The organism is Ectopseudomonas khazarica (assembly GCF_017915135.1).
Taxonomy (GTDB): Bacteria; Pseudomonadota; Gammaproteobacteria; order Pseudomonadales; family Pseudomonadaceae; genus Aquipseudomonas; species Aquipseudomonas khazarica.
Genome location: NZ_CP068551.1, coordinates 5,015,608 through 5,072,256, shown reverse-complemented (window position 1 = coordinate 5,072,256; position 56,649 = coordinate 5,015,608). Strand labels below are relative to the sequence as shown.

52 protein-coding genes (2 of these 52 cut by a window edge) are annotated in these 56,649 nt (G+C 67.0%); 37 read left to right on the top strand and 15 right to left on the bottom strand.

Annotated features, from left to right (window positions below):
- From JLK41_RS23835 to modA, 4 genes are all read right to left on the bottom strand, one after another.
- Positions 1-1,244 carry the 5' portion of a methyl-accepting chemotaxis protein gene (locus JLK41_RS23835; RefSeq protein WP_210389986.1) on the bottom strand. Its footprint begins 364 nt before the window's first position, so the window shows 1,244 of its 1,608 coding nt (coding positions 1-1,244); its start codon is at positions 1,242-1,244; its stop codon lies beyond the left edge, outside the window.
- A 72-nt stretch (positions 1,245-1,316) separates the two neighbouring features.
- The gene (modC, locus tag JLK41_RS23830) at positions 1,317-2,450 is read right to left on the bottom strand and encodes a molybdenum ABC transporter ATP-binding protein (protein ID WP_210389985.1); all 1,134 of its coding nucleotides are present in this window, start codon (positions 2,448-2,450) and stop codon (positions 1,317-1,319) included.
- Entirely contained in the window at positions 2,450-3,130 is a 681-nt protein-coding gene (modB, locus tag JLK41_RS23825; protein WP_047587270.1) for a molybdate ABC transporter permease subunit, read from the bottom strand. Before modB ends, modC begins: the two co-directional genes overlap by 1 nt.
- Before the next feature lie 48 nt (positions 3,131-3,178).
- On the bottom strand, positions 3,179-3,931 hold the full coding sequence (modA, locus tag JLK41_RS23820; RefSeq protein WP_150607008.1) for a molybdate ABC transporter substrate-binding protein: 753 nt from the start codon (positions 3,929-3,931) through the stop codon (positions 3,179-3,181).
- Between the two features lie 283 nt (positions 3,932-4,214).
- Here modA and JLK41_RS23815 point away from each other — a divergent pair, with 283 nt between their 5' ends.
- From JLK41_RS23815 to argE, 4 genes are all read left to right on the top strand, one after another.
- Entirely contained in the window at positions 4,215-5,573 is a 1,359-nt protein-coding gene (locus tag JLK41_RS23815; protein WP_152489916.1) for a flavin-containing monooxygenase, read from the top strand.
- The gene (locus JLK41_RS23810; RefSeq protein WP_037051284.1) at positions 5,573-6,004 is read left to right on the top strand and encodes a RidA family protein; all 432 of its coding nucleotides are present in this window, start codon (positions 5,573-5,575) and stop codon (positions 6,002-6,004) included. Before JLK41_RS23815 ends, JLK41_RS23810 begins: the two co-directional genes overlap by 1 nt.
- An 11-nt stretch (positions 6,005-6,015) precedes the next feature.
- Positions 6,016-6,690, top strand: a complete 675-nt coding sequence (locus tag JLK41_RS23805; protein ID WP_210389984.1) for a DUF1028 domain-containing protein — start codon at positions 6,016-6,018, stop codon at positions 6,688-6,690.
- A gap of 287 nt (positions 6,691-6,977) precedes the next feature.
- Positions 6,978-8,126: an acetylornithine deacetylase gene (gene argE / locus JLK41_RS23800; protein ID WP_152489915.1), complete on the top strand. Its 1,149-nt coding sequence runs from the start codon at positions 6,978-6,980 to the stop codon at positions 8,124-8,126.
- 105 nt (positions 8,127-8,231) lie between these two features.
- On the opposite strand, the gene JLK41_RS23795 is transcribed toward argE, so the two are convergent.
- Positions 8,232-9,083, bottom strand: coding sequence for a MurR/RpiR family transcriptional regulator (locus tag JLK41_RS23795; RefSeq protein ID WP_244976453.1), 852 nt, complete (start codon positions 9,081-9,083; stop codon positions 8,232-8,234).
- 215 nt (positions 9,084-9,298) lie between these two features.
- On the opposite strand from JLK41_RS23795, the gene JLK41_RS23790 reads away from it, so the two are divergent.
- The 7 genes from JLK41_RS23790 to JLK41_RS23760 all read left to right on the top strand — a co-directional run bounded on the left by JLK41_RS23790 (position 9,299) and on the right by JLK41_RS23760 (position 15,388).
- A complete protein-coding gene (locus JLK41_RS23790; RefSeq protein WP_210389983.1) occupies positions 9,299-10,330 on the top strand; it encodes a polyamine ABC transporter substrate-binding protein in 1,032 nt (343 codons plus the stop codon).
- Positions 10,331-10,435: 105 nt separating this feature from the next.
- Entirely contained in the window at positions 10,436-11,551 is a 1,116-nt protein-coding gene (locus JLK41_RS23785) for an ABC transporter ATP-binding protein (protein ID WP_037051290.1), read from the top strand.
- Entirely contained in the window at positions 11,551-12,438 is an 888-nt protein-coding gene (locus tag JLK41_RS23780) for an ABC transporter permease (RefSeq protein ID WP_037051291.1), read from the top strand. The genes JLK41_RS23785 and JLK41_RS23780 overlap by 1 nt, the downstream gene beginning before the upstream one ends.
- Positions 12,435-13,295, top strand: a complete 861-nt coding sequence (locus JLK41_RS23775; RefSeq protein WP_037051294.1) for an ABC transporter permease — start codon at positions 12,435-12,437, stop codon at positions 13,293-13,295. Before JLK41_RS23780 ends, JLK41_RS23775 begins: the two co-directional genes overlap by 4 nt.
- Positions 13,288-14,367, top strand: coding sequence for a DmpA family aminopeptidase (locus JLK41_RS23770; RefSeq protein WP_210389982.1), 1,080 nt, complete (start codon positions 13,288-13,290; stop codon positions 14,365-14,367). Before JLK41_RS23775 ends, JLK41_RS23770 begins: the two co-directional genes overlap by 8 nt.
- Positions 14,368-14,470: 103 nt before the next feature.
- Positions 14,471-15,007: a L,D-transpeptidase family protein gene (locus tag JLK41_RS23765; protein ID WP_244976452.1), complete on the top strand. Its 537-nt coding sequence runs from the start codon at positions 14,471-14,473 to the stop codon at positions 15,005-15,007.
- Positions 15,008-15,082: 75 nt separating this feature from the next.
- The gene (locus JLK41_RS23760) at positions 15,083-15,388 is read left to right on the top strand and encodes an NIPSNAP family protein (RefSeq protein ID WP_037051302.1); all 306 of its coding nucleotides are present in this window, start codon (positions 15,083-15,085) and stop codon (positions 15,386-15,388) included.
- A 73-nt stretch (positions 15,389-15,461) separates the two neighbouring features.
- Here the strand turns inward: JLK41_RS23760 and JLK41_RS23755 are convergent, their stop codons facing one another.
- On the bottom strand, positions 15,462-16,376 hold the full coding sequence (locus tag JLK41_RS23755; RefSeq protein WP_037051305.1) for a LysR family transcriptional regulator: 915 nt from the start codon (positions 16,374-16,376) through the stop codon (positions 15,462-15,464).
- 60 nt (positions 16,377-16,436) lie between these two features.
- Here JLK41_RS23755 and JLK41_RS23750 point away from each other — a divergent pair, with 60 nt between their 5' ends.
- The 7 genes from JLK41_RS23750 (at position 16,437) to JLK41_RS23720 (ending at position 24,337) form a co-directional block, all read left to right on the top strand.
- Positions 16,437-16,628: a hypothetical protein gene (locus JLK41_RS23750; protein WP_134677668.1), complete on the top strand. Its 192-nt coding sequence runs from the start codon at positions 16,437-16,439 to the stop codon at positions 16,626-16,628.
- A gap of 223 nt (positions 16,629-16,851) precedes the next feature.
- Positions 16,852-18,342: an aldehyde dehydrogenase gene (locus JLK41_RS23745; protein WP_210389981.1), complete on the top strand. Its 1,491-nt coding sequence runs from the start codon at positions 16,852-16,854 to the stop codon at positions 18,340-18,342.
- A gap of 31 nt (positions 18,343-18,373) precedes the next feature.
- Positions 18,374-19,747 carry an aspartate aminotransferase family protein gene (locus JLK41_RS23740; RefSeq protein ID WP_210389980.1) on the top strand — a complete coding sequence of 458 codons (1,374 nt, stop codon included), beginning with the start codon at positions 18,374-18,376 and terminating at the stop codon, positions 19,745-19,747.
- Between the two features lie 248 nt (positions 19,748-19,995).
- Positions 19,996-20,982 carry an ABC transporter substrate-binding protein gene (locus tag JLK41_RS23735; RefSeq protein ID WP_152489900.1) on the top strand — a complete coding sequence of 329 codons (987 nt, stop codon included), beginning with the start codon at positions 19,996-19,998 and terminating at the stop codon, positions 20,980-20,982.
- A 142-nt stretch (positions 20,983-21,124) separates the two neighbouring features.
- Complete coding sequence (locus tag JLK41_RS23730) at positions 21,125-21,928, top strand: ABC transporter permease (protein WP_037051317.1); 804 nt, start codon at positions 21,125-21,127, stop codon at positions 21,926-21,928.
- Positions 21,916-22,749, top strand: coding sequence for an ABC transporter ATP-binding protein (locus tag JLK41_RS23725; protein WP_037051320.1), 834 nt, complete (start codon positions 21,916-21,918; stop codon positions 22,747-22,749). Before JLK41_RS23730 ends, JLK41_RS23725 begins: the two co-directional genes overlap by 13 nt.
- 1 nt (position 22,750) lies before the next feature.
- The gene (locus JLK41_RS23720; protein ID WP_134677672.1) at positions 22,751-24,337 is read left to right on the top strand and encodes a GMC family oxidoreductase; all 1,587 of its coding nucleotides are present in this window, start codon (positions 22,751-22,753) and stop codon (positions 24,335-24,337) included.
- A 36-nt stretch (positions 24,338-24,373) separates the two neighbouring features.
- Here the strand turns inward: JLK41_RS23720 and JLK41_RS23715 are convergent, their stop codons facing one another.
- From JLK41_RS23715 to JLK41_RS23685, 6 genes are all read right to left on the bottom strand, one after another.
- The gene (locus JLK41_RS23715) at positions 24,374-26,842 is read right to left on the bottom strand and encodes a sensor domain-containing protein (RefSeq protein WP_244230045.1); all 2,469 of its coding nucleotides are present in this window, start codon (positions 26,840-26,842) and stop codon (positions 24,374-24,376) included.
- A gap of 152 nt (positions 26,843-26,994) precedes the next feature.
- Positions 26,995-28,746, bottom strand: coding sequence for a bifunctional protein-serine/threonine kinase/phosphatase (locus JLK41_RS23705; RefSeq protein WP_210389979.1), 1,752 nt, complete (start codon positions 28,744-28,746; stop codon positions 26,995-26,997).
- A 9-nt stretch (positions 28,747-28,755) separates the two neighbouring features.
- On the bottom strand, positions 28,756-29,571 hold the full coding sequence (locus JLK41_RS23700) for a formate/nitrite transporter family protein (RefSeq protein WP_037051328.1): 816 nt from the start codon (positions 29,569-29,571) through the stop codon (positions 28,756-28,758).
- A gap of 42 nt (positions 29,572-29,613) precedes the next feature.
- A complete protein-coding gene (gene nirD / locus JLK41_RS23695) occupies positions 29,614-29,976 on the bottom strand; it encodes a nitrite reductase small subunit NirD (RefSeq protein ID WP_037051332.1) in 363 nt (120 codons plus the stop codon).
- Positions 29,976-32,534: a nitrite reductase large subunit NirB gene (nirB, locus tag JLK41_RS23690; protein ID WP_210389978.1), complete on the bottom strand. Its 2,559-nt coding sequence runs from the start codon at positions 32,532-32,534 to the stop codon at positions 29,976-29,978. The genes nirD and nirB overlap by 1 nt, the downstream gene beginning before the upstream one ends.
- A 347-nt stretch (positions 32,535-32,881) precedes the next feature.
- Entirely contained in the window at positions 32,882-33,508 is a 627-nt protein-coding gene (locus JLK41_RS23685) for a class I SAM-dependent methyltransferase (protein ID WP_037051337.1), read from the bottom strand.
- Between the two features lie 354 nt (positions 33,509-33,862).
- Between JLK41_RS23685 and JLK41_RS23680 the strand changes: the two genes are divergently transcribed.
- The 10 genes from JLK41_RS23680 to JLK41_RS23635 all read left to right on the top strand — a co-directional run bounded on the left by JLK41_RS23680 (position 33,863) and on the right by JLK41_RS23635 (position 46,271).
- Positions 33,863-35,104: an MFS transporter gene (locus JLK41_RS23680; RefSeq protein ID WP_037051339.1), complete on the top strand. Its 1,242-nt coding sequence runs from the start codon at positions 33,863-33,865 to the stop codon at positions 35,102-35,104.
- 190 nt (positions 35,105-35,294) lie between these two features.
- Positions 35,295-35,669 carry a hypothetical protein gene (locus JLK41_RS23675; RefSeq protein ID WP_152489895.1) on the top strand — a complete coding sequence of 125 codons (375 nt, stop codon included), beginning with the start codon at positions 35,295-35,297 and terminating at the stop codon, positions 35,667-35,669.
- A gap of 297 nt (positions 35,670-35,966) precedes the next feature.
- Positions 35,967-36,530 carry a hypothetical protein gene (locus tag JLK41_RS23670; protein WP_210389977.1) on the top strand — a complete coding sequence of 188 codons (564 nt, stop codon included), beginning with the start codon at positions 35,967-35,969 and terminating at the stop codon, positions 36,528-36,530.
- Between the two features lie 385 nt (positions 36,531-36,915).
- Positions 36,916-38,250, top strand: coding sequence for a chromate efflux transporter (gene chrA, locus JLK41_RS23665; protein WP_210389976.1), 1,335 nt, complete (start codon positions 36,916-36,918; stop codon positions 38,248-38,250).
- A 183-nt stretch (positions 38,251-38,433) separates the two neighbouring features.
- The gene (locus JLK41_RS23660) at positions 38,434-38,523 is read left to right on the top strand and encodes a potassium ABC transporter ATPase (RefSeq protein WP_037051350.1); all 90 of its coding nucleotides are present in this window, start codon (positions 38,434-38,436) and stop codon (positions 38,521-38,523) included.
- 10 nt (positions 38,524-38,533) lie between these two features.
- A complete protein-coding gene (gene kdpA, locus JLK41_RS23655; RefSeq protein ID WP_210389975.1) occupies positions 38,534-40,222 on the top strand; it encodes a potassium-transporting ATPase subunit KdpA in 1,689 nt (562 codons plus the stop codon).
- Positions 40,223-40,235: 13 nt separating this feature from the next.
- The gene (gene kdpB, locus JLK41_RS23650) at positions 40,236-42,308 is read left to right on the top strand and encodes a potassium-transporting ATPase subunit KdpB (RefSeq protein WP_210389974.1); all 2,073 of its coding nucleotides are present in this window, start codon (positions 40,236-40,238) and stop codon (positions 42,306-42,308) included.
- Positions 42,309-42,362: 54 nt separating this feature from the next.
- Entirely contained in the window at positions 42,363-42,920 is a 558-nt protein-coding gene (gene kdpC / locus JLK41_RS23645; RefSeq protein ID WP_210389973.1) for a potassium-transporting ATPase subunit KdpC, read from the top strand.
- A gap of 10 nt (positions 42,921-42,930) precedes the next feature.
- The gene (locus JLK41_RS23640; protein WP_210389972.1) at positions 42,931-45,582 is read left to right on the top strand and encodes a sensor histidine kinase; all 2,652 of its coding nucleotides are present in this window, start codon (positions 42,931-42,933) and stop codon (positions 45,580-45,582) included.
- Complete coding sequence (locus JLK41_RS23635; RefSeq protein ID WP_210389971.1) at positions 45,582-46,271, top strand: response regulator; 690 nt, start codon at positions 45,582-45,584, stop codon at positions 46,269-46,271. Before JLK41_RS23640 ends, JLK41_RS23635 begins: the two co-directional genes overlap by 1 nt.
- Positions 46,272-46,316: 45 nt before the next feature.
- Here the strand turns inward: JLK41_RS23635 and xopAW are convergent, their stop codons facing one another.
- The 3 genes from xopAW to JLK41_RS23620 all read right to left on the bottom strand — a co-directional run bounded on the left by xopAW (position 46,317) and on the right by JLK41_RS23620 (position 48,935).
- Positions 46,317-47,039 carry a XopAW family type III secretion system calcium-binding effector gene (xopAW, locus tag JLK41_RS23630; RefSeq protein ID WP_210389970.1) on the bottom strand — a complete coding sequence of 241 codons (723 nt, stop codon included), beginning with the start codon at positions 47,037-47,039 and terminating at the stop codon, positions 46,317-46,319.
- A gap of 91 nt (positions 47,040-47,130) precedes the next feature.
- Complete coding sequence (locus JLK41_RS23625) at positions 47,131-48,180, bottom strand: ATP-binding protein (protein ID WP_210391263.1); 1,050 nt, start codon at positions 48,178-48,180, stop codon at positions 47,131-47,133.
- Positions 48,177-48,935 (bottom strand): response regulator, encoded by a 759-nt coding sequence (locus JLK41_RS23620; protein WP_210389969.1) that lies wholly within the window; start codon positions 48,933-48,935, stop codon positions 48,177-48,179. The genes JLK41_RS23625 and JLK41_RS23620 overlap by 4 nt, the downstream gene beginning before the upstream one ends.
- A 255-nt stretch (positions 48,936-49,190) precedes the next feature.
- Between JLK41_RS23620 and JLK41_RS23615 the strand changes: the two genes are divergently transcribed.
- From JLK41_RS23615 to cysT, 9 genes are all read left to right on the top strand, one after another.
- Positions 49,191-49,829 carry a peroxiredoxin gene (locus JLK41_RS23615; protein WP_037051366.1) on the top strand — a complete coding sequence of 213 codons (639 nt, stop codon included), beginning with the start codon at positions 49,191-49,193 and terminating at the stop codon, positions 49,827-49,829.
- Positions 49,830-49,838: 9 nt separating this feature from the next.
- Positions 49,839-50,432, top strand: coding sequence for an NADPH-dependent FMN reductase (gene ssuE, locus JLK41_RS23610; protein ID WP_210389968.1), 594 nt, complete (start codon positions 49,839-49,841; stop codon positions 50,430-50,432).
- A 76-nt stretch (positions 50,433-50,508) separates the two neighbouring features.
- Positions 50,509-51,471: a sulfonate ABC transporter substrate-binding protein gene (locus JLK41_RS23605; RefSeq protein WP_210389967.1), complete on the top strand. Its 963-nt coding sequence runs from the start codon at positions 50,509-50,511 to the stop codon at positions 51,469-51,471.
- 90 nt (positions 51,472-51,561) lie between these two features.
- Positions 51,562-52,710 carry an FMNH2-dependent alkanesulfonate monooxygenase gene (gene ssuD / locus JLK41_RS23600; protein ID WP_175253673.1) on the top strand — a complete coding sequence of 383 codons (1,149 nt, stop codon included), beginning with the start codon at positions 51,562-51,564 and terminating at the stop codon, positions 52,708-52,710.
- Between the two features lie 275 nt (positions 52,711-52,985).
- On the top strand, positions 52,986-53,780 hold the full coding sequence (gene ssuC / locus JLK41_RS23595) for an aliphatic sulfonate ABC transporter permease SsuC (protein WP_037051374.1): 795 nt from the start codon (positions 52,986-52,988) through the stop codon (positions 53,778-53,780).
- A complete protein-coding gene (ssuB, locus tag JLK41_RS23590) occupies positions 53,777-54,577 on the top strand; it encodes an aliphatic sulfonates ABC transporter ATP-binding protein (RefSeq protein WP_210389966.1) in 801 nt (266 codons plus the stop codon). Before ssuC ends, ssuB begins: the two co-directional genes overlap by 4 nt.
- Before the next feature lie 108 nt (positions 54,578-54,685).
- Complete coding sequence (locus JLK41_RS23585) at positions 54,686-54,901, top strand: TOBE domain-containing protein (protein WP_037051381.1); 216 nt, start codon at positions 54,686-54,688, stop codon at positions 54,899-54,901.
- A 161-nt stretch (positions 54,902-55,062) separates the two neighbouring features.
- Positions 55,063-56,079: a thiosulfate ABC transporter substrate-binding protein CysP gene (gene cysP / locus JLK41_RS23580; RefSeq protein ID WP_150606968.1), complete on the top strand. Its 1,017-nt coding sequence runs from the start codon at positions 55,063-55,065 to the stop codon at positions 56,077-56,079.
- An 81-nt stretch (positions 56,080-56,160) separates the two neighbouring features.
- Positions 56,161-56,649: the 5' portion of a sulfate ABC transporter permease subunit CysT gene (gene cysT / locus JLK41_RS23575; protein WP_037051386.1), read on the top strand. It continues 351 nt past the right edge of the window; 489 of the gene's 840 nt are visible here — the first part of the coding sequence; the start codon lies at positions 56,161-56,163; its stop codon lies off the right edge, out of view.

The window sequence follows — 56,649 nt, the reverse complement described above, 5'->3', positions numbered from 1 at the left end:
GCGGTGCGGGCGGCCAGGCTGCGCACTTCATCGGCGACCACGGCGAAGCCGCGGCCCGCCTCGCCGGCGCGTGCCGCCTCGATCGCCGCGTTGAGCGCGAGTAGGTTGGTCTGCTCGGCGATGCTCTTGATCACCTGGATGATCGAATGGATTTCCTCGGAAGAGCGGCCCAGCTCGGTGATGGTCTGGGACGAGGAGGTCACGGCCTCGGCGATGCGATTCATGCCGTCGACCACGCCGAGAATCACCTGGCCGCCCGTGTCGGCCAGGTTCCCGGACTGCGCCGAGAGGCCCTGGGCATCGTTGGCATGGCCTGCGACCTGGGTGATGTTGTGGATCATCTGCTCCATGGCGGTGGCCATGCTGGTGGCGTTGTCGGCCTGCTGGTTGGAGTCCTGGAGGATGCCCTGCGCGGTGTCGGCGAGGTTGCGGGCGGTCTGCTGCAGCTGCTCGCTGTACTGGCTGATCCCTTTGATCATCTGGCTGAGGTTGCCTTGCATTTCGGCCAGTGCCTGCAAGAGCTGACCTGCCTCGTCCTGGTTGCTGATCTCGATGCGCTGGCGCAAGTCGCCGCTGGCGATGGCATGGGCGGCGTTGACGGCCTGTTGCAACGGCTTCAGCACGCTGCGCATCAGGTTCCAGGTGATCAAGCCGAGCAGCAGGGTCACCAGCAACAGCCCGCAGATCAGCAGTGCCGAGGCCCGCTCCACGGCCGTCTGGCCACTCTGGTGGGCGGCAGCGACCTGTTTTTCTATCAGGTTGCTGAGGGCTTCGTTCTTGTCTTCCAGTTCGCTGAAGCGCTGCATGAAGCTGGGCATTCTCTCGCGTGCGGCCTGGGTGTCGTGCAGGGCCAGCGCGGTGATCTGTTCGGCTTCGCTGATGTAGGCGTTGAGCGCCGGCTGCGATTGGCTGATGGCCTGCTGGATATCGTTCGGCAGAGGCAGCTTGGCGTTGGCGGCAAGGGTGTTCTTGAACCAGTCGGCGTGTTCGCCCAGGTCCTGGCGCACTTGCTCGGCGGCGGCGCTGTCGCCGGCTTCGACGTTGAAGGCGGCGAGCACGTCGGCGCGCAGGGCGTCGTGCATCATGTCGCCTTCCAGGTGGTTGCGCAGCGCGCTCACACTCAGCTCGTTCTGCGACAGGGCCGCACTGAGTTGTGTCTGCCCCCAGAAGCCCAGCGCACCCAGGCCGGCGGCAATGGCCACGCTGAGACCGCCACTGGCCAGCATTTTCTGCCGGATGTTCATGTGCGAGTCCTTTCTGACGGAGGCTGTTTAAGCCTAGTCGAAGCGGATGCAAGTGCGAGCCGGCCGATGGCCTCAGGGCGCGAGCAGCGACACCGACTTGATCTGCGCCCAGATCGCCTGGCCGGCATGGATGCCCAGCTGATCGAAGGAGTAGCGGGTGATCCGCGCCAGCAGGTGTTGTTCGCCCAGGCGCAGGGTCAGCAGCACCTGCGCATCCAGCACCTGCCAGCTGTCCACCGTGACCGGCAGCAGGTTGAGCAGGCTGCTGCCCTCGGCGCGTTGCAGGCTGAGGCTGACATCGCGCGCCTTGATCTTCACCCGTACGCGTTGCTGGGCCTGCAGCGCCGCGTGCGGCAGGCGCAGGCGGGCCTCGCTGCCGGGCAGGCAGAGTTCGACCAGGCCGTAGCGTGCGTCGTAGGCGCTGGCCTGCCCGTCGATCACCGCCTCGGCGTCGTCGTCGCTGGCGAAGGGCAGGTCGGTGCGCAGCAGCAACTCCTTGAGCGGGCCGCTGGCGCGTACCTGGCCGTCCTCGAGCAGCACCAGATGGTCGGCCAGGCGCGCCACTTCATCCGGGGCGTGGCTGACGTAGATCACCGGGATATCCAGTTCTTCGTGCAGGCGTTCGAGGTAGGGCAGCACCTCCTGCTTGCGCTTGAGATCGAGCGACGCCAGGGGTTCGTCCATCAGCAGCAGGCGCGGGCTGGTGACCAGGGCGCGGGCGATGCCGACGCGCTGCCGCTCGCCGCCGGACAGGGCCGACGGCAGGCGTTCGAGCAGATGACCGATGCCGAGCAGCTCCAGCGCCTGGTCCAGGGCGACCTTGCGTTCGCGGGCGGCGATGCGCCGCTGGCCGAACTCCAGGTTGCCGCGCACGCTGAGGTGGGGGAACAGGTTGGCATCCTGGAACACGTAGCCGATGGCGCGCCGGTGGGCCGGCAGGAAGTCACCGCTGGCACTGTCCTGCCAGCGTTCGCCGGCCACCTGCAGGTAGCCTTCACGGGGGCGGTCGAGCCCGGCGAAGCAGCGCAGGCAGCTGGTCTTGCCCGAACCGGAATGACCGAACAGGGCGCTGACGCCACGGCTGGGCAGGTCGAGGTCGACGTCCAGGCGAAAGCCGGGGTGTTGCAGCAGAAAGCGCGCGCGAATGCGCCCGTCGTCGATGATCGGCGTCCCGGCGCCGCGTTTGCCGAACAGCGAGGCCAGCATCACAGCGCCCTCGTCTTGCCGCTGCGCCCGCTGTACAGCGCCAGCAGCACGATGAAGGAGAAGGCCACCATGCCGCCGGCCAGCCAGTGCGCCTGGGCGTAGTTCATGGTTTCCACGTGGTTGTAGATCTGCACCGAGACCACCTGGGTCTTGCCGGGAATGTTGCCGCCGATCATCAGCACCACGCCGAACTCACCGACGGTATGGGCGAAGGCGAGTATCGCGGCGGTGACGAAACCTGGGCGCGCCAGGGGCAGCACCACGCTGAAGAAGGCATCCCAGGGATTGGCGCGCAGCGTCGCGGCCGCCTCCAGCGGTGCGCGGCCGATGGCTTCGAAGGCGTTCTGCAACGGCTGCACGACGAAGGGCAGCGAATAGAACACCGAGCCGATCACCAGGCCGGTGAAGCTGAAGGTGAGGGTGCCCAGGCCGAGGCTCTGCGTCAGTTGCCCGAAGAAACCGTTGGGCCCCATGCTCACCAGCAGGTAGAAGCCGATCACCGTCGGTGGCAGCACCAGCGGCAAGGCCACCAGCGCACCGACCGGGCGTTTCAGCCAGGACTCGGTGCGCGTCAGCCACAGGGCGATGGGCGTGCCGATGATCAGCAGCAGCAGCGTGGTCAGCGAAGCCAGCTCCAGGGTCAGCAGGATGGCGTCGAGGTCGTTGGTTGACAGCGGCATGCTCATTCCGAAAGACGAACCTGGCCGGATGCGCTCCGGCCACGGGCATTACAGGGTGTAGCCGAAGGATTCGATGATCCTGGCCGCCTCCGGGCCTTTCAGGTAGTCGACCAGGGCACTGGCGGCAGGGTTGTTCGCGCCCGGCTTGAGGATCACCGCATCCTGCTTGATCGGCTCGTACATGTCACCCGGCACGATCCACGCCGAGCCGCTGCTGATCTTGCCGTCCTTGTACACCTGAGACAGGGCGACGAAGCCCAGCTCGGCGTTGCCGCTGGAGACGAACTGGTGCGCCTGGGTGATGTTCTGGCCTTCGACCAGCTTGCCCCTGAGCGCCTCGCTCAGCCCCAGCTTGTCCAGCACCTGGGTGGCGGCCAGGCCGTAGGGAGCGGCCTTCGGGTTGGCGATGGACAGGTGCTTGAACTGCCCGGCCTTGAGCGCCGCGGCGCTGCCGTCCAGGTAGTCGGCAGCGGCCGACCACAGCACCAGGCCACCGATGGCGTAGGTGAAACGCGAGCCCTCGACCGTCAGGCCCTCGCTCTCCAGCTTGCTCGGGGTGCTGTCGTCGGCGGCGAGGAACACCTCGAACGGTGCGCCATTGCGAATCTGTGCGTAGAACTGGCCCGTGGCGCCGAAGGCCGCGACCAGCTTGTGCCCGGTGGCTTTCTCGAATTCGGGGGCGATGGCCTGCATCGGCGCGGTGAAGTTGGCGGCCACGGCCACCTTCACCTCATCGGCCAGCGTGCTGCCGGCGAAGACCAGGCCAAGAACGAGCAGGCTGTGCTTGAGGGGCTTGAGCATGAGGATTCCTTGTCGTGTACGGGCGTTGATGGGGCGCCGAGGGCAGGCCGGGTGCGGCCATCCTACATCGTTATATCTATTTGTATATAGCGCATGCGTGCGCCGTTCCCGTGCACGTTCTTCGTGCATGACGACGGGGCTTGCACCCAATGGGGATGCAGGCAGTTTTTACCTTGCCAGCGACTACAAAAAACATAATTTCGCGAATGCCCCGCTCTGAACAGAATGCCCGCAACGAGCCGCCACGGCGCAACAGTCACGAGCAGAATCAGGGCAGGTACCCATGACCGAGCTGAAGCAGACCCCCTTTTCCACCTCCGCAGGCCGGGCTTGCCTGCCGCAGGAGATCGACACCCTGGTGGTCGGCGCCGGCCAGGCCGGGGTGGCCATGAGCGAGCACCTGGGCCGCCTCGGCGTGCCGCACCTGGTGCTGGAGAAGAACCGCATCGCCGAAGCCTGGCGCACGGTGCGCTGGGATTCGCTGGTGACCAACGGGCCGGTTTGGCATGACCGCTTCCCGGGCATGGAATTTCCCGGTCTCGACCCGGACGCCTTCGCCCACAAGGATCAGGTTGCCGATTACTTCGAGGCCTACGCCAGGATGATCGACGCGCCGATCCGTACCGGCGTCGAGGTGAAGCAGGTGCGGCGCAACGCCGAGCGTCCCGGCTTCACCGTGGAAACCTCGGAGGGCGTGATCCGCGCCAACCGTGTCGTGGCCGCGACCGGCCCGTTCCAGCGTCCGGTCATTCCGGCCATCGCGCCGCAGAGCGAGGCGCTGCTGCAGATTCACTCGGCGCACTACCGCAACCCGCAGCAACTGCCCGAAGGCGGCGTGCTGGTGATCGGCGCCGGCTCTTCCGGGGTGCAGATCGCCGATGAGCTGAACCGCGCCGGGCGTCAGGTCTACCTCTCCGTGGGCGCGCACGATCGTCCGCCGCGCAGCTACCGTGGTCGCGACTTCGTCTGGTGGCTGGGCGTGCTCGGCCTGTGGGACCTGGAAAGCGTGCAGCCGGGCAAGGAGCACGTAACCATCGCCGTCAGCGGCGCCCATGGCGGCCGTACCATCGACTTCCGCGAGCTGGCCGGGCAGGGCATCACCCTGGTCGGGCTGACCCGCGCCTTCGAGCAGGGCGTGGCGCAGTTCGCCGACGACCTGGCGGAGAACCTGGCCCGTGGCGACGAGAACTACCTGTCGCTGCTCGATGCCGCCGACGCCTATATCGCCCGCAACGGACTCGATCTGCCGGAAGAGCCCGAGGCACGCCGGCGCTTCCCCGAGCCGGCCTGCGTCAGCCAGCCGTTGCGGCAGCTCGATCTGGCCGCGGCCGGTATCGGCACGATCATCTGGGCCACCGGCTTCGCCGTGGACTTCAGCTGGCTGCAGGTCAATGCCTTCGACGGCAGCGGCAAGCCGCAGCACCAGCGTGGCGTCTCCAGCGAACCGGGCGTGTACTTCGTCGGCCTGCCGTGGCTGTCGCGGCGGGGCTCCACCTTCATCTGGGGCGTGTGGCACGACGCCAAGCACGTCGCCGATCACATCGCCACCCAGCGCAAGTACAGCGCCTACCGCGATGCCGCGCAGCGTGCGGCCGACACCGCCGGCAGCCCGGCACCCGCCAGCCTGACAGGAGTTCGCTGATGCCCACGCATACCCGCATCCGCATGTTCAACACCAAGGACACCTACCCCAACCAGTCCCTGGACAATGACCTGTGCCAGGCCGTGCGCGCCGGCAACACCGTGTACGTGCGCGGTCAGGTCGGCACCGACTTCGAGGGCAACCTGGTCGGCCTGGGCGACCCGGCGGCGCAGGCCGAGCAGGCGATGAAGAACGTCAGGCAACTGCTTGCAGAGGCCGGCAGCGACCTCTCGCACATCGTCAAGACCACCACCTACATCATCGATCCGCGCTACCGCGAGCCGGTCTATCGCGAAGTCGGCAAGTGGCTCAAGGGCGTGTTCCCGATCTCCACCGGGCTGGTGGTCTCGGCCCTCGGCCAGCCGCAGTGGCTGATGGAGATCGACGTGATCGCGGTGATCCCGGACGACTGGCCCAGCACGCAGGCCTGAGGAGTGCGCACATGACTTTTTCCATCGTCGGGCGCTGCCCGGAGACCGGCCACCTCGGCATTGCCATCAGCTCCTCCAGCATTGCCGTCGGCGCGCGTTGCCCCTGGCTGCGTGCCGGGGTCGGCGCGGTGTCGACGCAGAACATCACTCTGCCGGCGCTCGGTCCGCAGATCCTCGACCTGCTGGAAAGCGGGCTCGATCCCCAGGCGGCGCTGGACAAGGCGCTGGGCAGCAACGGCTATGGCCAGTATCGCCAGGTGACGGTGATCGACAGCCATGGTGCCAGCGCGCACTTCTCCGGTCGCGAAGCCCTCGGCATCCACCATGCGCGGGCGGGCGAGCAGTGCGTGGCGGCCGGCAACCTGCTGGCGAGCACGGCGGTGATCGAGGCCATGGTCGAGGCCTTCGAACAGGCTGACGGCGGGCTGCCGGATCGCCTGCTGGCGGCGATGCATGCGGCCATGGCGGCCGGCGGCGAAGCCGGCCCGGTGCACTCGGCGGCATTGTCGGTGGTCGGCGACCTGGTCTGGCCGGTGGTCGACCTGCGCGTGGACTGGGCCGAGGTAGATCCCATCGCGGAGCTGGACCGGCTCTGGCGTGCCTACGCGCCGCAGTTGCACGACTACATCACCCGCGCGCTCCACCCGACCGCCGCGCCCAGCTACGGCGTGCCGGGCGACGAGTAGGGTGGACGCCGCGTTGCTCGTTCACCGCGCGCCAGGGGGCTGGATACGGCTGCACACCTGCGTCACCGATCCCGGGCAGGGCTTTGGCCGCGACCAGGCATGCCCTGCGTCGCCGCTGAAGCGCCTCCCACAACCACACACCACGCCCTCAGCCCGCATGCGAGCGAGGAGGGCGCAGGACGCCTTGCTCGTTCACGGCGTGGCCCCGTGCGGGTGGCGGGATGCAGCGCCATCCACCCTGCGCATGCGCCGCCTTGTCCATCCACCCACGTACCGGTAACTGCCCCATGCCTGCCAGCCGCGACCTGCTCGCCGACCTGATCGCCTTCGACACCACCAGCCGCGAATCCAACCTCGCGCTGATCGACTACGTGCGTGATTACCTGGCGGGCTACGGAGTCTCCAGCGAGTTGCTGTTCAACGCCGAACGCAGCAAAGCCAACCTCTATGCGCGCATCGGTCCGAGTGGCGCGGGGGGCGTGATGCTGTCCGGCCACAGTGACGTGGTGCCGATAGACGGGCAGCACTGGACGGTGCCGGCCTTCGCCATGAGCGAGCGCGACGGACGCCTGTACGGGCGAGGTACGGCGGACATGAAAGGCTTCATCGCCTGCGTGCTGGCGGCCGTGCCGGGCTTTCTGCGCCAGCCGCTGCGGCTGCCGCTGCATATCGCCATTTCCTATGACGAGGAGGTCGGTTGCCTCGGCGTGCGCAGCCTGGTCGAGCGTCTGCGCGGCAGCCACGAGCGTCCGGCCATCTGCCTGATCGGCGAGCCCACCGAGATGCGCCCGGTGCTTGGGCACAAGGGCAAGCTGGCGATGCGCTGCGAGGTGCACGGCGCCGCCTGCCACTCGGCCTACGCGCCGCAAGGGGTGAACGCCATCGAGTACGCGGCCAGGCTGATCGGCCAGCTGGGCGAGATCGGCACGCGCCTGGCGGCGCCCGAGCACCATGACCCGCGCTTCGACCCGCCTTACTCCACGCTGCAGACCGGTGTGATTCAGGGCGGCCGGGCCTTGAACATCGTGCCCGCCGAGTGTCGTTTCGACTTCGAGATGCGCGCCTTGCCGGCCGATGATCCGCAGCAGGTCGCCAGTGAGCTGCGTGCCTACGCCGAGCGTGAACTGCTGCCGCGCATGCGTGCGGTGAGCGCGGACAGCGACATCCGCTTCAGCGAGCTGTCGAGTTATCCCGGCCTGCTGACCGATGCGGCCAGCGACGCCGCGCGTCTGCTGGCGCTGATCGCCGAACGTGAGGACTTCACCACCGTCGCCTTCGGCACCGAGGGCGGCCTGTTCGACGAGGCCGGCGTGGCCACCGTGGTCTGCGGCCCCGGCAGCATGGAGCAGGGGCACAAGCCGGACGAATTCGTCAGCCTCGAGCAGCTGGCCCGTTGCGACGCGATGCTGGCGCGGCTGGCGAGCTGGATGCAGTAGTCGGCTTCGCCACCGGGAAAGCCTGCTCCGTCGACAGGATTCTCGGCGGCTGTGCCGTCCGCCTGAGCGAGCTGGCCAGCCAGGCTCTGGCTGGCGCAACCTTGCCTAGCTGCGATACAGCTTGAGGCTCTCGACTCGCGCCCGGTAGGCGCCGAGACGCTCCTTGAGCTGATCCTTGTGCTGGGTGGCGACGCAGTGCAGCAACACGTTCAGCGCGCTGGTCAGGCCGCCGGTGGATTCGAGAATCAACCCGGTCTTGGTTTTCATGGTGACGATGTAGGGCGTTTCGATGTGGCGGGCGATGCCATATTCGTCGGTGAACACCACCAGGTCGGTGCCCTGGCGCAGGCAGTTGTTGGCGAAGGCGATACCCGCGTCGGCATAGGGCGCGATGTCCACCAGGATCACGCAGCAACGCTGGTTGTGGCTGTCCAGCCACTGCCCCAGCACGCCGCTGTAGAGGTCGAGAAACTCCACCCCGGAACGCACCAGGGCCAGGCGGTTGGCGAAGTCCTCGGCCAGCCCGCGAATGGTCTGGAAGCCGCAGACGAATACGCGCTCGGCCTCGCTGACACACGCCACGATATCGCGCCAGTGCTGGCTGCCGAGTTGCTCGGCGAAGGCTCGCAGCGCTTCGATTTCCTCGTTCAGGTGGGTGACCAGATCTTCCGGTTGCTCGACCCGTTCGATCAGCGTCGGGTTGAGCAATGACTGCACGCGGACTTCGTCGCGGAGTTCGTCCTTCAGGCTCTTCAGGCCCTTGTAGCCGAGCCGGCGCAGGAAGCGGCTGACGGTGTTGGGGCTGACGCCGCTCTTGCTCGCGAGGCTGGCGCCGTTCTCGAACGCCAGCGTCTCCAGGTTGGCCTGGATATAGGCCCAGAGGGTGCGCTCGGCCGGCGTCAGCTTGCCTTCCAGGTGTTGCATCTTGCCATCGAGCATGTCCGTTTCCTTTGCCATGCCAAATTCTTCTGACATTTAAATGTCATAGTGTTGATCTTTGGAAGAAATATATTCTACCCTGCATCCGTAACGCAAAAGAGCTGTCGATTGACCGCCGTTCGGGTGAGGAAGCCAGCAGAAGTCTTTCCGCCTCGTTGTCGACGCTCGCGAATTCCTGCCGCAACAAGCAAATGTCGCGCCCTGACGCGACCAGAACAGTGGAGAACAGGAACATGCTCAAGCTGCGTCATCTCACCCTGTGTGTCGCCCTCGGCGGCACGAGCGCTACCGCCCTGGCTGCCGAGGAACTGCACCTCTACAACTGGGGCGACTACATCAACCCCGAGGTACTGACGCGGTTTTCCGCCGCAACCGGCATCAAGGTGTCACTCGATACCTATGGCAGCAACGAAGAGATGCTGGCCAAGTTGCAGGCCGGTGCCAAGGGCTATGACATCGTCTTTCCCTCGGTACACATGCACGACACCATGGCCGTGCTCGATCTGCTGGAAAAGACCGACATCAATCAGGACCCGGCCTTCGCCAATATCGACCCTGCCTTTCTGCGTGCCAAGTCCGATCCCAAGGGTGAGTACTGCATGCCTTACGCCTGGGGCACGGTGGGCATCTTCTACAACAAGAACAAGGTGTCCAAGCCGATCGAGAGCTGGGACGACTTCTTTGCCGAGGCTCAGGCCGGCAAGAAGGTGATCCTGCTCGACGACATGCGCGAGACCCTCGGCGTCGGCCTGATCAAGGACGGCAAGTCGGTCAACACCACCAACGCCGCCGAACTCAAGCAGGCCGCGGACTGGCTGATCGAGCGCAAGCCGCTGGTCTCCGCCTTCACCTACGACAGCGTACCGATGGTGCAGTCCGGCGACGCCGCTGCCGCGCACTACTTCGTCGGCGCCATGATGTACGTGAAGCAGGACCCGCAGAACCTCGCCTACGTGATCCCCAAGGAAGGCGCGACCATGTACCAGGAAGACGTCTGCGTGCTCAAGAGTGCGCCGAACAAGGCGGCTGCCAAGCGCTTCATGAGCTTCCTGCTGCAACCGCAAATCGCCGCGCTGAACACCGCGCAGCAGATGAACGGCACGCCGAACCGGGAAGCGCTCAAGCTGCTGCCGGCCGAGCTGCGTGACAACCCGCAGGTCAACCCGCCGGCCGAGGTGATGGCCAAGCTGCAGATCTTCGGCGACCTGGGCAAGGGCCTGAAACAGTACGACCGGGTCTGGACACGCGTGCGTACCGCCAACTGAGCCGGCCCGTGCCGCCAGCTCGCGGCTGCAGCCCCTCCCACGGATTGCAGGTTCCCTGTGGGAGGGGCTTCAGCCGCGATCACTCCGATATCAGTGGAGTCCTCCATGACCGCTTTCACCCAAACTGCGCCGGTGGTCGAGATCCGTGGCGCGGTGAAACACTACCGTGCACCGGAAGGGCATCTGGTGCGTGCCCTCGACGGTCTCGATCTGGCCGTGGGCAGCAACGAGTTCGTCACCCTGCTGGGGCCATCGGGCTGCGGCAAGACCACCCTGCTGCGAACCATCAGCGGCTTCGAGCAGCTGGACGGTGGTGAGCTGCTGATCCAGGGGCAGCCGATGAACAGCGTGCCGCCCCACAGACGCCCGGTGCACACGGTGTTCCAGAGCTACGCACTGTTTCCGCACATGAGCATCGGCGACAACGTCGGCTACGCGCTGGACGTGCGCGGCGTAGGCAAGGCCGAGAAACGCCAGCGTGTCGGCGAGGCGCTGGAGCTGGTAGGCCTCGCCGGCATGGAGCGGCGCAAGCCGGGCCAGCTTTCCGGTGGTCAGCAGCAGCGCGTGGCGCTGGCCCGCGCCATCGTCGACCGGCCGGCGCTGTTGCTGCTCGACGAGCCGCTGTCCGCCCTCGACCGCCAGCTGCGCCAGGCCATGCAGCGCGAGCTGAAGAACCTGCAGCACGAGCTGGGCATCGCCTTCGTCTTCGTCACCCATGACCAGGAGGAAGCGCTGACCATGAGCGACCGCATCGTCGTGCTCAACGGCGGGCATATCCAGCAGATCGGTGCGCCGGCGGAGATCTACCACCGTCCGGCCAACGCCTTCGTCGCCGGCTTCATTGGCGAGAGCAACCTGTTCGACGCGCACGTCAGCGCCATCGATGCTGGCGTCGCCTACCTGCTCGATAGCCAGGGCGATTTGCTGCATGCGCGTCACCCGGCGCTGTGCGTTGGCCAGTACGTCCAGCTCATGCTGCGCCCCGAGCAGTTTTCCCTGCACTGTCCTGGCGAGGGCTTCGCCGCCGTGGAGGGCCGCCTGGAGCAACTGCTGTTCATCGGCAAGGATTTCGAACTGCTGCTGCGCACCGCCCATGGGCGGCAGATCAAGGCCGTGTTGCGCGATGTCGCGCAGCCGCAACTGCAACGCCTGCGCACGGGTGACAGCGTGCAACTGTGGTACGGCCTGGAAGCCGCACACCTGATCGCGGGAGGTGCCTGATGCCGTTGCGCGAGCGCTTGCGCCTGCTGGGGCTGCTGAGCCCGGTGACGGCGATCATCGGGGTGTTCTTCCTGACCCCGCTGGCCATCATGGCGCTCTACAGCCTGCTCGAGCCGGGGCTGTACGGCGGCGTGGAGTGGAGCTTCTATCCCGACAACTTCGGTCGCGTGCTGGGCTGGGCCGACGGCAGCAACGAGGAGTTCGATCCGGTCTACCTGGAGATCATCCTGCGCTCGTTCAAGCTGGCCGCGTTCACCGTGCTGGCGACCCTGGCGCTGTGCTACCCGGCGGCCTTCTGGGTGGCGCGGCAGCCAGAGCGGATGCGCAACTTCTGCCTGTTCCTGATCACCCTGCCGTTCTTCACCAGCCTGATCGTGCGCCTCTACGCCTGGCTGCTGATCCTGCGTCCCAGCGGCTTCATCAACACCACGCTGCTGGCGCTGGGCATCCACAACCCGCTGGAGCTGATCTACACCGAGACGGCGGTGCTGATCGGCATGACCTACATCTTCATCCCGTTCATGTTCATGCCGGTGTATGCCAGCGTGGAGAAACTCGACAAGCGCCTGCTGGAGGCGTCTGCGGACCTCGGTGCGAGCCGCTGGCAGAGCTTCTGGAAGGTGATCTTCCCGCTGACCCTGCCGGGCATCGCCGCCGGTTCGATCATCGTCTTCATCCCCAGCCTGGGTAACTTCATCGTGCCGTCGCTGCTCGGTGGTGCGCGCGTGCTGATGATCGGCAGCCTGGTCGAGCAACAGTTCCTCGCCGCGCGCAACTGGCCGTTCGGCGCCGCCCTGGCGATGCTGCTGATGGCGGCGGTGCTGGTCTGTCTGCTGCTCTACGTGCTGGCCCAGGGGCGCAACGCTGCGCAGGAGGCCAGCCGATGAACGCACTGATCGCCCGCCTCGGGCGCCGCCTGCTGGGCGGCTACAGCCTGGCGTTCTTCGTCTTCCTGTACCTGCCGATCGGCCTGATCGTCGCCTACTCGTTCAACGGCAACCCGATCAACATGATGATCTGGGACGGCTTCAGCCTGGACTGGTATCGCTCGCTGCTGGGGCTGTCCACCAGCCTCAGCGAGAACGCGTTGTATATCGAGTCCACCGACCAGCTGCTGGCCGCGCTACGCACCAGCCTGGTGGTCGCGCTGAGCACCACGGCGATCTCCACGCTGGTCGGGACGCTCACCGCACTGGCGCTGGCGCGCTATCGCTTCCGCCTGCGGACGTTCTACCGGGTGCTGCTGTTCATGCCGATGCTGATGCCCGACATCGTGCTCGGCATCGCCCTGCTGATCTTCTTCGTCGGAGTCGGCATGCCGCTGGGCAAGGGCTCGATCATCATCGGCCACTGCACCTTCCTGATCAGCTACGTGTTCCTCATCGTCAGCGCGCGGCTGGCGGGCATGGACACGCGCCTGGAGGAGGCTTCGGCCGACCTGGGGGCCTCGCCCTGGACCACGTTCCGCCGCGTGACCCTGCCGCAGATCCTGCCCGGGGTGATCGGTGGTGCGTTGCTGGCGTTCATCATCTCGATGGACGATCTGGTGATCACCTACTTCATCGCCGGTGTCGATTCGACCACCTTGCCGGTGTTCATCTACGGCATGATCCGTCGCGGCATCAAGCCGGAGATCAACGCCATCGCCACCCTGTTGCTGCTCGCCTCGCTGCTGATCGCTGCGGTCGGCCTGTACCTGCGCAACCGCAAGCCCGCCACTTCTCAGGATGACTCCCATGGCTAAACCTCGTGCCCGTGAACTCGGCCTGCCGCTGCCCGGTATCAGCGGGCCGCACAACGCCATCACCGACGTGCCAGGCGTACTGGTGGGTTACCGTACGCTCAACGGTGTGGCGGCCAACGGTCGGCGTATCCAGACCGGCGTCACCGCCATCCTGCCGCGTGGTCGCGAAGCCGAGCCGCAGCCGGTGTGGGCGGGCTTCCATGCGCTCAATGGCAACGGCGAGATGACCGGCACGCACTGGATCGAGCATGGCGGCTATTTCGTCGGCCCGCTGTGCATCACCAACTCGCACAGCGTCGGCATCGTCCACCACGCCGCCACGCGCTGGACCATCGACCACTACGCGGCGGCCTGGCAGCGCGAGCACCTGTGGGCCATGCCGGTGGTGGCGGAAACCTACGACGGGGTGATCAACGACATCAACGGTCAGCACGTCAGCGAGGCCGACGCCCTGGCCGCGCTGGACGCCGCCGCTGGCGGGCCGATCGCCGAGGGCAACGTCGGCGGTGGCAACGGCATGATCTGCTACGGCTACAAGGGCGGTACCGGCAGCTCCTCGCGGCGGATCGAGATCGACGGTCGAGGCTACACCCTGGGCGCCCTGGTGCAGGCCAATCACGGCCAGCGCGCCTGGCTCAAGGTGTGCGGCGTGGCAGTCGGCGAGCGCCTGGAGGATGAGCTGCCGCAAGGGCTGGAGCGTGAGCGCGGTTCGATCATCGTCATCCTCGCCACCGATGCCCCCTTGCTGCCGCACCAGCTCAAGCGCCTGGCGCAACGTGCCGGTCTCGGCATCGCCCAGGGCGGCACGCCGGGTGGCAACAACTCGGGCGACATCTTCCTGGCCTTCAGCGTGGCCAACCCACGGCCCTTGCCGCAGGTGTCGGTCATCCGCCAGAGCCTCGACTACCTCAGCGACGAATGCTGCGACGCCCTCTACCTGGCCGCCGTGCAGGCCACCGACGAGGCGGTGCTCAACGCCATGCTGGCTGCAGAGGACGCCCCGATGCAGAAGCCCGAGGGCATCTGCCGGGCCATCGACGGCGAGCGCCTGCGCACGCTGGTGACGGGCTAGCCCCGTCACGCTGCACTGCATTTGCGAGGCCGCGCACGGCGCTGCGCCTGCCTTCTGCTAAGGTGGCGCGCGAAGACACCGAGGGAATGGCAGGAGGCCGCTGGTGAAGCGTGGATGGCTACTGGGAATGGCACTGCTGGTGGCGCTGCCACTGGGTTACACCAAGATCATGGGGCGCCTGGCGGGCGGCCCGGAGCCCGCGCCGGTGGCGGCCGAACAGGCGGACCTGATCACCGTGGACAAGGCGCAGCGGCGCATGCAGCTGTGGCGCGATGGCCAGGTGTTGGGCGAGTACCGCATCGCCCTTGGTGCGGCCGGCGATGCCGGGCACAAGCAGCGCGAGGGGGATGAGCGTACCCCCGAGGGGCGCTACCTGATCGACTGGCGCAACCCCAGGTCGATGGCCTACCTGAGCCTGCACATCTCCTACCCCAATGCCCGGGACGAGGCCGCGGCTGCGGCGCGCGACGAGGCGCCGGGCGGCAATATCATGATCCATGGCCTGCCCAATGGCTGGGGCTGGCTGGGTCCGCTGCACCACCTCTGGGACTGGACCGATGGCTGCATCTCCGTGAGCAACGACGAGATGCGCGAGATCTGGCTGCGCGTGGCGAACGGCACGCCCATCGAGATTCACTGAGCCGAAGGATGGCGTGAGCGGCGGCCCTTGTGCTTCCATCGCCAGTCCCGTTTCAACCTGCGACAAGGACGACCCATGGTCACCTGCTACCTGCGTTACATCGTCGATGCCTACAAGCTCGAGGAATTCGAGCATTACGCCAAGCTGTGGATTCCCCTGGTGGAGAAGTTCGGCGGTACGCACCACGGCTACTTCCTGCCATCGGAAGGCGCCAACAACGTGGCCCTGGCGCTGTTCAGCTTCCCCAGCCTGGCCGAGTACGAGCGCTATCGCCAGGATTCGCTGGCCGACGCCGACTGCCAGGCCGCCTTCCGCTACGCCGAGGACACGCGCTGCATCCTCAGCTACGAGCGCAGCTTCTTCCGTCCTGTGTTCGACTAGGCGACGGCCCCGGACTGCATCCAGGCGATACGAGCAGCGCTGCCTGTAGCCCGGATGCAATCCGGGAACTCGTTCAGAGCGGTGCCGCCTCGCCCAGCTCTTCCTTGCAGTAGTCGACGAACAGCCGGGCCGGCTTGGTCAGCTGGGCGCGCTTGAGCCAGGCGGCCACCAGGCCGGAGCCGGTGACGTCCTCGGCGATGTTCACGCAGACCACCTGCTTGCCGTCGTAGGTGGTGTTGCAGTGCGGGCGGGTGACCAGCACGGAGAAACCGAAGCCCTGGCCGACCATGCCGCGCACCATCTCGATCGACGGCGAGCTGAACAGGATGTTGGGCGACAGGCCCAGCTCCTCGAAGATGCTGACGAAGTAGTTCCGGCTCGGCAGCACGTCGAGCAGGATCATCGGGTCGAGCGCCAGGTCGCGCAGCGATACCTGGGCCTGGGCGGCAAAGCGGTGGCCCTCGGGCAGCAGCGCGTAGGGGCGCTGCGGCGGCATCAGCGGTTCGGTCTCGATGGTGCCGTCGAGGTCATGCTCGTAGAAGATCGCCAGGTCGAAGCGCCCGGCTGTCAGGCCCTGCACCAGTTCATGCTGCTCGCCGTCATGCAGGCGAATCTCCACGCCCGGGTAGCGCTGGCGAAAGCCGGCGATCAGGCGTGGCAGGTACAGCGGCGCGACCGTCTCGAAACAGCCGATGTCGATCTGTCCGGCCACCACGTCGTTGTCGGCCAGGGCGTTCTGCTCGAACTCACGGGCCATGCGCAGCAGTTCCTGCGCCTTGCGGTAGAAGCGCGCCCCGCCCGGGGTGAGCGAGACCCCCTGGGCGTGGTGACGGATGAACAGCTGCACACCGAAGCTTTCTTCCAGGCCCTTGATCGCCGTGGAGATCGACGGCTGCGCGATGTACAGCTTGCGTGACGCCTCGGCGACGCTGCCGCACTCGACGGTGGTGACGAAGTACTTGAGTTGACGCAGGGTGTAGGCAGCCACGCAAACCTCTGATGATGTTCGTTGCGACGTTCACCATACCCGCACTCGGGTGCCGTGCAGGTGAGCATCTTCTTTGCCAGTGGCCATATTTTTGCTGGCCAGCGGCGTCTGCACGCCTGCCTGCAAAAGCCGTACACGCCCGGGGTGATCGCCAGGGCGCTGCCTCGATCGGCTCGCCGGGCAGGTCTGGGCGCGCAGCGGGGCGAATTCCACCGCCGCGAACGGGCCGCCGTGCCGATGAGCATGCGCTGAAAGAGTGCGCCCGCCAATCCCGTCATGGCGCGGCGCCGGCAGGCATGTCGCGGCGTCACGGGGGCGTTGGCGACGCGTGCACAAGGAGCTGGCAAGCTGCACTGCTTTGGTGCTGGCGTGACGAGCTTTTTCGTATGTCCCGGCGACATTTTTAATATTTTTCCTATCTTCGGGCTTGCGCCACCATCAGTTCCGCAACCACCAGACGGTTAAGGGGACTGCGGTGTACGAACTCAGCGACTGGCAGCAACGCGCTCGACAGCAAGGCTTCATCGAACAGGCCATCATCGGTGGGCGCCGTGTGGCGGCGCAGTCCGGCGCCACCTTCGCGGCCATCAACCCGGCCAGCGGCCAGGTGCTGGCGCAGGTCGCCGCCTGTGCTGAAGCCGAGGTCGATCTGGCCGTGCGCAGTGCCCGCCAGGCGTTCGAAGCGGGCGTCTGGTCGCAACGCACGCCGGCCGAGCGCAAGCAGGTGCTGTTGCGCCTGGCCGAGCTGATCCTGGCCAATCGCGATGAGCTGGCGCTGCTCGACTCGCTGAACATGGGCAAGCCGGTGATGGACGCCTGGAACATCGACGTGCCCGGCGCCGCCGGCGTGTTCCGCTGGTACGCGGAAAGCCTCGACAAGCGCTACGACGAAGTCGCCCCCAGCGCGGCCAACGTGCTGGCCACCATCACGCGCGAGGCGCTGGGCGTGGTCGCCGCCGTGGTGCCGTGGAACTTCCCGCTGGACATGGCTGCCTGGAAGCTCGCCCCGGCGCTGGCGGCCGGCAACTCGGTGGTGCTCAAACCTGCCGAGCAGTCGCCATTCTCCGCCTTGCGCCTGGCCGAACTGGCGCTTGAGGCCGGCCTGCCGGAAGGCGTGCTGAACGTGGTGCCGGGGCTCGGCGAGGCTGCCGGCAAGGCCCTTGGCCTGCACATGGACGTCGACTGCCTGGCCTTCACCGGCTCCACCGAGGTGGGCAAATACTTCATGGCTTACTCGGCGCAGTCCAACCTCAAGCAGGTGTGGCTGGAGTGCGGCGGCAAGAGCGCCAATCTGCTGTTCGCCGATTGCCAGGATCTCGACCTGGCCGCCGAGAAGGCGGCCTTCGGCATCTTCTTCAACCAGGGCGAAGTGTGCTCGGCCAACTCGCGCCTGCTGGTGCAGCGCTCGATCCACGACCAGTTCGTCGAACGCCTGCAGGCTCGGGCGCGCGACTGGTTGCCGGGCGATCCGCTGGATCCGGCCAGCCGCGCTGGCGCCATCGTCGAGACGCGGCAGACGGCGCGGATCATGGACTTCATCGACGGCGCCCGGGCCGAGGGTGCGCGCCTCGTCGCCGGCGGCCGGCAACTGACGATCGGCGGCTCGAACAACTTCGTCGAGCCGACCATCTTCACCGGCGTGGCGCCGAGCAGCCGCCTGGCCCGCGAGGAAGTCTTCGGCCCGGTACTGGCGGTGCTGCCGTTCGACAGCGAGGACGAGGCCGTGGCGCTGGCCAACGACAGCGTCTACGGCCTGGCCGCCTCGCTGTGGAGCGACGACCTCAACCGCGCCCACCGTGTTGCCCGCCGCCTCAAGGCCGGCACCGTCTCGGTCAACACCGTCGATGCGCTGGACGTCACCACGCCCTTTGGCGGTGGCCGGCAGTCCGGCTTCGGCCGCGACCTGTCGCTGCATTCGTTCGACAAGTACACGCAACTTAAAACGACATGGTTCCAGCTCCGCTGAGCTGATGACCGGATAACCCAGGAGCCTTGCGATGACTGCCCCGAAGCACACGACTCAGGAATATCAGGCGCTGGATGCGGCGCACCATATCCACGCCTTTCTCGATCAGAAAGCGCTCAACGAGGAGGGTGCGCTGGTCATCGCCAAGGGCCAGGGCCTCAACCTCTGGGACAGCGACGGCAAGCGCTATCTGGACGGCATGTCCGGCCTGTGGTGCACCGCGCTGGGCTATGGCCGTGCCGACCTGAATGCCGCGGCCAGCCGTCAGCTGGAGGAGCTGCCGTACTACAACCTGTTCTTCCACACCACGCATCCGCGCGTGGTGGAGCTGTCCGAGCTGCTCTTCAGTCTGTTGCCGGCGCACTACAGTCACGCCATCTACACCAACTCCGGTTCCGAGGCCAACGAGGTGCTGATCCGCACCGTGCGCCGCTACTGGCAGGTGGTCGGCAAGCCGAGCAAGACAATCATGATCGGCCGCTGGAACGGCTATCACGGCTCCACCCTGGGCAGCACCGCGCTCGGCGGCATGGGCTTCATGCATGAAATGGGCGGCATGCTGCCGGGCTTCGCCCACATCGGCGAGCCGTACTACTTCGCCGAGGGCGGCGAGCTGAGCGAGGAGGCCTTCGGGCTCAAGGCGGCGCGTGAGCTGGAAGCGAAGATTCTCGAACTGGGTGCCGAGAATGTCGCGGCCTTCGTCGCCGAGCCGTTCCAGGGCGCCGGCGGCATGATCTTCCCGCCGCCCAGCTACTGGGCCGAGGTGCAGCGCATCTGCCGCCAGTACGACGTGCTGCTGTGCGCCGACGAGGTGATCGGTGGCTTCGGCCGCACCGGCGAATGGTTCGCCCACCAGCACTTCGGCTTCGAGCCGGACACCCTGACCATCGCCAAGGGCCTGACCTCCGGCTACATCCCCATGGGAGGCCTGGTGCTGGGCAAGCGCATCGCCGATGCCCTGGTGCAGGAAGGCGGCGTATTCGCCCATGGCCTGACCTATGCCGGCCATCCGGTGGCGGCGGCCGTGGCGATCGCCAACCTCACCGCGCTGCGTGATGAACGCATCGTCGAGCGGGTGAAGGCCGACACCGGCCCCTACCTGCAGAAGCTGCTGCGCGAGACCTTCGCGGATCACCCGCTGATCGGCGACGTCCAGGGCACCGGCCTGGTCGCCGCGCTGCAGTTCGCCGAAGACAGGGCCACGCGCAAGCGTTTCGCCAACGAGAACGACATCGCCTGGCACTGCCGCACCGTCGGCTTCGACGAGGGCCTGATCATCCGCTCCACCCTCGGTCGCATGATCATGGCGCCGGCCCTGGTGGCCACCCACGCCGAGCTGGACGAGCTGGTGGAGAAGACCCGGCGCGCGGTGGATCGTACCGGGCGCGAGCTGAACCCGCTGTAACAGGCGAGATGTACCCGTAGGAGCGGCTTCAGCCGCGAGAAACCTGAATCGCGGCTGCAGCGGAATGCCGCCCAGCCGCTCCTGCGAAAGCGAACAAAGCGACAGGCATCACCCGGAACCGCCCCGCAGAGGGCGGCAAGAACCAGGATCGGCCCGACGAGGCTGGCCCCATGCACATGCAATTCGGCCCCTGGCCAATCCTGCCCCACGTAAACCAATAACGAGCCAACAGGCTGTGGGAGTGCTTCATGAAATCATCCTTGCGCCACCGTTTCGTCCGTACCTTCGCCTGCACCGCACTGGCTGCCGGCATGGCCGCCAGCGCTCAGGCCGGCACCCTGTCCATCGGCCACACCACCTGGGTCGGCTACGGCACCCTGTACCTGGCCCGTGACCTGGGCTACTTCAAGGACGCCGGCCTCGACCTGCAGCTGACCACCATCGAGGAAGCCTCGATGTACATGGCCGCTCAGGCCTCGGGCAAGCTGTCCGGCTCGGCCTCGACCATCGACGAGATCCTCAAGTACCGTTCCAAGGACTTCTGCTTCAAGGCCGTGGCCGCGCTGGACGAATCCCATGGCGGCGACGGCATCGTGGTGCAGGAGGGCATCGCCGACATGCAGGGCCTCAAGGGCAAGGCAGTGGCGGTCAACGAGGGTTCGGTGTCGCAGTTCTGGCTGAGCTACCTGCTGAAGAAGGCCGGCATGAGCATGAGCGACATCGAGGTGCAGAACATGACGGCCGACGACGCCGCCTCGGCCTTCATCGCCGGCCACGTGCCCGCCGCGGTGACCTGGGAGCCGAACCTGACCATGGTCAAGCAGAAGGGCAGCGGCAAGGTGCTGGTCGACAGCGGCGAGACGCCCGGCGTGATCGTCGACGTGGTGGCACTGGACTGCGACGTCATCGAGAAGCAGCCGGAAGACGTCAAGGCGCTGGTCGCCGGCCTGTACAAGGCGGTCGAGTTCACCCGAAGCAACCCGGAGAAGGCCCACGAAATCATGGCCAAGGGCGTTGGCGGCTACCTGTCCGATCCCAAGGACCTGGCCGAAGCGGCCAAGGGCGTGAAGTTCTACGACCAGGCCATGAGCGAGAAGCTGCTCGGTACTCCCGGCAAGGCCGGTGACATCGCCGAGATCATCAAGCTGGCCAACGAAACCTGGAGCAGCCTGCAGGGCAAGCCCTACGCGGTGCGCTACGAGGATCTGGTGGATACCTCGTTCGTCACGCCGTAACCCTTCTGCGCAGAACGGGCCCTGTGGGAGGGGCTTCAGCCGCGACCGTCGCCGCTGAAGCGCCTCCCACGGTGCCCGCCCCAGCGGCAGCGGGGCCGACTGCGCGCCCAGCTTCTTCAATACCCGCAACACGAGGTGGTTCATGGCCACGCAAAAATCCTGGGTGCAGCGCTGCCTGACCCCGAAAGTCGATCTGCCGGGCCGTCTGGTGCTCGGTGTCAGCGGCCTGTGCTGGCTGCTGGTGCTTGGCCTGTGGGCCGTCCTGTCCTATGGCGGCGTGGTGCCGTCGATGTTTCTGCCGACCCCCGGCGACGTGGTCGCCGCTGGCGTGCGCCTGGCCGCTGACGGCACCCTGAGCAAGCATGTGCTGGCCAGCCTGGAAGTGGTGCTGATCGGCTTCGTCGTATCTTCCCTGGTGGCGGTGCCGCTGGGCCTGCTGATGGGCAGCTTCCGCATCGTCCAGGCGTTTCTCGAGCCGCTGGTCAACTTCATCCGCTACCTGCCGGTGACCAGCTTCGTGCCGCTGTTCATCCTGTGGATCGGTATCGGCCTGGAGCAACGCGTCTCGGTGATCATCTTCGGCGTGTTCTTCCAGCAACTGGTGATGATCGCCGACGTCTCCAAGGGCGTCTCGCGGGACCTGCTCAACGCCAGCTACACCCTCGGCGCCAGCCGCCGTGACGTGGTGCTGCACGTGCTGGCGCCGGCTTCCCTGCCCGGCATCCTCGACACGCTGCGCGTGACCATGGGCTGGGCCTGGACCTACCTGGTGGTGGCCGAACTGGTCGCCGCCTCCAGCGGCCTCGGTTACATCAGCCTCAAGGCCATGCGTGGTTTCCAGGTGGATGTGATCTTCCTCGCCATCGCCATCATCGGCCTGCTCGGGCTGATCACCGATCAACTGTTCCGTCTGCTTCGACTGAGGATTGCCGCATGGGCGCAATAGCCAAGAAACCCTACATCATGCCGGCGCTCAGTCAGTACGCCGAGGTCGCCGCACGGCTCAAGGTGGACAACGTCAGCCTGCGCTACCAGTCGCCTGCGGGGGATACCTTCACCGCACTGGAGCGGGTCTCCTTCGAGGTGCCGGACCAGCAGTTCGCGGTCATTGTCGGCCCCTCCGGCTGCGGCAAGTCGAGCCTGCTGTACCTCACCGCCGGCCTCAACGAACCGACCGAGGGCGATATCTACGTCGGCGGGCGCAAGGTCGATGGTCCCGGTGCCGACCGTGGCATGGTGTTCCAGGGCTACACCCTGTTCCCCTGGCTCACGGTGCGCCAGAACATCGAGTTCGGCCTCAAGCGCCGGGGGCTGCCGGCCACCGAGATGCGCACCATCGTCGAGTTCTACCTGCAGGAAGTCGGCCTGGACAAGTTCGCCGAGCATTTTCCCAAGCAGCTTTCCGGCGGCATGATGCAGCGCGTGGCCATCGCCCGGGCATTGGCCAACGACCCGCAGATCCTGCTGATGGACGAACCCTTCGGCGCCCTCGACAGCCAGACCCGCCTGCAGATGCAGCAACTGCTGCTGCAGGTCTGGGGCAACAGCAAGAAGACCGTGGTGTTCGTCACCCACGACATCGATGAAGCCATCCTGCTCGCCGACCGTATCTACGTGATGGGCGCGCGTCCGGGGCGGATCAAGGAAATCCTCGACGTGCCGATCGAGCGTCCGCGCAACCTCGACGTGGTGATGGAGCCCGAGTTCATCCGTATGAAGCGGCACATCCTCGGCCTGCTGCACGACGACATGGAAGAGGTGCACTGAGATGGCGGACAGCTTCGACTACCTGATCGTCGGGGCCGGTTCGGCCGGCTGCGTGCTGGCCAACCGCCTGAGCGCGGACCCGGCCGTGCGCGTCTGTCTGATCGAGGCCGGCGGCAGCGACGCCAGCCCGCGGGTGCAGGTGCCGGCTGGCACCATCACCCTGTACAAGAGCCGCGTGTTCAGCTGGAACTACTTCTCCGCGCCGCAGCGCCACCTCGCCGGGCGTCGTCTGCACACCCCGCGTGGCAAGGCTCTCGGCGGCTCCAGTGCGATGAACAGCATGATCTACATCCGTGGCGACGCCAGCGACTACGACCGCTGGGAAGCCGCCGGCTGCCCCGGCTGGGGCTGGCGCGACGTGCTGCCGTACTTCAAGAAGTCCGAGGGCAACCGCCTCGGCCAGTCCCTGCACTACCACGGCACGCTGGGCGAACTGCTGGTGGACAAGCCGCGCGACCCCAACCCGTTGTCCGAGCGTTACATCAGCGCCGCCAGCCATATCGGCCTGCGCCGCAACGACGATTTCAACGGCGGCAGCCTGGAGGGGGTCGGCCTGTACAACGTCACCCAGAAGGACGCCAGGCGTCTGTCCAGCTACCGCGCCTTCGTCGCCCCGGTGCGCCAGCGCAGCAACCTCACCGTGCTGACCGGCTGCGAGGTGGAGCGCCTGCTGCTCGACGGCGAGCGCGTCAGCGGCCTGGAGCTGCGCGAGAAGGGCCAGTGGCGCACCTTGCAGTGCAGCCGCGAGACCATCCTCTGCGCCGGTGCGCTGGGCTCGCCGCACATCCTGCTGAAATCCGGCATCGGCCCCAGGGCCGAGCTGGAGGCGGCGGGCGTGGCCAGCAAGGTCGACCTGCCCGGAGTCGGCAAGAACCTGCAGGACCATATCGACGGCACGCTCACCGTGCGCTCGAAGAGCCCGCTGTCGCTGGGCTTCTCCATCGGCTCGCTGCCCAAGGTGCTGGCCTCGCCGTTCCAGTACCTGGCGCGCAGGATGGGCTGGCTGACCACCAACTACGTCGAGGCCGGCGGCTTCGCCCGCACGCCGCTGGCGGGTGACCTGCCGGATGTGCAGATGCACTTCGTGCCGGGTTATCGCAGCCATCGCGGGCGCCTGTTCGAGTGGGGCCATGGCTACGCCATCCACACCTGCGTGCTGCGCCCGAAAAGCGTCGGCGAGGTGCGCCTGGGCGAGGGCCGCAGCCTGAGCATCGACTTCAACTTCCTCAGCGACGAGGCCGACGCGCGGGTGCTGGTGGAGGGGGTCAAGCTGGCGCGCAGCATCCTCGCCCAGCCGGAGTTCGACGCCATTCGTGGCAAGGAGATGCTGCCCGGCGCCCAGGTACAGAGTGACGAACAGCTGCTGGCGCACCTGCGCGAGAACGCCGCCACGGTGTTCCACCCGGTGGGCACCTGCAAGATGGGCACGGACGAGGCCGCCGTGGTCTCGCCGCAGCTCAGGGTGCGCGGCCTGAGCAACCTGCGCGTGGCCGATGCCTCGATCATGCCGACGCTGATCAGCGGCAACACCAACGCGCCGTGCATCATGATCGGCGAACGCGCTGCGGAGATGATCCTGCGCGGCTGAACGGGGCTGCGGGCGGGCGTCAGCGCCTGCCCGGGTTCACTGCCGCTTGCGCTCGTTGGCCGGCTGCGGATGGCCGAACAGGAAACCCTGGAAGTGCGAGCAGCCCTGGGCTTGCAACTGCCTGAGCTGCTCTTCGGTTTCCACGCCCTCGGCGGTGGTCTTGATCTGCAGGCTGCTGCTCATGCCGGTGATGGCGCGCACGATCGACATCGCCTCGGGGCTGTCGACCATGTCGTTGATGAACGACTTGTCGATCTTGATCCGGTCGAAGGCGAACGAGCGCAGGTAACTCAGCGAGGAGTAGCCGGTGCCGAAGTCGTCGAGGGCGATGTTCACCCCCAGGGCCTTGAGGCGCTTGAGCGTCTCGATATTGCCGTCGCTGTTGTCGAGCAGCACCGATTCGGTGATCTCCAGCTCCAGGCGCCGAGGCTCCAGGGCCGAGTCCTGCAGGGCCAGGGCGACGATCCTGACCAGCTCGGGGTTCCTGAACTGCACGGGTGACAGGTTGACCGCCACGGTCTGCTCGGTATTCCAGCTGGCCGCTTCCTGGCAGGCGAGATTGAGCGCACGTGCGCCCACCTCGTGAATCAGCCCGGTTTCCTCGGCCAGCGGAATGAAGTCCATGGGCATCACCAGGCCATTGAGTGGGTGATGCCAGCGCATCAGCGCCTCGTAGCCGGAGATCTGCCCGTGCTGCTGGTCGATGATCGGCTGGTAGTGCAGCTGCAACTGGCCCAGGTGCAGGGCGGTGCGCAGGTCCATTTCCATGGTGCGGCGGCGGCGCGCGGCGGCATCCAGTTCGGGCTGGAAGTATTCGAAGCGATTGCGCCCGTTGCGCTTGGCCTCGTACAGCGCCAGGTCGGCGTAGCGCAGCAGCTGGTCGGCGCTCTGGTGGTCGTTCGGTGCGATGGCCACGCCCACGCTCAGGCCGACGCTGAAACTGTGGTCGTCGATCATGAAGCTCGGCGCGACCACGTCGATCAGGCGCTGCGCGGTGCGATGGGCACTCTCGGGGCAATCCAGGTTGCGCAAGACGATGGCGAACTCGTCGCCGCCGAGGCGGGCCAGGGTGTCCTGATCGCGCAGCGTGCCTTTCAGGCGGGTCGCCAGCGCGCGCAGCAAGCGGTCGCCGAAGGCATGGCCGAGCGCGTCGTTGATGTTCTTGAAGTTGTCCAGGTCCAGGCACAGTACGCCGACCAGCGAGCGCTCGACCGCGCTCTCGGCGAGGGCTTCCTGCAGACGCTCGGCGAACAGCGTGCGGTTGGCCAGCCCGGTCAGTGCGTCGTGGTGCGCCATGTGATGAATCTGCGCGTGCGCGGCCAGTTCGTCGGTGACGTCCTCGGCGATCATCAGCACGTAGCTGGCCTGGTTGGCCCCGCCGTTGCTCAGGGCCACGCGGGTACGCAGCGTGCGCAGGCCCAGCGGGGTCTCCAGGGACTGCTCACGCAGGTAGCCGGTCTTGGCGCGGATGCCCTGTTCGGTCTGCTCTTCGATATAGCGGGCGATGCCCGCTGCCAGGCAGGCCTGTGGATGCTGGCCGACCATGGCCTGGGCGCTGCAGCCGAACAGGCGCTCGGCCTGCGGGTTGGCCAGCAGGATTTCCCCGGATTGCGGGTTCCTGACGATCAGGCTGGCGGGAATGTTGCCGATCACCGAGTCGAGAAAGCGCGACAGGTTGCTCATCTCCTCGCTGTAGCTTTCCGCCAGTTCCTTGGCCTTGAGCAGCTCCTGTTCGTGCTGGCGGCGCTCGGTGATGTCGCGGGTGATCTTGGCGAAGCCGATGAGCTGGCCCTCGTCGTCGCGCACCGCATCGATGATCACGTGGGCCCAGAACGCTGAACCGTCCTTGCGCAGGCGGATGCCCTCGGCCTCGAAGCGGCCCTCGCGGTGGGCGGTCTCCAGGCCCCGCTGCGGCAGGCCCGTGCTGCGATCTTCCGGCGTGTAGAACAGCGAGAAGTGCTGCCCGACGATTTCGCCGGCACTGTAGCCCTTGGCCCGTTGCGCACCGGCGTTCCAGTTCTGCACATGGCCCTGCGGGTCGAGCATGTAGATGGCGTAGTCCTTGACGCCCTGCACCAGCAGGCGGAAACGCCGCTCCTGCTCGCGCTGTTCGTTCTGCAGGCGCTGCTGCTCGGTGCAGTCCCGGGTGATCTTGGCGAAGCCGATGAGCTGGCCTTCATCGTCGCGCACGGCATCGATGATCACGTGGGCCCAGAACGACGAGCCGTCCTTGCGCAGGCGCCAGCCGGTGGCTTCGAAACGCCCGGTGTCGCGGGCCTGCTGCAGGCCGCGTTGCGGCACGCCGGCGTCACGCTCCTGCGCGCTGTAGAACACCGAGAAATGCTGGCCGACGATTTCCGCCGCCCGGTAGCCCTTGGCCCGCTGGGCACCGGCATTCCAGTTGGTCACCACGCCCTCGGGGCTGAGCAGGTAGATGGCGTAATCCACCACGCTCTGCACCAGCAGGCGATACATCATGTCGGAGTTGAGGTCGATCGGTGACATCGAAGCGATACCTGCGCAGGAAATAACGGCGCAGGGACAGGCCTGCGGGGTGCCATGTGGGTCGGGTGCGACCGTAGGGCAGGCCGTTCAGGAACGGGCAGCGGGAAATTCTGCCCGTCTGCCGGGCGTTTTGCCAGCAAGGCACGGCGCGCCTAGTGCAGCAGTGCGGTTAGCAAGGACAGTGCCAGCAGCAGGCTGAGCAGTTGCCAGAACAGCAGCGGGTCACGCTCCAGCAGGGGCCGATGCCTGCGCGCGAGCAGCGCCTGGCCGGGATGGCGCAGGGCGTGGGCGAATTCGTCCGGGTCCCGGTAGCGCTGGTTCGGGTCCGGGTGGCAACCCTTGCGCAGCACGTCGTCCAGCCACGGCGGCAGGTCCGCCTGGCGCCCCACTGGCTGGTAGCGCAGGCGCATCTGCGCCGCCCGGCTCCGGGCCCGCGCCATGGCCGCGCCGTAGGGCAGCCGGCCGGTGAGCATCTGGTAGGTGATCACCGCCAGCGAGAACACCTCCGAGCCGACGCTGGCCGGCTGTCCCAGCCAGTATTCCGGTGCGCTGTACTGGGCCGTGCCGAGCGCCTGCCGAAGCGTCTCCCGCGCGTCGCTCTCCTGCAGCCCGGCCACGTGCGTCGCGCCGAAGTCGATGATCTTCACCGTACCCTCGGCGTCGATCATCAGGTTGGCCGGACGCAGGTCCTGGTGCAGCATTTCCAGGCGGTGAAAGGCGCGCAGGCCGCGTGCGATCTGTTCGACGATGTCACGCACCGCCTGCAGGGGCGGTTGCGGGTGGTCGAGCAGCCACTGCGCGAGCGTCTGGCCGTCGATGAATTCGCTGCTGCTGTACAGGTAGTGGCGCGGGCGCGATGGCACATGGGCCTTGAGCACGTGGGGGCTGTCGATGCGCCTGGCGATCCATTCCTCCAGCAGCAGGCGCTGCAGGTACTGCGTGTCCTGCTGCAGATCCTGGGAGGGGGTCTTGAGCACCAGCGTGGCGCCGCTGGCCGGGTCGCGCGCCAGGTACAGGTGGCTGCGCGCGCTGGCGTGCAGCCGGCGCAGGATGCGGTAGCCGTCGAAGTCGCACGGTGCCTCCAGCACGGGTGGGCAGGGCAGTTCGTCCAGCTGCCGTTGCAACTCGCCGGGCTCACCTTCGGGCAACTGCTCGATGCGCAGCAGCTGCACGGTCAGGTTGTCGTCGCTGCCGCCGGCCAGCGCCCGCTCGACGATCCGTTGCGCGGTGTGCTGCAGGTCGTCGGCGCTGCCGGCGAGGCAGGCGCGCAGGCTGCGGTCGTCGAGGAAGGCATGCACGCCGTCGGTGGCCAGCAGGAACAGGTCGCCGACCTCCAGGGGCAGGGCCTGATAGTCGATTTCCAGATGCGCCTGCATGCCCAGCGCGCGGCTGAGGTAGCTCCTGTCGGCGTCGAGCTGCAGGCGATGTTCCTGGGTCAGCGGTTCCAGCACGTCGCCGCGCAGGCGGTAGATGCGCGCGTCGCCGATGTGGAACAGGTGCGCGGTGGTCGACTTCAGCAGCAGCGCGCTGAAGGTGCAGACGTAGCCGCGATCCAGGTCATAACGGTGCGGGCTGCGCCGGCTCTGCGCGTGCAGCCAGGCATTGGTGGCGGCGAGCACGCGCAGCGCCGAGGTCTTCACCGACCAGGCGTCGCTGGTGCTGTAGTAGTCGCTGAGAAAGGCCGCCACCGCCGTCTCGCTGGCGATGTGGCTGACCTCGCTGCTGCTGATGCCATCGGCCAGGGCGACGGCGATGCCCTTGCTGTCGAGCTGGGCCGCCTGCGGCACGCACAGGCCATGGAAGTCCTGGTTGCGTGGCTTCTTGCCCCTGTCCGAATGCTGGCCGACGCTGACGCGCAGCCGCCCTGGCTGGCGGCTGCGCGGCGAGGCGTCGGCCAGGCTCATCGGCATGGCTCAGTTGTAGGTGGTGCGCTTGGGCGCGGTTCTGACGTGGGTGGTGTAGAGGGTCAGGCCGGTGAAGGCCAGGCCGCCGACCAGGTTGCCCAGCGCGGTGGGGATCTCGTTCCAGATCATGTAATCCATCACCGAGAAGTCGCCGCCCATGATCATCGCCGAGGGGAACAGGAACATGTTCACCACCGAGTGCTCGAAGCCCATGAAGAAGAACAGCATGATCGGCATCCACATGGCGATGGTCTTGCCGCTCACGGTGGTGGAGATCATCGCCCCGACCACGCCCATCGATACCATCCAGTTGCACAGCATGCCGCGCAGGAAGATGGTCGCCCAGCCGGCCAGGCCGTATTCGGCATAGCCAAGGGTGCGCGCCTCGCCGATGTGCGAGATCTTCTCGCCGATGGCGCCCGGGCCGGTGGAGAAGCCGTAGGTGAAGACGAACGCCATCATGAAGGCCACGGTCAGCGCACCGGCGAAGTTGCCGACGAATACCAGGCCCCAGTTGCGCAGCACGCCGCTCGGGGTGACGCCGGGGCGGCGGTCGAGCAGGGCCAGCGGGGTGAGCATGAACACGCCGGTGAGCAGGTCGAAGCCCATCAGGTAGAGCATCACGAAGCCGACCGGGAAGAGCATGGCGCCCACCAGCGGCGAGCCGGTCTGCACGCCCACGGTGATGGCGAACACCGCCGCCAGGGCCAGGATGGCGCCCGCCATGAAGGCGCGGATCAGGGTGTCGCGGGTCGACATGAAGATCTTCGACTCACCGGCATCCACCATCTTGGTGACGAATTCTGTCGGGACCAGATAGGACATGTTTGCGCTCTCTCGTTAGCTGTTGAAGAAGGGGACAGGGGCTCAGCCCAGGCTGATTTCCACCCGCTCGCCACACAGGCGCACGGGCCAGACCGGCAGGTGCTGCTCGGGGTATTCCAGGCAGGCACCGTCGCGCAGGCGAAAGTGCTGCTTGTACAGCGGCGAGGCGATCACCAGATCGCCTCCCAGGTGACCGACCAGGCCGCGGCCGATGACATTGGCGCCGGATTTCGGGTCGCGGTTGCCGATGGCGAATACCTGCGGCTCGCTGTCCGGCAGGTAGAACAGCGCCACCTGCTGGCCGCCGGCCAGGGCGACGATGCCGGAGCCGGCCACCAGGTCGGCGGTGCGGCACAGGGGGCGCCAGTCGGCGTGCGGATCGCGTGCGGTGTTGGACGGGCTCATCAGACGGCCTCCTCGGTGACGGGGATCAGTTCCAGTTCATGGGCGCGCGCCGGACGGCGCTGGCCGCGTTCGCGGACGAAGCGGATGTCGGGGTCGCCGCCTTTTTCGTTGACGAAGGTGCGGAAGCGCTTGAGCTTCTCCTCGTCCTTCAGCGCGCCCGCCCATTCGCATTCGTAGCGCTCGACCACCAGCTGCATCTGCGCTTCCAGTTCGGCGGCGAGGCCCAGGCTGTCTTCCAGAATCACTTGCTTGAGGTAGTCCAGGCCGCCTTCCAGCGATTCGCGCCACACCGAGGTGCGCTGCAGCTTGTCGGCGGTGCGGATGTAGAACATCAGCACGCGGTCGATGAGGCGTACCAGGCTGTCGTCGTCCAGGTCGGTGGCGAACAGTTCGGCATGCCGTGGGCGCATGCCGCCGTTGCCGCAGACGTACAGGTTCCAGCCGTTCTCGGTGGCGATCACGCCGATGTCCTTGCTCTGCGCCTCGGCGCACTCGCGGGTGCAGCCGCTGACCGCGAACTTGATCTTGTGCGGCGAGCGCAGGCCCTTGTAGCGATTCTCCAGGTGCAGGGCCATGGCCACGCTGTCCTGCACGCCGTAGCGGCACCAGGTGCTGCCGACGCAGCTTTTCACCGTGCGCAGCGACTTGCCGTAGGCGTGGCCGGTCTCGAAACCGGCCGCGATCAGTTCGCCCCAGATGTCCGGCAGTTCGTGCAGCTGGGCGCCGAACAGGTCGATGCGCTGGCCGCCGGTGATCTTGGTGTAGAGGTCGTATTTCTTCGCCACCGCGCCGATGGCGATCAGCCCCTCGGGGGTGATCTCACCGCCGGGGATGCGCGGCACCACCGAGTAGGTGCCGTTCTTCTGCATGTTGGCCATGAAGGTGTCGTTGGTGTCCTGCAGCGGAATCAGTGCCGGCTCGGTGATCGGCCGGTTCCAGCAGGAGGCGAGGATCGAGCCCACCGCCGGTTTGCAGATGTCGCAGCCGAGGTGGCCCTTGCCATGCCTGGCCAGCAGCTCCTCGAACGTCTCGATGCCCTCGACGCGGACGAAGTGATAGAGCTCCTGGCGGGTGTGGGCGAAGTGCTCGCAGAGGCTCGTGTCGACGGCCACGCCACGGGCGCTCAGCTCGTGCTCGACCACCTGCTTGAGCAGCGCCGCGCAGCCGCCACAGCCGGTGGCTGCTCTGGTGTTGGCCTTGACCCCGGCGACATCGCAGCAGCCGGCGTCGATGGCGGCGCACACCGAGCCCTTGCTGACGTTGTGGCAGGAGCAGATGGTGGCGCTGTCCGGCAGGGCGTCGGCGCCGAGCGCCGGGGCGCCGCCACCGGCGGGCATGATCAGGCTGGCCGGGTCGTCCGGCAGCCTGATGCCGTTCTGCGCGTACTGCAGCAGGGTGTCGTAGTAGCTGTTGTCGCCGACCAGCACGGCGCCGAGCACCTGGCGGCCGTCGGCGGAGACCACCAGGCGACGGTAGCTGGCGCTGGCCTCGTCGATGTAGCGGTAGCTGCGCGCGCCGGCCGTTGCGCCGTGGGCGTCGCCGATGGAGCCGACATCGACGCCGAGCAGCTTGAGCTTGGTCGACATGTCGGCACCGAGGAACGGCTGCGCCTCGGCGCCACAGAGCCGGGCGGCGACGGCGCGGGCCATCTGGTAGCCGGGCGCGACCAGGCCGAAGATGCCGCCATTCCAGGCCGCGCACTCGCCGATGGCGTAGATGTTCGGGTCGCTGCTCAGGCACTGGTCATCGATCGCCACGCCGCCGCGCGGGCCGAGTTCCAGCGCGCAGGCGCGGGCCAGGGCGTCCTGCGGGCGGATACCGGCGGAGAAGACGATCAGGTCGGTCTCCAGGGCCTCATCGCCGGCGAAGTTCATCCGGTAGCGGTAGTCGCTGCCGGCGCTGATCGACTGCGTGGCCTTGCCCAGGTGCACGCCGACGCCGAGGTCCTCGATGCGCTGCCTGAGCGCGGCGCCGCCGAAGTCGTCGAGTTGCACCGGCATCAGGCGCGGGGCGAATTCCACCACGTGCGCTTCCAGGCCCAGCGATTTCAGCGCGTTGGCTGCCTCCAGACCGAGCAGGCCGCCGCCGACCACCACGCCGCGGCGTTTGCCCTGGGCGGCGGCGCGGATGGCGTCGAGATCGTCGAGGGTGCGGTAGACCAGGCGCGCATCGCCCTCGGCGCCTTCGATGGGCGGCACGAAGGGGTAGGAGCCGGTGGCCAGCACCAGCTTGTCGTAGGTGAAGCGCCCCTTGGCGGTGATCACCTCGCAGGCGGCGCGGTCGATCTCCAGCACCGGCGCAGCCAGGTGCAGGTACAGGCCGGGGCGTGCGTACAGTTCGGCGGCGCTCATCGCCAGGGATTCGGCATCGCGCCCGCTGAAGTATTCGGAGAGGTGCACACGGTCGTAGGCGCGCTGCGCCTCCTCGCCGAACACGTCGATCCGGTAGTGTTCCAGCGCGCCGGCCGCGAGCAGTTGCTCGACGCAGTGGTGGCCGACCATGCCGTTGCCGATGATGACCAGGCGTTGCTTGTTGCTGGGGCGTTCTGTGCTGTTCATGGTGGTTCCCGGCGAAAGCTCATCAGGTTTTCGTGCGGCAAAAAAAAGCGCCTGAAACCTTGCGGTTCCAGGCGCCTTTGCCTGTTCTGTCGCGTGCCGCTCTATGGCACGTCGCTACCCAATTGCCTGCGTTGGCTGTTCGATCGCCGTTGACCGAGTGGGTTGCCCGGGTGGCCGGGCTTGTGCGGAGTCATGCAGTGGCTGTGCCAATCCCTGTCGAGATGCGCCAGGCCGCTCTGTTCCGGGCCTCGGGCGCTGCGCTCAGGCGCGTTGCGGGTGGCGCGCGCAGCCCAAAAGAATGCACGGCGCGAATCCCTGCCCCATTGTGAGTCGCGGCCGGCCTGTGTTCAGCGGGCACGCCAGACGCTGGCCAGCCAGGGTTGTTGCTCACGTGGCAGGCCGTCTGGACGGTAGTAGTGCTCCAGCTCGACGAAGCCGGCAGCGACGAGCCGCGCACGCCAGCGCTCCAGGTCGTGGTAGCTGCCGTAGCGCGGGCCGTTCCAGCCTTCCTGGTTGTCGCCGCGCGGGTTGGAGCTGAACAGCACGCCGCCGGTTTTCAGTGCCGCATGCAGTTGGCCGAGCACGCGCGGCAGCTCCTGGTCCGGCACATGGAACAGGCTGGCGTTGGCGAAGATACCGTCGAAATGCGCCTCGGGCAGGTCCAGGGCGAGGAAGTTCTGCTGCCACACCTCGCAGCCGCTGTCGGTGCGCGCCATCTCGACGAATTCACCGCAGCCATCCAGGCCGACGGCCTGATGCCCGAGCGCGTTGAAGGTGCGCAGGTCGCGGCCGGGGCCGCAGCCGAGATCGAGGATGCGCCAGGGCCTCGGCGCCTCGATATGGCGCAGCAGGGCGGCGATATTCTGGCTGACGTCGTGGTCGCGGGTGCCCGCGCGGAAATCCTCGGCGCTGTCCTGATAGTGGCTCAGGGTCAGGGCGCTGATCTGGGCGAGTTCGTCGAGGGTGAGCGGCATGGCGAGGCTTCCGTAAAAACGTTCGGACAAGGCTACCAAAGTCGTCTGCCTCTGCGCTTGCACGCTATTCCCAAGGAGCGGCTTCAGCCGCGATGAAACAGCTCGCCGCTAAAGCGCCTCCTACGGGTTTGTGGTCTGAACCATACCGCCCGCAACCGCACGGAGCGTGGGAGGGGCTTCAGCCGCGACTGCACAAGATTCGTCGATCCGGCCCAAAATATTTCGGTTGTCATCTGCCTGTGGAGCAACCAGCGCAACAACCTGTTCACCGGTTTGCCCCATGGCAGGGCTTTGCCGTAGATTGGCCGGCTCACCTCGACCGGCATCGGCCGGTCATGCCTCGAGGTTTCCTCCGTGTCCGCTGCCCCAGTTTCCGTTTACCGGCTTCCCGGTTTCCTGCCCTTTCTCGTCGCGCGCATCGTGGTGGTCTTCGCCGTGCAGATTCAGGCCATCGTGGTGGCCTGGCAGGTCTATGACCTGACGCGCGATCCCCTGTCGCTGGCCTATGTCGGCCTGGCCCAGTTCATCCCCATGCTGGTGCTGCTGATGCCGGCGGGCGACCTGATCGACCGTTACGACCGCAAGCTGATCCTCATGCTCAGCTGGCTGGTGGAGGCGCTGTGCGCGGGGGCGCTGCTCTGGCTGTCACTGAGCGAGGCGCCGGTCAGCTGGTACTACGCCGTGCTGGTGCTCTACGGCTGTGGCCGTGCCTTCACCGGGCCGGCGCTGTCGAGCCTGTTGCCGCAGATCGTGCCGCGCGAGCGCCTGGCGGCGGCCATCGCGGCCAACAGCATGATCATGCGCGGCGCGACCATCTCCGGCCCGGTGCTCGGCGGTGGCCTGTACGCCATCGGCGGCGGTGGCCTGACCTACTCGGTGTGTCTGCTGTGTTTCCTCGTTGGTACGGCGCTGCTGCCGCTGGTGCCGGTGCGCTATGCGGAGAAGATGCAGGCGCTGGAGTCGACCGCCTGGGCGCGCTTCACTGCGGGCATCCACTTCATCCGCACGCGGCCGATCATTCTCGGCACCATCTCGCTGGACCTGTTCGCCGTGCTGCTCGGTGGCGTGGTGGCGTTGCTGCCGATCTACGCCCAGGAGGTGCTGGAGGTCGGCCCCACGGGCCTGGGCCTGCTGCGCAGCGCCATGGCCATCGGCGAGGTGACCGTGGGCCTGTACCTGAGCATGAGACCCTTCAACCGCCATGTCGGCCTGGTGATGTTCGGCGCGGTGGCGCTGTTCGGCCTGGCCAACCTGGTGTTCGCCCTGTCCAGCCTGTTCTGGCTGTCCTTCGCCGCGCTGATGGTGGCCGGCGGTGCGGACATGGTGAGCATGTACATTCGTTCCTCGCTGGTGCAGTTCTCCACACCGGACGCCATGCGTGGCCGGGTCAACGCGGTGAACATGCTGTTCATCGGTTCGTCCAACGAGCTGGGCGAATTCCGCGCCGGTACCAGTGCCGCCTGGTTCGGCGTGGTGCCGGCGGCGTTGCTCGGTTGCGCCTGCACCCTGCTGGTGACCGGCGGCTGGATGCTCGGCTTCAAGAGCCTGCGCAAGGTCGACCGTTTCGAGGATGCGTCGCCGAGCAAGGTGGCCTGACAGCGTTCGGTCGCTGACGCGATCCTGGTCCGGGGCGGTACAGCCAGCACAAGGCCATTAGGTCATCTGTGTTATGGCTGGGCCACCTGCCCGTCCTTATGCTCCTTGCTTACCGCCCTTGCGTGGCTGCTCGCGCGCAGCGCCGAGGCCCCGTGGGCGGTATGGACGGATCAAAACAAGGACATTCAGCATGAACAAGACAACCCTCATCGCCGCGGCGGCCCTCTCTCTGACCCTGCTGGCAGGCTGCAACGTTCGTACGCCGCTGGACTACGAGACCGGCGTGTACATCGCCCCGGAAACGCTGCAGCAGCTGAAAAGTTCCGGTGCCACCCAGGATGAGGTCGTCAAGCAGGTCGGTCACCCTAACTCCAAGTCCGAGCTGAGCGGCAAGGAAGTGTGGAAGTACGACTACAGCCTGATCACCGCGTTACCGGGTGCGTACAACAAGAACGAGTCGACCGTGTTCGAGTGGAGCAAGGCCGGCAAACTGCTCGACGCCTACAAGACCAACGGCGGTGCCGGCGCCAATGGCAACCCGCTGCTGAAGGCCGCCGGCAACTGAACCGGGCCCGGCACGCTGAGGAAAACGCCCGACCTGTCGTAATGCTGTTCCCAGGAGAGGTAGTCGGACGCACATAGTCCCCTCTCCCCCAGCCCCTCTCCCATGAATGGGAGAGGGGAGCCAAACGTGTGCACCTCAGATGAACAGCATCACCGAGCTGTCTGTCGGGCGTTTCCCTGTGTGCGGGCCGGTTGACCGTTGTCCCCATTGTCTGTGGTCCCGGCCTGTGTACAGTAGGGCGGGCCAGCCTGCTCCCCGGGCTGGCAGGACGACTGACCTTCAGGGACGAAACGGCGCATGTCCACCGCTCGCAAGCTGCTCATCTGCGCAACGCTGGTCTTCGGCACCTTCGCCTGTGCCTTGGCGATCCGCCTGGCCTATCTGCACAGGCTCAACGAGCACCGCCTGAGCATGGTGCCCGACGCGCTGCAGGTCACCTCCATCGTCTATGCCATGGAGGAGTCCTGGGGATTCGGCCCAGGCGGCAACGAGACCGGGATTCTCGTCTATCGCCTGCCCGCAGCCACTGCAGCGCTCGCCGGCACGGGGCTGGGGTTCTTCGAGAACATGCCGGGCAACAGCGCCACTGCAGGGCGGCGCTGGCGCGGCTCGTACAGCGACTGGAAAGAAACGCCGATCGCCGCGGACGAGCGGCACTGGCCTGTGGACAGTCGCCAGCAGTCGCTGAGCAGCCTCGATTACCTCTGTCGTTACGGTTTCTGCATCGAGGTGGCCGCCGCGCTGATACGCGATGTCGACAGCCTTATCAACAGCCCGGGCAGCTATTACGCCTATGGTCGGATCGGCCTGATCGTCGTCAGCCCCGAGAAGCGCCTGGTGGTCTATCTGTACAACGGCTGACGCCTCCCGATTGCTTCACAGATTCTGTTGGCAGTCCTGTGGATAACCTTTGCAAAAGCCCTTCCTGCCTAGCATTCCCGCGGCCTGCCCGGAGCCGTTCAGTTTTTGCCCAGTGACGTCTTGTTGGCGTCATCGACAGGTCGCATCGTTCGATCAATCAATGACTTGCGTTGAGTTTCCCACAGCGGGGCAGGGGCTGGCCGCAGGCGCCCGGCTCATGCACAGAATCTGGGGAAAGCGCTGTGGATAAGATGCGGGAAAAGCGTTCCAGGCCAGGTGGTACAAGGGCTGCGGGAGGCTGGTCGTTTTTCGTGCGCTGTCGCTTCGCTGTCATGTTTCGCGGCTATAGTGGGCGGTCGGTTTTCGTCGTGCTGGAGCCTGCCCAATGTCCGATTCGCCAGAGCGTACTGCCCCGGTCAGCCTGCTGCAGGCGTTGCGTTTCTGGCTGAAACTGGGGCTGATCAGCTTCGGCGGGCCGGCCGGGCAGATCTCGATCATGCATCAGGAGCTGGTGGAGAAGCGCCGCTGGTTGTCCGAGCGACGATTTCTGCATGCGCTGAACTACTGCATGCTGCTGCCCGGGCCGGAGGCGCAGCAGCTGGCCACCTACATCGGCTGGCTGATGCACCGCAGCTGGGGCGGGGTGATCGCCGGCGTGCTGTTCGTGCTGCCATCGCTGCTGATCCTCATCGGCCTGTCCTGGGTCTATCTGGCCTATGGCGACGTGCCCCTGGTGGCGGGGCTCTTCTATGGCCTCAAGCCGGCGGTGACGGCCATCGTGGCGCAGGCGGCCTGGCGCATCGGCGGGCGGGTGCTGAGAAACGCCTGGCTGTGGGGCATCGCGCTGGCGGCCTTCGTCGCGATCTTCGCGTTGCAGTTGCCCTTTCCCCTGATCGTGCTGGCTGCCGCGCTGATCGGCTACCTCGGCGGGCGCCTGGCGCCGCAGCATTTCACCGGCGCGGCTGCGCATGGCGAGGTTGGCGCCGCCCCGGTGGCGGCGCTGATCGATGACGACACGCGCCTGGCGCATACGCGTTTCCGGCCCGCTCGCCTGGGGCTGATCCTGCTGCTGGGCGCGTTGCTGTGGTTGCTGCCGATGGGCCTGCTGACCCTGGCGTTCGGCTGGCAGGGCACGCTGACGCAGATGGGCTGGTTCTTCACCAAGGCGGCGCTGCTGACCTTTGGCGGCGCCTACGCGGTGCTGCCCTATGTGTATCAGGGCGCCATCGAGCAGTATGGCTGGCTGACGCCCAGGCAGATGATCGACGGCCTGGCGCTCGGCGAGACCACGCCGGGGCCGCTGATCATGGTCGTCGCCTTCGTGGCCTTCGTCGGTGCCTACGGCCAGCCGCCGTTCTCGGGCGACTCGGCCTTCGCCAGTGGTGCTCTGGCGGCTGTATTGGTCACCTGGTTCACCTTTCTGCCGTCGTTCCTGTTCATCCTCGCCGGCGGGCCGCTGGTGGAGTCGACCCACGGCCGCTTGCAGTTCACCGCGCCGCTGACCGGCATCACCGCTGCGGTGGTCGGGGTCATCGTCAATCTGGCGCTGTTCTTCGCCTATCACGTGCTCTGGCCAGAGGGCTTCGGTGGGACCTTCGACTGGCTGTCGGCAGCGATCACGCTGGGCGCGGGCGTGGCGCTGCTGGGCTTGCGGCGCGGCGTGATCGAGACGCTGCTGGCCTGTGCGCTGCTGGGGCTGGCGCTGCAGTTGCTGGCCTGAGTGGCGGGCTTGCCAATGCCTGACGGGTTGCGCGGCGCTTGAGCCGGCGCGCCGCCACGGGCCCGGCGGCGCTGCATCGATACGCTTTCTTTACGCCCCGCCAGCCGCCTGCCAATCGAATCTTTACGGCCGGCCTTCCGACAATGCTCGCGAGCGGACGTCCCGCATCGTGGAGCTTTGAACATGAACGCAATCGATGGTGTGTCGCTGATCCTGGTGATCGGCCTCTTCGCCTACCTGCTGGTGGCTCTGCTCACCGCCGGGCGCGGCTGAGGAGGTGGCCATGCACGACAACGACTGGCTGCTGCTGGCAGCTTTTTCCCTGCTGGTGCTGGCACCGGCGCCGTTTCTGGGGCGCTACTTCTATCGTGTGATGGAAGGCCAGCGCACCTGGCTGAGCCCTCTGCTGCAACCCCTGGAGCGCGCCTGTTACCGTGTCGCCGGCATCGACCCGCAGCAGGAGCAGGGCTGGCGCGGCTACAGCCTGGCACTGCTGGCCTTCACGCTGGTCTGCCTGCTGGTGCTGACCGGCATCCTGCTGTTGCAGGGCGGCTTGCCGCTCAATCCGCAGCAGGTGGCCGGGATGAGCCTGCCGCTGGCCTTCAACACGGCGGTGAGCTTCGTCACCAACACCAACTGGCAGGCCTACAGCGGTGAGGCACAGCTCAGCTATTTCAGTCAGATGCTTGGCCTGGGGGTGCAGAACTTCGTCAGCCCGGCGGTGGGGCTGGCGGTGCTGGTGGTGCTGTGCCGGGGGCTGACGCGGCAGTCCAGCGACCGCCTGGGCAACTTCTGGGTCGACCTGACCCGCGCCGTGCTCTACGGCCTGCTGCCGCTGTGTCTGCTGCTGGCGTTGCTGCTGGTGTGGCAGGGCGTACCGCAGACCTTCAGCGACTACGTGGCGGCGACCACCCTGCAGGGCAGCGAGCAGACCCTGCCGATGGGGCCGGCGGCCAGCCAGATTGCCATCAAGCAGCTGGGCACCAACGGCGGCGGATTCTTCGGGGTCAACTCGGCGCACCCCTTCGAGAACCCCACGGCGCTGAGCAACCTGCTGGAGCTGGCGTCGATCCTGCTGGTCCCGGCAGCGCTGGTGTTCGCCTTCGGTCACTACGTGCGGGACCTGCGTCAGAGCCGGGCGATCCTGGCCAGCATGCTGTTGCTGTTCGCCATGGGGCTGGGCCTCTGTGCCTGGGCGGAGTTGCAGCCGAATCCGCTGCTGGCGGGGCTGCCCGTCGAGCAGGTGGGCTCACTGGAGGGCAAGGAAGCCCGCTTCGGCAGCTTCGCTTCGGCGCTCTGGGCCACCACCACCACGGCGGCCTCCAATGGCTCGGTGAACGCCATGCACGACAGCTTCAGCGCGCTCGGCGGGCTGGTGCCGCTGTTCAACATGGTGCTCGGCGAGATCATCTTCGGCGGCATCGGCGCCGGTCTCTACGGCATGCTGCTGTTCGTGCTGATCGCGGTGTTCCTCGCCGGCCTGATGATCGGTCGCACACCGGCCTACCTGGGCAAGCGGCTGGAGGCGCGCGAGGTGCGCCTGCTGGTCGCCACGCTGATGGTGATGCCGCTCGGCGTGCTGGTCTGCGTTGCCCTGGCGGTGAGCTTCGCCGGACCTGCGGCCTCCATCGGCAACCCCGGCCCGCACGGTTTCACCCAGGCGCTGTACGCCTATGGCTCGGCCACCGGCAACAACGGATCGGCCTTCGCCGGCTTCAGCGCCGACACCCCCTACCACGACCTCATGCTCGGCCTGGCCATGCTGCTCGGGCGCTTCGGCTACATCCTGCCGGTGCTGGCGATCGCTGGCAGCCTGGCGGCCAAGCGCACGGCCCCGATGGGGCGGAACAGCTTCCCCACCCACGGCCCGCTGTTCGTCGTGTTGCTGACGCTGACCATCCTCCTGGTGGGTGGCCTGACTTTCATGCCGGCGTTGGCCCTGGGCCCGCTGGCCGAATACCTGGCACTGTGAAGGAGCGCCCGTGATGAATGTCCATGTATCGGCGCAATGCAGCGCCAACCCGTCCAGCGGCAAGGTGCAGACCCACCTCGGTGCGCTGTGGCGCCCGGCCCTCAGGCAGGCCTTCGTCAAGCTCGACCCGCGCCAGCTGGTGCGCTCACCGGTGATGCTGGTGGTCGAGCTGACGGCGCTGGTCACCAGCGTGCTGTGTTTCGTGCCAGCCGCTCAGCCCGGGGATGGCCAGGTAAGCACTGCCCTGGGCGTGCAGATCGCCCTGTGGCTGTGGTTCACCGTGCTGTTCGCCAACTTCGCCGAAGCGCTGGCCGAGGGCCGTGGCAAGGCGCGTGCCGACAGCCTCAAATCCGCCGGCCAGGGACTGATGGCGCGCAAGCGGGTCGGTGCGCAGTTCCACTCGGTAGCGGCCGCCAGCCTGCGTACGGGCGATGTGGTGCGGGTCGAGGCCGGCGAGCTGATACCGGGCGACGGCGAGGTGATCGACGGGATTGCGGCGGTCAACGAGGCGGCCATCACCGGTGAGTCCGCGCCGGTGATCCGTGAGTCCGGCGGGGACCGCTCGGCAGTCACCGGCAATACCCGTCTAGTGTCGGACTGGCTGCTGGTGAGGATCACCGCCAATCCTGGCGAGTCCACGCTCGACCGCATGATCGCCCTGGTCGAGGGCGCGCGCCGGCAGAAGACGCCCAATGAAGTCGCGCTGGATATCCTGCTGATCGGCCTGACCCTGATCTTCCTGCTGGTGGTAGCCACCCTGCAGCCCTTCGCCCGCTTCGCCGACGGCAACCTGCCGCTGATCTATCTCGCCGCCCTGCTGGTGACGCTGATCCCCACCACCATCGGTGGCCTGCTCTCGGCTATTGGTATCGCCGGCATGGATCGCCTGGTACGCCTGAACGTCATCGCCAAGTCGGGGCGCGCGGTCGAGGCGGCCGGCGACGTGCATACCCTGTTGCTGGACAAGACCGGCACCATCACCTTCGGCAACCGCCGCTGCAGCGCGCTGCTCCAGGCGCCCGGGGTCGCTGCGGCGGAGCTGGCCAGGGCGGCGCTGCTGGCGTCGCAGGGCGATGACACCCCGGAGGGCAAGTCGATCGTCGAGTACCTGGCGTCGCTGCAGCCGCTGGCGTTGCCCGCTCCTGATGGCATGAGGCTGATCGCCTTCAGCGCCGAGACACGCCTGTCGGGTGTCGACGTGGATGGCCTGGCCTATCGCAAGGGCGCGGTGGACGCCGTGCTGGCCTACCTCGGGCTGGGGCGTGACGGCATGCCGGCGGCACTGGCGAGCGAGGTGGAGAAGATTGCCAAGAGCGGCGGTACACCGCTGCTGGTGGCCGCTGGCGGGCGACTGCTCGGCGCCATTCACCTCAAGGACGTGGTCAAGCCGGGTATCCGTGAGCGCTTCGCCGAACTGCGCGCCATGGGTATCCGCACCGTCATGGTGACGGGTGACAACCCGCTGACCGCTGCGGCCATCGCCGCCGAGGCGGGGGTAGACGACGTGATCGCCGAGGCGACGCCGCAGAAGAAGCTGGCGCGCATCCGCGCCGAGCAGGCCGAGGGCAAGCTGGTGGCGATGTGCGGCGATGGTGCCAACGATGCACCGGCTCTGGCCCAGGCCGATGTCGGACTGGCCATGAACGATGGGACTCAGGCCGCCCGCGAGGCCGCCAACCTGGTGGATCTGGACAGCGACCCGACCAAGTTGATCGACGTGGTGCAGGTCGGCAAGGAGCTGCTGGTGACGCGCGGTGCGTTGACCACCTTCTCGCTGGCCAACGATGTGGCGAAGTACTTCGCCATCCTGCCGGCGCTGTTCGCCGGTATCTATCCACAGCTCGGCGCACTCGACCTGATGCAGCTGCACAGCCCGCAAAGCGCGATTCTCTCGGCCATCGTGTTCAACGCCCTGATCATCGTCGGATTGATCCCGCTGGCGCTGCGCGGTGTGCGCATCCGGGCCCTGGATGCCGGCCAGCTGCTGCGGCGCAACCTGCTGATCTATGGCCTCGGCGGCCTGCTCGCCCCCTTCGTCGGCATCAAGCTGCTCGACCTGCTGCTGGTGGCGCTGGGCTGGGTGTAGTCCGCGCTCGACCTGCCCCGGAGCTGATCCGGGGCAACTTTCTGGAGAACCATCATGCTCGAACATATTCGCCCTGCCGTCGCCACCCTGGCGCTGATGACCCTGCTGACCGGCGTCGCCTACCCGCTTGCGGTCACGGCCATGGCGCACCTGGCATTCCCCGACCAGGCTGCCGGCAGCCTGGTGCGAGACGAAACGGGGCAGGTGCGTGGCAGCCGCCTGATCGCCCAGGCCTTCGACGGCGATCAGTGGTTCCAGCCACGCCCCTCGGCGGGTGATTACGCCACCGTGGCCAGCGCCGCCAGCAACCTGGCGGCGAGCAATCCGCGCCTGTACGAGCGCGTCGCACGGCTCAGCGCCGGCCACGACGCTCAGGCGCCGGTGCCGATGCAACTGGTGACCACCTCGGCCAGCGGCCTCGACCCGCATCTGTCACCCGCGGCCGCTGCCTGGCAGGTGCCACGCATCGCGCAGGCGCGCAACCTGGCGTCAGAGGTATTGTCGCAGCTGATCGAGGCGCACACCGAACGCCCGCTGTTTGGCCCTGCGGTGGTCAATGTGCTGGCCCTGAACCTGGCGCTGATCGACAATCCGCCCCTCAACGCTCGCTGATGATCCCGCCATGACTGACAGCCTGCGCGCCGAAGCGCTGCTTGCCGACCTGCCCCGCGAAGGCCGTGGGCGGCTCAAGGTATTTCTCGGTGCTGCGCCCGGCGTGGGCAAGACCTACGCCATGCTGCAGGCCGCCCATGCGCAGCTGCGCATGGGCGTGCCGTTGCGTGCGGGGGTGGTCGAAAGCCATGGTCGCAGCGACACCGAGGCCCTGCTGCTGGGCTTGCCGCAACAGCCGCCACGGCGCCTGCCCTACCGTGGCCTGGAAATCTGCGAGATGGATCTCGACGGTCTGCTGCTCGATCCGCCGAAGCTGGCACTGGTCGACGAGCTGGCGCACAGCAACGCCCCTGGCAGTCGTCACGCCAAGCGCTGGCAGGATGTGCAGGAGCTGCTCACGGCCGGCATCGACGTCTACACCACGGTCAACGTCCAGCACCTGGAGAGCCTCAACGACCGCATCCGCGACATCACCGGGGTGCAGGTGCGTGAAACCGTACCGGACTGGGTGCTGCAGGAAGCCGACGAGATCCAGTTGATCGACCTGCCGCCGCGCGAGCTGCTGGAGCGCCTGCGCGACGGCAAGGTGTACATGCCCGAACAGGCGCGGGCAGCCATCGACGCGTTCTTCTCTCCGACCAACCTGACCGCGCTGCGTGAGCTGGCCATGCAGACCGCTGCCGCACGGGTCGATGCCGATCTCGACCGGCGCTACCGCCAGCTTGGCCAGGCCGCGCCCAGCGTGCTTGGGCGCTTGCTGGTGGGGGTGGACGGCGATGGCGAGGCCGAGCGCCTGGTGCGTCACGCCTGCCGGGTGGCCGAGCGGCGTCATCTGCCCTGGTCGGTGGTGCACGTCAACAGCCGCCAGGCCATGGACGACGTGCAGCGTGGGCGGGTGCAGGCGGCCTTGAGCCTGGCCGAGCGCCTGGGGGGCGAGGTGGTGATCCTGCACGGCGAATCGGTGGCGCGCACGCTGCTCGAGCATGCCCGCGAGCGGCGTGCCAGCCTGATTCTGGTTGGCAGCAGTGCACGGCGCCTGCGACGGCGCTGGTTCGGCCGTGGTGTCGGCGAGCGCCTGCTGGCGGCGGGGGCCGGACTGGAAGTGAGCGTGCTGGATGCCGAGGCGGGGCAGCCGCACGCCGGGCGTGGCCGGCAACCGGCGCCGCGCTGGCGCGACTATCTGCTGGCGCTGCTGGCGACCGCCGGTGCCACGCTGATCGCCCTCGGGCTGGCGCGGATACTGGAGTTGCCGAACATCTCGCTGGTGTTTCTCGCCGCCGTGCTGCTGGTGGCCGTACGCAGCAGCCTGGGGCCGGCGCTGCTGTGTTCGGGGCTGTCGTTTCTGGTCTACAACTTCCTCTTCATCCCGCCGACCCTGACCCTGCACATCCAGCGTCAGGAGGACGTGCTGACGCTGCTGTTCTTCCTGCTCATGGCCGGCCTGACCGGTAACCTGGCCAGCCGTCAGCGGCGCCAGGTGCAGGCACTGCGCCACATGCAGGGTGAAACCACGGCACTGCTGGAGCTGTCGCGCAAGCTGACCGTCGCCGCTGACCGCCAGGCCGTGCTGGCGGTGGCCGAGCAGCAACTGGGCGGCTGGGCGGAGGTGCAACTGACGCTGCTGTCGCGCATGGCGCAGGGGCCGTGGCAGCACGAGGGTGGCCTGCACATCGAGCTGTCCGATGCCGAGCACGCTGCCGCGGACTGGGCCTGGCAGCATGAGCAGCCCGCTGGTCTCGGCACCGACACCCTGCCGGGCAGCCGCTGGTGGTGGTGGCCGCTGTGCGGGGAGGAGGGCGCCTTGCTGCTGCTCGGCCTGCGGACAGCCACTGGTACGCCGCTGACGGACACGCGCCGCCGGCTGGTCGCCGCGCTCGCTCAGCCGCTGGCACAGGCCCTGGCGCGCGCGCAGTTGGCCGAGGAGCTGGAAGCCGCGCGCCTGCATGGGCAGACCGAAGAGTTGCGCAGTGCCTTGCTGGCCTCGGTGTCGCACGACCTGCGTACGCCGCTGACGGCCATGCGCGGTTCCATCGACGCCCTGCTGGCACTGGGCGACGCGATCCCCGCAGCGGATCGCCACGAGCTGCTTGAAGGCACCCGTGATGAGGCCGAACGGCTCGACCGCTATATCCAGAACCTGCTCGACATGACCCGCCTGGGCCATGGCGGGCTCAAGCTGGCGCGTGACTGGGTGGCGCCCAGCGACATCGTCGCCAGCGCCCTGCAGCGCCTGCGCACGGTGCTTGCCCCGCTACAGGTGCAGTGTGTGCTGCCGGCGGAGCCGCCGCTGCTGTACGTGCATGCGGCGCTGATCGAGCAAGCGCTGGTCAACGTGCTGGAGAACGCGGCGCGTTTCTCGCCGCCGGATGGGCGTCTGCGTGTGTCGCTGGAGTTCGATGAACAGGCGTTGCGTTTCGTCGTCGCCGATCAGGGGCCTGGCATTCCCGAGGCGGAGCGGGTGAAGATCTTCGACATGTTCTACACCGCCGCGCGCGGGGACCGTGGTGGCCAGGGCACGGGGCTGGGCCTGGCCATCTGCCAGGGCATGGTCGGTGCCCACGGTGGCCGCGTCAGCGTCGGCGACGGGCTGGATGGCCGTGGTGCCAGCCTCACCCTGCACCTGCCATTGACCGCGCAACCACAAGCCAGCGAGGAAGAGTGATGAGCCAGGGACCGAGCATTCTGCTGATCGACGATGAGGCACAGATTCGCAAGTTTCTGCGCATCGCCCTCAGTGCTCAGGGCTATCGGGTGCTGGAGGCCGCGAACGGCGAAGACGGTCTGGCCCAGGCGGCCTTGCAGAGCCCGGATGTGGTGGTTCTCGACCTTGGTTTGCCCGATCTCGACGGCCAGCAGGTCCTGCGCCGGCTGCGTGAATGGAGCCAGATGCCGGTGCTGGTGCTGTCGGTGCGCGCCAGCGAGGGCGAGAAGGTGCTGGCGCTGGACGGCGGCGCCAACGACTACGTGAGCAAGCCCTTCGGTATTCAGGAGTTCCTGGCCCGTGTGCGCGTGCTGCTGCGCCAGGGGCAGGTACGCGAAGCGCTGCCGGCGAACATCGTCTGTGGCGGGTTGAACATCGACCTGGCCTATCGACGGGTCAGCGTGGAGGGCGGCGAAGTCGCCCTGACACCCAAGGAGTATGCGGTGCTCGCCCTGCTTGGCCAGCACCTCGGACGCGTGGTGACGCAGCAGCAGCTGCTGCGCGACATCTGGGGGCCGAGCCACGTCGGCGACAGCCACTACCTGCGCGTGGTGGTCGGTCATCTGCGGCAGAAGCTGGGTGACGATCCGGCCGCGCCCCGCTACCTGATCACCGAGGCGGGCGTGGGCTACCGCCTGAGGGGCGATTGAGCGGCGCTGGACGCCGCCGCCAGTGAGGCCAGCGGCGGCTCGCGTTCAGGCGCTGAGGCTGAGCTGGCTACCCAGGCTGCCGGCGTCGTTCTGGCTGCTCTGGTAGTGCTGCAGCAGCTTGCCGATCATCTCCGAGACCTGTGGTTCGAGCTCGGGCCTGGGTGGGCGCTGGGCGACGGCCTCGAGCAGGCTGTCCAGCGTCGCGTCGTCGCCTTCGCTACCCTGCGCCAGTTCGAATGATGGGCCGCCAGACGGCGGAGGGGGTGGCGCGAGTGCGCTCAGTTCGTCCAGGTCGAGGCCGCCGTCACCGCCGCTGTCCAGCTCGGCGAGCAGGGCACTGGTGTCGACTGCGCCGTCGTTGGCCAGTGCGGCGAGTTCGTCGGCATCGATGAGGCCGTCACCGTTGGCGTCGAGCTGGGCGAACATGTCCTCGGGGTTGGGCCCGCCCGGCGGCGGCGGAGGAGGCGGTGCGAGTGCGGCGATCTCGTCGCTGTCGAGGCTGCCATCGCCATTGCCATCGAGTTGGCTGAACAGCTCGTCGATGTCGATGGTCAGGCTGCTGTCGTTCTCCTGTGCGGCGCTGAGCACGCTGCTCAGTTCTTCCTTGGCGACGCTGCCGTCGCCGTCGCTGTCGAGCAGGCTGAACAGCTTTTCCTGCATGTTGGCCGGGCCTCCGGCGCAGCTTCCGCTGCTGGCGGTGCTGCGCTGGGTGCTGGCGTAAGTCGAGCTGTAGGCGTAGCCCGAGTAACTGCTGACACCACTGATCATGAGCGTTGCTCCCATGGTTGGCTGGCTGAAGAGGCTTCTTCAGCCATGGCAGGTTCAGGGGCGCTTATGTACGGGGTGTGTGGACTTTGTATCAGGCAGGACACGTGAGCGCGCGTGGCAGGCGCAGTATGGCCGTCAGGCCGCCGCCGGGGGTTTCTTCCAGGTGGATGTCGCCGCCCTGGCGTTGCGCCGCCTCGCGGGCGATGGTCAGCCCCAGGCCCACGCCGCCGGAGTTGCGATTGCGCGAGCCTTCCACGCGGTAGAACGCCTCGAACACGCTTTCCCGCAAGGCCGGCGCGATGCCCGGGCCGTAGTCGATGACGCGTACCTCGACCCACTCGGGGCCGTCGCGCAGTTCGATCTCGGCATGCTCGGCGTAGCGCAGGGCATTCTCCACCAGGTTGTTGATGCACGAGCGCAGTGCCACCGGGCGCGCCTGCAGGGGCGCGCACTGGCCCCGGACGCCGACATCCTCGCCGCGTTCGCAGGCGTCTTCGGCCAGCGCTTCGACCAGCGCCTGGATATCCAGGTTCTGCGCTTGCTCGGCGTTGTGCAGCTGGCGCAGGTAGCCGAGCGTGGCATCGAGCATCTCGGTCATCTCGGCCAGGTCCAGGGCCATGCGCTCGCGCACCTGCGTGTCGGGAATCTGTTCCAGGCGCAGTTTCAGGCGGGCCAGCGGCGTGCGCAGGTCATGCGACACCGCTGCCAGCATGCGCGTGCGCTGCTGCACCTGGCCGCGAATGCGCTGCTGCATCTGGTTGAAGGCCTGGGCGGCCTGGCGTGTCTCGCGTGGCCCGGCCAGTGGCAGCGGCGGGCTGTCGAGGTCGTCGGCCAGCTGTTCGGCTGCCTCGGCCAGGTGGCGGATCGGCCGGCTGAGCAGGCGCGCGCAGTACCAGGCCGCGAGCAGCAGGGTGATCAACTGAAAGCCGAAGACGATCAGCGGGCCATCGAGTCGTGGCGGGGGAGGGCCGGCCTCGGGCGGCGGCAGGCCGTCCAGCGCCATGTGCGGCGGAGGCGGGGGCGGAGGCGGGGGGGCGCCGTAACGGCCGAACCAGGCGAAGGCCAGTGCATGAGCCAGCACGATGGCGATCAGGAACACGCCGAGCAGGCGTGCGAACAGGCTGTCGGGGCGCGCCATCAGCGGATCTCGGCAACGTCGAGCAGGTAGCCTTCGCCGCGCACGGTCTTGATCAGGTTGGGGTTGCGCGAATCGTCGCCGAGCTTCTGGCGCAGCCGTGAGACCAGCAGGTCGATGCTGCGGTCGAAGGCCTCGATGGCACGACCACGGGCGGCGTCGAGCAATTGCTCACGGCTGAGCACCCGCCTCGGGCGCTCGAGGAAGGCCCAGAGCAGGCGGAATTCGGCGTTCGACAGGGGCACCACCAGCCCGCTCGGCGCCTGCAGCTGGCGTAGCACGCTGTGCAGCGTCCAGTCGGCGAAGCGCAGTTGCGACGGTGGCTCGTCACGTGGTGTGTCACGCCCATCGCGCACCCGGCGCAGGATGCTCTGGATGCGCGCCACCAGTTCGCGCGGTTCGAACGGCTTGGCCATGTAGTCGTCGGCACCCAGCTCCAGGCCGATGATGCGGTCGGCCGGTTCGCAGCGGGCGGTGAGCATGAGGATCGGGATATCGGATGCGGCGCGCAGCTCGCGGCACAGGCTCAGGCCATCTTCGCCGGGCAGCATCAGGTCGAGAATCACCGCGTCGAAGTGCCCCCCGGCCAGGGCCAGGCGCATGGCCGCGCCATTGCCAACCGCCTCGCTGGCGATGTTGAAGCGCGTCAGGTAGCCGCCAAGCAGCTCGCGCAGCTCTTCGTTGTCGTCGACGAGCAGCACGCGCGTGGTACGGGGTGTGGCTTCGGTCTGGGTCGTGTCATGCACCAGGGACGGCTCCATCGGCAACGGAAGATACCGGGGCGCCAACGCCCCGTGAGAGTCTCGGTGATCGGCGTATCCGGAACGTGTCGGTAATGTATCGGCGATGATACAAAGCCGCGCTGCGTTGCGCTGTCACACGGATCGACCGGTGATCGGCGAGGGCCTTTTTAAATTCCATAAAAGAATAAATAAATCATTATTTATTCTTTTTGTTTTGGTTTGTTCCTGGGCAATAGTGAGCGCCACAGCACGCCGCTACCAAGGAGCATCAGCATGAGCATTCGCCTGGGCGATATCGCCCCCGACTTCGAGCAGGATTCCAGCGCAGGCCGTATCCGCTTCCACCAGTGGCTGGGTGACAGCTGGGGCATCCTCTTTTCCCACCCGGCCGACTTCACCCCGGTGTGCACCACCGAGCTGGGCTTCACGGCCAGGCTCGAGGACGAATTCGCCAAGCGCGGCGTCAAGGCCATCGCCCTGTCGGTCGACCCGGTTGACTCGCACCTGAAGTGGATCGACGACATCAACGAGACGCAGCACACCGCCGTCAACTTCCCGATCATCGCCGATGCCGACCGCAGGGTCTCCGACCTCTATGACCTGATTCACCCGAACGCCAGCGACACCCTGACGGTGCGCTCGCTGTTCGTGATCGACCCGGACAAGAAGGTGCGCCTGACCATCACCTACCCGGCCAGCACCGGGCGCAACTTCAACGAGATCCTGCGGGTGGTCGATTCGCTGCAGCTGACCGACACCTACAAGGTGGCCACTCCGGCCAACTGGCAGGACGGTGACGAGGTGGTGATCGTGCCGTCGCTGAAGGACGAAGCCGAACTCAGGCAGCGCTTCCCGAAAGGTTACCTTGCGCTGAAGCCCTATCTGCGTCTGACCCCGCAACCGAATCGCTGAGGGCCGAGCATGCACGTCGTGTTGCTCTCCGGCAGTCCTGCGGCGCGTTCGCGCACCGAGGTGCTGCTGGATCATGTGCGCCAGCGTCTGCACGCGCAGCGGGTCGAGGTCACGCTGCTGCGGGTGCGCGACTTTCCCGCCGAGGAGCTGTTGCATGCGCACTTCGACAGCCAGTCCGCCCGGCATCTGCAGGCGCTGGTGGCCAGTGCCGACGGCCTGGTGGTTGGCACGCCGGTGTACAAGGCGTCGTTCAGCGGCGCGTTGAAGGTGGTGCTGGACCTGCTGCCCGAGCGTGCCCTGGCGAACAAGGTGGTGCTGCCTCTGGCCAGTGGCGGCAGCCCGGCGCATCTACTGGCGGTGGATTACGCGCTCAAGCCGGTGCTGGCGGCGTTGAAGGCTCAGGAGATGCTCAGCGGCGTGTACGCCGTGGACCGACAGATCGCCTACCCGGAAGCGGGCCGGCCGGCGCAGATCGCCGATGAACTGCGCGAGCGCCTCGATGAGGCCCTGGATCAGTTGCAGGCAGCCCTGGCGCGACGGCCGCAACCGCTTGACCCGAACCTGTTGAACGACCGGCTGGTGAACGCCCGCTGGAGCATCTGAACCACCCGCAACACCCCGCCTCACTCGCCCGCCAACGGGCAAGCAGGCCCACACTCAATCTGCAAAGGAGGTCGCCATGGGCGCCAACACTTTGCGTCGGAGTCTGGTCGCCCTGTTTGCCGCGACCCTGACCTTCGGCGCCATCCATGTACAGGCCGAGACGCTGCGTATCGGTTACCAGAAGTACGGCACCCTGGTGCTGCTCAAGTCCAGTGGTGCGCTGGAGAAACGCCTGGCCGAGCAGGGCGTCAGCGTGCAATGGACGGAGTTTCCCGCCGGGCCGCAACTGCTCGAAGGGCTGAACGTGGGCTCCATCGACTTCGGCACCACGGGCGAAACCCCACCGGTGTTCGCCCAGGCCGCTGGTGCCGACCTGCTCTACGTCGCGTTCGAGCCGCCGGCTCCGCACAGCGAGGCGATTCTCGTGCGGCAGGATTCGCCGATCGTGACGGTGGCCGACCTCAAAGGCAGGAAAGTCGCCCTGAACAAGGGCTCCAACGTGCACTACCTGCTGGTGCGTGCGCTGCAGGAGGCCGGCCTGAGCATCCACGACATCACCCCGGTGTACCTGCCCCCTGCCGATGCCCGGGCCGCCTTCGAGCGCGGCAGCGTCGACGCCTGGGTGATCTGGGATCCCTTCCAGGCCGCCGCCGAACAGCAACTGCAGGCGCGTGCGCTGCGCGATGGCAGTGGCCTGGTGGACAACCACCAGTTCTACCTGGCGACCCGTGGTTTCGCCACAAAGCACCCGCAGGTACTCAGTGCCCTGGTCGAGGAGATTCGCGGCGTGGGTGGCTGGGTCCAGGACAACCCCGAAGAGGCGACCCGGCAGGTCGCGCCGCTGATCGGCCTGCCGTCGGAAATTACCCGCCAGGCCGTCGAGCGCCAGGGCTACGGGGCGCGGTTCATCACGCCGCAGGTGGTCGAGGCGCAGCAAAAGATCGCCGACACCTTCACCGAGCTGAAGCTGATTCCCAGGCCACTGAACATCAGGTCGGTGATCTGGAATCCACCCGCCAAGGTGGCCCAGGCCCGCTAGGCCCGCCGCCCGGATACGAGCCGGGCGGTAGCGCAGATTTCCCCGGACTGCATCCGGGCTACGACGACTTCCCAACAAGGAGACCATTGCATGAGCCTCGATATCTTCTGGTTCCTGCCTACCCATGGTGACGGCAAGTACCTGGGCACCGCCGAAGGTGCCCGTGCCGTCGATCACGGCTACCTCAGCCAGATCGCCCAGGCGGCCGATCGCCTCGGCTATGGCGGCGTGCTGATTCCCACCGGGCGTTCCTGCGAGGACTCCTGGCTGGTGGCGGCATCCCTGATACCGCTCACGCAGCGGCTGAAATTTCTCGTTGCGCTGCGCCCCGGGATCATCTCGCCCACCGTGGCGGCACGGCAGGCGGCGACCCTGGATCGTCTGTCGAACGGTCGTGCGCTGTTCAACCTGGTGACCGGCGGCGACCCGGAGGAGCTGGCTGGAGACGGCCTGCACCTGTCGCACGCCGAGCGCTACCAGGCGGCTGTCGAGTTCACCCGCATCTGGCGCCGTGTGCTGGAGGGCGAAAACGTCGACTACGACGGCGCTCATATCCAGGTCTCGGGCGCCAGGTTGCTCTACCCGCCGCTGCAGCAGCCGCGCCCGCCACTGTACTTCGGCGGCTCTTCCGATGCCGCGCAGGAGCTGGCTGCCGAGCAGGTCGAGCTGTACCTGACCTGGGGCGAGCCGCCGGCGGCCGTAGCCGAGAAGATCGCCCAGGTGCGTGCGAAGGCGGCTGCCCACGGACGCGAGGTGCGTTTCGGCATTCGTCTGCACGTGATCGTGCGCGAGACCAGCGCAGAAGCCTGGGCGGCGGCGGAGCGCCTGATCAGCCATCTGGAGCAGGACACCATCGATCGTGCCCAGGCCTCGCTGGCGCGCTTCGACTCGGTGGGCCAGCAACGCATGGCCGCGCTGCATGGTGGCAGTCGCGACAACCTGGAGGTCTCGCCCAATCTCTGGGCCGGGGTCGGCCTGGTGCGCGGTGGCGCCGGCACTGCCCTGGTCGGCGATGGTCCGACCGTCGCGGCAAGAGTCAAGGAGTACGCCGCGCTGGGCATCGACACCTTCATCTTCTCCGGCTACCCGCATCTGGAGGAGTCGTACCGGGTGGCCGAGCTGCTCTTTCCGCATCTGGACGTGGCCCGGCCAGAGCGTCCGGAAAGCCGCGATTACGTCAGCCCGTTCGGCGAAATGATCTCCAGCGACATCCTGCCGAAGGCCGCTTCGGCGAGCTGAGGGTGGCGCAGGCACAGGTTTTCCCGGATTGCATCCGGAGTACATCGACCCTCTCTCCCAACCCCCGCTTTGCGTCCCAGCCCTTCGCAGCGTTCAGGGCGCTTCAGCGGGCGAAGCGGGAGAGGGGAGCCGAGCCGTGCTCCAGCCGAACCAGCGGCGCCGATCAGCCCCCTCTCCCATTCATGGGAGAGGGTTGGGGAGAGGGCGCTTTTTGATCCCGTAGCCCGGATGCAATCCGGGGAATACAGAGGCTACACAAGTTATCGAGGCAGAAAATGAGCAACACGACCCTTCACAAACTGGCGCTGCGCGCCGCGCCCTGGGCCCTGCCGCTGGCGCTGCTGGCGGCCTGGCAGCTGGCGGCCGGCAACGGCCTGTTATCCAGCCGCATCCTGCCGGCCCCTGGTGCCGTGCTGGAGGCCGGCTGGCAACTGCTGGTCAGCGGCGAGATCTGGCGCCACCTGGCCGTGAGCGGCCAGCGCGCGGCCAGCGGCTTCCTCATCGGCGGTGCGATCGGCCTGCTGCTGGGCTTCGTCACCGGCCTGTCGCAATGGGGCGAGCGCTTTCTCGACAGTTCGGTGCAGATGATCCGCAACGTGCCGCACCTGGCGCTGATTCCGCTGGTGATCCTCTGGTTCGGCATCGACGAGGCGGCCAAGATCTTCCTGGTCGCGCTGGGCACGCTGTTTCCCATCTACCTGAATACCTACCACGGGATCCGCAACGTCGACCCAGCGCTGGTGGAAATGGCGCGCAGCTATGGCCTGTCCGGTTTCGCCCTGTTCCGCCAGGTGATCCTGCCTGGCGCGCTGCCGGCGATCCTGGTCGGTGTGCGCTTCGCCCTCGGTTTCATGTGGCTGACGCTGATCGTCGCGGAAACCATCTCGGCCAATAGCGGCATCGGCTACCTGGCGATGAATGCCCGCGAGTTCCTGCAGACCGATGTGGTGGTGCTGGCGATCCTGCTCTACGCGGTGCTTGGCAAGCTGGCCGACGTCGCCGCGCGTGGTCTCGAGCGCGTGTGGCTGCGCTGGCATCCGGCCTATCAGGCCAAGGCAGGTGGCCAATGACGGCGCTACATGCCATTCGCCAGGGTATTGCCCTCGCCATCGAGCGGATCGAGAAATCCTTCAGCGGGCGTCAGGTACTCAAGGACATCGACCTGCAGATTCCGGCTGGCCAGTTCGTTGCGGTGGTCGGCCGCAGTGGCTGTGGCAAGAGCACGCTGCTGCGCCTGCTGGCGGGGCTGGAGCGGCCCGGCGCTGGCCAGCTGCGGGCCGACGGAGGCGCGCTCGACGCGCTGCGCCAGGATGTTCGCCTGATGTTTCAGGACGCGCGTCTGCTGCCCTGGAAGCGGGTGATCGACAACGTCGGCCTGGGCCTCTCCGGTCCCTGGCGCGAGCAGGCCGAGGCGGCGCTGGCGGCGGTCGGCCTGGCCGATCGTGGCAATGAATGGCCGGCGGCGCTGTCCGGTGGGCAGAAGCAGCGCGTGGCCCTGGCGCGGGCGCTGATCCATCGTCCCCGTCTGCTGCTGCTCGACGAGCCGCTCGGTGCGCTGGATGCACTGACCCGCATCGAGATGCAGCGCCTGATCGAGCGCCTGTGGCAGCAGCACGGCTTCACCGTGCTGCTGGTGACCCATGACGTCGCCGAGGCCGTGGCGATGGCGGATAGGGTGATCCTGATCGAGGACGGCCGGATCGGCCTCGATCTCGACGTGCAGCTGGCCCGCCCGCGTCTGCATGGCTCGCCGCAGCTGGCGGCGCTGGAGGCACAGGTGCTCGAGCGTGTGCTGGCGCTACCGGAGTTGCCGGTGCCGGCGCCGCCCCTTTCACCCCTGCCCACGCAACTGCGCTGGGCGCAGTGAAGCAGCCGCAAGTCACAAGCTTCAAGCAGGAACAGCATGCGTTTACTTGCGGCTTGGAGCTTGCCGCTTGCCGCTTGCCGCTCATTTTCGACCCCAGGAGAAAACAGCATGACCATCAAAGCCATCAATGTGCGCAACCAGTTCAAGGGCACCATCAAGGAGATCGTCCTGGGTGACGTGCTCTCGGAAATCGATGTGCAGACCGCTGCCGGTCTCGTCACGTCGGTAATCACCACCCGTTCCGTGCGCGAACTGGAGCTGCAGGTCGGCAGCGAAGTGATCGCCTTCGTCAAATCCACCGAGGTGTCCATCGCCAAGCTGTGAGGTGCCCCCAGCCGGCCTCGGGTCTGGAGGCCGGCTATTGGCTGATGCTTTTGGTTATAAATCGAGAATTAAAAGATATTTTTCAGCTATAAGATTTTTCTGCAGAATCGCGCCATCAAATAGCCTGCCCGCAGGTTCCTCTTTCGATAAGGACGCCTTAGATGCTGAAGAAGATCGTTCTGGCCACCGTGGCCAGCGCCACCCTGCTGACCGGCTCGCTGAGCCATGCCGCGGCCGATACGCCATTCCACAACGCTTCCTACGACATTGCCCGCGAGCTGTTCGGCGAGATCAACCCCAGGTTCGTCGAGTACTGGAAGGAACAGTCCGGCAAGGACGTGAAGATCATCCAGTCCTTCGCCGGGACCTCGCGTCAGGCGCAGGACATCATCCAGGGCAAGAAGGTCGATGTGGTGACCTTCAACCAGGTGACCGACGTGGACATCCTGGCCAAGCGTGGTCTGCTGCGCAAGGACTGGGCCGAGCAGTTCCCCAACAACAGCTCGCCCTACTACAGCACCACCGCGTTCCTGGTCCGCGAGGGCAACCCGAAGAACATCAAGGGCTGGGACGACCTGATTCGCGATGACGTCAAGCTGGTGTTCCCCAACCCGAAGACTTCCGGCAACGCCCGCTACAGCTACCTGGCGGCCTGGCTGTTCGCCAACGAGAAATTCAAGGGTGACGAGGCGAAGATCAAGGCCTTCGTCGGCAAGCTGCTGCACAACGTCGAGAACTTCCCCACCGGCGGTCGTGGTGCCACCGTGGCCTTCGCCCAGAACGGCCAGGGCGACGTGCTGCTGACCTTCGAGTCGGAAGTGATCAACATCGCCAAGGGCGACGAGTTCAAGTCCGCCAACCTGCAGATCGTGGTGCCGGAAGTCAGCGTGCTGGCCGAGTTCCCGGTGGCCATCGTCGACAAGGTGGCTGACGAGCGTGGCACCCGCGAGCAGGCCAAGGCCTTCCTCGACTTCCAGTACAGCAAGGACATCCAGCAACTGCTGACCACCTACAACTACCGTGTGCACAACCCGGAAGTGGTCGAGGCGACCAAGGCCCAGTTCGCCCCGGTACGCCTGATCAACCCCAACGATGTGCTGGGCAGCTGGGATGACATCACCGCCAAGCACTTCGACAACGGTGGTATTCTTGACCAACTCCTGGCTGAGGGCCGTTGATACTCGCCCTCGACAGCCGATTTTCAGGTTCGTTGGCCGCCTTCTTGGCGGCCAACTGCATTTGTAGAGCCGAGCTTCTTCGTGAGTAGATCGACGCTGTTCTTCCTGCAGACTCCGCTGTTGCCGGGCTTCGGCCTGAGCTTTGGCGTCAGCGTGCTGTACCTCTCCCTGGTCATCCTGCTGCCGCTGTCGGCGTTGCTCCTGTATGTCAGCGACATGACCTGGGCACAGTACTGGTTCGCGATCAGCGACCCGCGCGTGGTGCAGACCTACAAGGTGACCATTTCCGCGGCCTTCTTCTCGACCCTGGCGGTGCTGGTGATCGGGCTGCTGCTGGCCTGGATCATCACCCGCTACGACTTTCCCGGTCGCCGCATCGTCGACGCGTTGATCGACCTGCCGTTCGCCCTGCCCACGTCAGTGGCCGGCCTGACCCTGGCCACGCTGCTGGTGCCCAACGGCTGGATCGGCCAGTGGCTCGGTTTCAAGGTGGCCTATGCCTATGCGGGGATCATCGTGGCGATGGTCTTCACCAGCATTCCCTTCGTCGTGCGCACCGTGCAGCCGGTG

Bases quoted from the DNA above. Each gene is read 5' to 3' on its own strand.
- JLK41_RS23715 (WP_244230045.1), bottom strand. From the start codon at position 26,842: ATGTCACCGATCGACCTCAACTCCGACATGATGTATCGCCTGCTGGTG.
- JLK41_RS23775 (WP_037051294.1), top strand. From the start codon at position 12,435: ATGAACGCACTGATCGCCCGCCTCGGGCGCCGCCTGCTGGGCGGCTAC.
- JLK41_RS23685 (WP_037051337.1), bottom strand. From the start codon at position 33,508: ATGCCGCTCACCCTCGACGAACTCGCCCAGATCAGCGCCCTGACCCTG.
- JLK41_RS23670 (WP_210389977.1), top strand. From the start codon at position 35,967: ATGTCCACCGCTCGCAAGCTGCTCATCTGCGCAACGCTGGTCTTCGGC.
- JLK41_RS23730 (WP_037051317.1), top strand. From the start codon at position 21,125: ATGGCCACGCAAAAATCCTGGGTGCAGCGCTGCCTGACCCCGAAAGTC.
- ssuB (WP_210389966.1), top strand. From the start codon at position 53,777: ATGACGGCGCTACATGCCATTCGCCAGGGTATTGCCCTCGCCATCGAG.
- JLK41_RS23735 (WP_152489900.1), top strand. From the start codon at position 19,996: ATGAAATCATCCTTGCGCCACCGTTTCGTCCGTACCTTCGCCTGCACC.
- JLK41_RS23770 (WP_210389982.1), top strand. From the start codon at position 13,288: ATGGCTAAACCTCGTGCCCGTGAACTCGGCCTGCCGCTGCCCGGTATC.
- modB (WP_047587270.1), bottom strand. From the start codon at position 3,130: ATGCCGCTGTCAACCAACGACCTCGACGCCATCCTGCTGACCCTGGAG.
- kdpC (WP_210389973.1), top strand. From the start codon at position 42,363: ATGCTCGAACATATTCGCCCTGCCGTCGCCACCCTGGCGCTGATGACC.
- JLK41_RS23660 (WP_037051350.1), top strand. From the start codon at position 38,434: ATGAACGCAATCGATGGTGTGTCGCTGATCCTGGTGATCGGCCTCTTC.
- JLK41_RS23795 (WP_244976453.1), bottom strand. From the start codon at position 9,083: ATGGCAAAGGAAACGGACATGCTCGATGGCAAGATGCAACACCTGGAA.
- JLK41_RS23615 (WP_037051366.1), top strand. From the start codon at position 49,191: ATGAGCATTCGCCTGGGCGATATCGCCCCCGACTTCGAGCAGGATTCC.
- kdpA (WP_210389975.1), top strand. From the start codon at position 38,534: ATGCACGACAACGACTGGCTGCTGCTGGCAGCTTTTTCCCTGCTGGTG.
- JLK41_RS23810 (WP_037051284.1), top strand. From the start codon at position 5,573: ATGCCCACGCATACCCGCATCCGCATGTTCAACACCAAGGACACCTAC.
- modC (WP_210389985.1), bottom strand. From the start codon at position 2,450: ATGCTGGCCTCGCTGTTCGGCAAACGCGGCGCCGGGACGCCGATCATC.
- argE (WP_152489915.1), top strand. From the start codon at position 6,978: ATGCCTGCCAGCCGCGACCTGCTCGCCGACCTGATCGCCTTCGACACC.
- JLK41_RS23605 (WP_210389967.1), top strand. From the start codon at position 50,509: ATGGGCGCCAACACTTTGCGTCGGAGTCTGGTCGCCCTGTTTGCCGCG.
- chrA (WP_210389976.1), top strand. From the start codon at position 36,916: ATGTCCGATTCGCCAGAGCGTACTGCCCCGGTCAGCCTGCTGCAGGCG.
- JLK41_RS23585 (WP_037051381.1), top strand. From the start codon at position 54,686: ATGACCATCAAAGCCATCAATGTGCGCAACCAGTTCAAGGGCACCATC.
- nirB (WP_210389978.1), bottom strand. From the start codon at position 32,534: ATGAACAGCACAGAACGCCCCAGCAACAAGCAACGCCTGGTCATCATC.
- kdpB (WP_210389974.1), top strand. From the start codon at position 40,236: ATGAATGTCCATGTATCGGCGCAATGCAGCGCCAACCCGTCCAGCGGC.
- JLK41_RS23700 (WP_037051328.1), bottom strand. From the start codon at position 29,571: ATGTCCTATCTGGTCCCGACAGAATTCGTCACCAAGATGGTGGATGCC.
- JLK41_RS23635 (WP_210389971.1), top strand. From the start codon at position 45,582: ATGAGCCAGGGACCGAGCATTCTGCTGATCGACGATGAGGCACAGATT.
- JLK41_RS23760 (WP_037051302.1), top strand. From the start codon at position 15,083: ATGGTCACCTGCTACCTGCGTTACATCGTCGATGCCTACAAGCTCGAG.
- JLK41_RS23675 (WP_152489895.1), top strand. From the start codon at position 35,295: ATGAACAAGACAACCCTCATCGCCGCGGCGGCCCTCTCTCTGACCCTG.
- ssuD (WP_175253673.1), top strand. From the start codon at position 51,562: ATGAGCCTCGATATCTTCTGGTTCCTGCCTACCCATGGTGACGGCAAG.
- ssuC (WP_037051374.1), top strand. From the start codon at position 52,986: ATGAGCAACACGACCCTTCACAAACTGGCGCTGCGCGCCGCGCCCTGG.
- JLK41_RS23640 (WP_210389972.1), top strand. From the start codon at position 42,931: ATGACTGACAGCCTGCGCGCCGAAGCGCTGCTTGCCGACCTGCCCCGC.
- JLK41_RS23705 (WP_210389979.1), bottom strand. From the start codon at position 28,746: ATGAGCCTGGCCGACGCCTCGCCGCGCAGCCGCCAGCCAGGGCGGCTG.
- JLK41_RS23620 (WP_210389969.1), bottom strand. From the start codon at position 48,935: ATGGAGCCGTCCCTGGTGCATGACACGACCCAGACCGAAGCCACACCC.
- ssuE (WP_210389968.1), top strand. From the start codon at position 49,839: ATGCACGTCGTGTTGCTCTCCGGCAGTCCTGCGGCGCGTTCGCGCACC.
- JLK41_RS23815 (WP_152489916.1), top strand. From the start codon at position 4,215: ATGACCGAGCTGAAGCAGACCCCCTTTTCCACCTCCGCAGGCCGGGCT.
- JLK41_RS23720 (WP_134677672.1), top strand. From the start codon at position 22,751: ATGGCGGACAGCTTCGACTACCTGATCGTCGGGGCCGGTTCGGCCGGC.
- cysP (WP_150606968.1), top strand. From the start codon at position 55,063: ATGCTGAAGAAGATCGTTCTGGCCACCGTGGCCAGCGCCACCCTGCTG.
- JLK41_RS23805 (WP_210389984.1), top strand. From the start codon at position 6,016: ATGACTTTTTCCATCGTCGGGCGCTGCCCGGAGACCGGCCACCTCGGC.
- nirD (WP_037051332.1), bottom strand. From the start codon at position 29,976: ATGAGCCCGTCCAACACCGCACGCGATCCGCACGCCGACTGGCGCCCC.
- JLK41_RS23790 (WP_210389983.1), top strand. From the start codon at position 9,299: ATGCTCAAGCTGCGTCATCTCACCCTGTGTGTCGCCCTCGGCGGCACG.
- JLK41_RS23725 (WP_037051320.1), top strand. From the start codon at position 21,916: ATGGGCGCAATAGCCAAGAAACCCTACATCATGCCGGCGCTCAGTCAG.
- JLK41_RS23780 (WP_037051291.1), top strand. From the start codon at position 11,551: ATGCCGTTGCGCGAGCGCTTGCGCCTGCTGGGGCTGCTGAGCCCGGTG.
- JLK41_RS23785 (WP_037051290.1), top strand. From the start codon at position 10,436: ATGACCGCTTTCACCCAAACTGCGCCGGTGGTCGAGATCCGTGGCGCG.
- modA (WP_150607008.1), bottom strand. From the start codon at position 3,931: ATGCTCAAGCCCCTCAAGCACAGCCTGCTCGTTCTTGGCCTGGTCTTC.
- xopAW (WP_210389970.1), bottom strand. From the start codon at position 47,039: ATGATCAGTGGTGTCAGCAGTTACTCGGGCTACGCCTACAGCTCGACT.
- JLK41_RS23740 (WP_210389980.1), top strand. From the start codon at position 18,374: ATGACTGCCCCGAAGCACACGACTCAGGAATATCAGGCGCTGGATGCG.